Annotated in this window: 50 protein-coding genes and 11 pseudogenes (1 of these 61 running past the window's edge); 29 read left to right on the top strand and 32 right to left on the bottom strand. The window is 31.9% G+C overall.

Annotated features, from left to right (window positions below; genetic code table 11):
• From ACZDYH_RS27635 to ACZDYH_RS27615, 5 genes and pseudogenes are all read left to right on the top strand, one after another.
• Window positions 1-241, top strand: the 3' portion of a protein-coding gene (locus tag ACZDYH_RS27635) for an S-layer homology domain-containing protein (RefSeq protein WP_474887674.1). The gene continues 908 nt to the left of window position 1, outside the view; only the last 241 of its 1,149 coding nucleotides appear in the window; its start codon lies beyond the left edge, outside the window; it ends in the stop codon at window positions 239-241.
• 205 nt (window positions 242-446) lie between these two features.
• Window positions 447-650, top strand: a pseudogene (locus tag ACZDYH_RS27630) (IS3-like element ISBsp3 family transposase); the annotation flags it as partial.
• A gap of 253 nt (window positions 651-903) precedes the next feature.
• Window positions 904-1,221 carry a hypothetical protein gene (locus ACZDYH_RS27625; protein WP_474887672.1) on the top strand — a complete coding sequence of 106 codons (318 nt, stop codon included), beginning with the start codon at window positions 904-906 and terminating at the stop codon, window positions 1,219-1,221.
• 165 nt (window positions 1,222-1,386) lie between these two features.
• The gene (locus ACZDYH_RS27620) at window positions 1,387-1,809 is read left to right on the top strand and encodes a hypothetical protein (protein WP_474887670.1); all 423 of its coding nucleotides are present in this window, start codon (window positions 1,387-1,389) and stop codon (window positions 1,807-1,809) included.
• Between the two features lie 96 nt (window positions 1,810-1,905).
• The gene (locus ACZDYH_RS27615) at window positions 1,906-2,334 is read left to right on the top strand and encodes a hypothetical protein (RefSeq protein WP_474887668.1); all 429 of its coding nucleotides are present in this window, start codon (window positions 1,906-1,908) and stop codon (window positions 2,332-2,334) included.
• A gap of 624 nt (window positions 2,335-2,958) precedes the next feature.
• Here ACZDYH_RS27615 and ACZDYH_RS27610 read toward each other — a convergent pair.
• Window positions 2,959-3,279, bottom strand: a pseudogene (locus tag ACZDYH_RS27610) (hypothetical protein); the annotation flags it as partial.
• 506 nt (window positions 3,280-3,785) lie between these two features.
• On the opposite strand from ACZDYH_RS27610, the gene ACZDYH_RS27605 reads away from it, so the two are divergent.
• The 4 genes and pseudogenes from ACZDYH_RS27605 to ACZDYH_RS27590 form a co-directional block, all read left to right on the top strand.
• A complete protein-coding gene (locus ACZDYH_RS27605) occupies window positions 3,786-6,041 on the top strand; it encodes an N-acetylmuramoyl-L-alanine amidase family protein (protein ID WP_474887667.1) in 2,256 nt (751 codons plus the stop codon).
• A gap of 1,123 nt (window positions 6,042-7,164) precedes the next feature.
• Window positions 7,165-7,878 carry a response regulator transcription factor gene (locus ACZDYH_RS27600; RefSeq protein WP_474887665.1) on the top strand — a complete coding sequence of 238 codons (714 nt, stop codon included), beginning with the start codon at window positions 7,165-7,167 and terminating at the stop codon, window positions 7,876-7,878.
• The gene (locus ACZDYH_RS27595; protein WP_474887663.1) at window positions 7,875-8,954 is read left to right on the top strand and encodes a sensor histidine kinase; all 1,080 of its coding nucleotides are present in this window, start codon (window positions 7,875-7,877) and stop codon (window positions 8,952-8,954) included. Before ACZDYH_RS27600 ends, ACZDYH_RS27595 begins: the two co-directional genes overlap by 4 nt.
• 139 nt (window positions 8,955-9,093) lie before the next feature.
• Window positions 9,094-9,940 (top strand): annotated as a pseudogene (locus ACZDYH_RS27590) (S8 family serine peptidase); the annotation flags it as partial.
• A gap of 163 nt (window positions 9,941-10,103) precedes the next feature.
• Here the strand turns inward: ACZDYH_RS27590 and ACZDYH_RS27585 are convergent.
• Complete coding sequence (locus ACZDYH_RS27585) at window positions 10,104-10,853, bottom strand: class I SAM-dependent methyltransferase (protein ID WP_440606820.1); 750 nt, start codon at window positions 10,851-10,853, stop codon at window positions 10,104-10,106.
• A gap of 102 nt (window positions 10,854-10,955) precedes the next feature.
• Between ACZDYH_RS27585 and ACZDYH_RS27580 the strand changes: the two genes are divergently transcribed.
• From ACZDYH_RS27580 to ACZDYH_RS27560, 5 genes are read left to right on the top strand one after another with little or no spacing between them, the layout of a single operon-like run.
• A complete protein-coding gene (locus ACZDYH_RS27580; protein WP_474887660.1) occupies window positions 10,956-12,530 on the top strand; it encodes an ABC transporter substrate-binding protein in 1,575 nt (524 codons plus the stop codon).
• Window positions 12,531-12,533: 3 nt separating this feature from the next.
• Window positions 12,534-13,478, top strand: a complete 945-nt coding sequence (locus tag ACZDYH_RS27575) for an ABC transporter permease (RefSeq protein ID WP_474887659.1) — start codon at window positions 12,534-12,536, stop codon at window positions 13,476-13,478.
• Complete coding sequence (locus tag ACZDYH_RS27570) at window positions 13,475-14,266, top strand: ABC transporter permease (RefSeq protein ID WP_474887657.1); 792 nt, start codon at window positions 13,475-13,477, stop codon at window positions 14,264-14,266. Before ACZDYH_RS27575 ends, ACZDYH_RS27570 begins: the two co-directional genes overlap by 4 nt.
• Window positions 14,259-15,074, top strand: coding sequence for an ABC transporter ATP-binding protein (locus ACZDYH_RS27565; protein WP_474887655.1), 816 nt, complete (start codon window positions 14,259-14,261; stop codon window positions 15,072-15,074). Before ACZDYH_RS27570 ends, ACZDYH_RS27565 begins: the two co-directional genes overlap by 8 nt.
• Window positions 15,065-15,814, top strand: coding sequence for an ABC transporter ATP-binding protein (locus ACZDYH_RS27560; protein ID WP_474887653.1), 750 nt, complete (start codon window positions 15,065-15,067; stop codon window positions 15,812-15,814). The genes ACZDYH_RS27565 and ACZDYH_RS27560 overlap by 10 nt, the downstream gene beginning before the upstream one ends.
• Before the next feature lie 868 nt (window positions 15,815-16,682).
• On the opposite strand, the gene ACZDYH_RS27555 is transcribed toward ACZDYH_RS27560, so the two are convergent.
• The gene (locus ACZDYH_RS27555; RefSeq protein ID WP_474887651.1) at window positions 16,683-16,898 is read right to left on the bottom strand and encodes a spore germination protein; all 216 of its coding nucleotides are present in this window, start codon (window positions 16,896-16,898) and stop codon (window positions 16,683-16,685) included.
• Window positions 16,899-18,179: 1,281 nt separating this feature from the next.
• On the opposite strand from ACZDYH_RS27555, the gene ACZDYH_RS27550 reads away from it, so the two are divergent.
• Window positions 18,180-19,781, top strand: a complete 1,602-nt coding sequence (locus tag ACZDYH_RS27550) for an S-layer homology domain-containing protein (RefSeq protein ID WP_474887682.1) — start codon at window positions 18,180-18,182, stop codon at window positions 19,779-19,781.
• Between the two features lie 602 nt (window positions 19,782-20,383).
• Here the strand turns inward: ACZDYH_RS27550 and xerS are convergent.
• From xerS to ACZDYH_RS27505, 9 genes are all read right to left on the bottom strand, one after another.
• On the bottom strand, window positions 20,384-21,490 hold the full coding sequence (xerS, locus tag ACZDYH_RS27545; RefSeq protein ID WP_474887649.1) for a tyrosine recombinase XerS: 1,107 nt from the start codon (window positions 21,488-21,490) through the stop codon (window positions 20,384-20,386).
• 160 nt (window positions 21,491-21,650) lie between these two features.
• Window positions 21,651-22,628, bottom strand: coding sequence for a hypothetical protein (locus ACZDYH_RS27540; RefSeq protein WP_474887647.1), 978 nt, complete (start codon window positions 22,626-22,628; stop codon window positions 21,651-21,653).
• Between the two features lie 295 nt (window positions 22,629-22,923).
• On the bottom strand, window positions 22,924-24,972 hold the full coding sequence (locus ACZDYH_RS27535; protein ID WP_474887645.1) for a hypothetical protein: 2,049 nt from the start codon (window positions 24,970-24,972) through the stop codon (window positions 22,924-22,926).
• Window positions 24,973-25,294: 322 nt separating this feature from the next.
• Entirely contained in the window at window positions 25,295-26,386 is a 1,092-nt protein-coding gene (locus ACZDYH_RS27530; RefSeq protein ID WP_474887643.1) for an AAA family ATPase, read from the bottom strand.
• Window positions 26,383-27,153: a DUF6414 family protein gene (locus ACZDYH_RS27525; protein WP_474887641.1), complete on the bottom strand. Its 771-nt coding sequence runs from the start codon at window positions 27,151-27,153 to the stop codon at window positions 26,383-26,385. Before ACZDYH_RS27525 ends, ACZDYH_RS27530 begins: the two co-directional genes overlap by 4 nt.
• 65 nt (window positions 27,154-27,218) lie before the next feature.
• On the bottom strand, window positions 27,219-27,587 hold the full coding sequence (locus tag ACZDYH_RS27520) for a hypothetical protein (RefSeq protein ID WP_474887639.1): 369 nt from the start codon (window positions 27,585-27,587) through the stop codon (window positions 27,219-27,221).
• A 79-nt stretch (window positions 27,588-27,666) separates the two neighbouring features.
• Window positions 27,667-27,954: a hypothetical protein gene (locus ACZDYH_RS27515; RefSeq protein WP_474887637.1), complete on the bottom strand. Its 288-nt coding sequence runs from the start codon at window positions 27,952-27,954 to the stop codon at window positions 27,667-27,669.
• 95 nt (window positions 27,955-28,049) lie between these two features.
• Window positions 28,050-28,319: a hypothetical protein gene (locus tag ACZDYH_RS27510; RefSeq protein WP_474887635.1), complete on the bottom strand. Its 270-nt coding sequence runs from the start codon at window positions 28,317-28,319 to the stop codon at window positions 28,050-28,052.
• A gap of 94 nt (window positions 28,320-28,413) precedes the next feature.
• Entirely contained in the window at window positions 28,414-30,417 is a 2,004-nt protein-coding gene (locus tag ACZDYH_RS27505; protein WP_474887633.1) for a competence protein CoiA family protein, read from the bottom strand.
• Between the two features lie 276 nt (window positions 30,418-30,693).
• On the opposite strand from ACZDYH_RS27505, the gene ACZDYH_RS27500 reads away from it, so the two are divergent.
• Window positions 30,694-30,996, top strand: coding sequence for a hypothetical protein (locus ACZDYH_RS27500; RefSeq protein WP_002164368.1), 303 nt, complete (start codon window positions 30,694-30,696; stop codon window positions 30,994-30,996).
• 41 nt (window positions 30,997-31,037) lie between these two features.
• Window positions 31,038-31,619: pseudogene (locus ACZDYH_RS27495) on the top strand (tyrosine-type recombinase/integrase); the annotation flags it as partial.
• A gap of 98 nt (window positions 31,620-31,717) precedes the next feature.
• On the opposite strand, the gene ACZDYH_RS27490 reads toward ACZDYH_RS27495, so the two are convergent.
• Together ACZDYH_RS27490 and ACZDYH_RS27485 are read right to left on the bottom strand one after the other, a co-directional pair.
• Window positions 31,718-32,851 (bottom strand): nucleotidyl transferase AbiEii/AbiGii toxin family protein, encoded by a 1,134-nt coding sequence (locus ACZDYH_RS27490; RefSeq protein WP_474887631.1) that lies wholly within the window; start codon window positions 32,849-32,851, stop codon window positions 31,718-31,720.
• Window positions 32,852-32,870: 19 nt separating this feature from the next.
• Window positions 32,871-33,593, bottom strand: coding sequence for a DUF6577 family protein (locus ACZDYH_RS27485; protein WP_474887681.1), 723 nt, complete (start codon window positions 33,591-33,593; stop codon window positions 32,871-32,873).
• Window positions 33,594-35,313: 1,720 nt separating this feature from the next.
• Here ACZDYH_RS27485 and ACZDYH_RS27480 point away from each other — a divergent pair.
• Together ACZDYH_RS27480 and ACZDYH_RS27475 are read left to right on the top strand one after the other, a co-directional pair.
• Window positions 35,314-37,698, top strand: coding sequence for a hypothetical protein (locus tag ACZDYH_RS27480; RefSeq protein ID WP_474887630.1), 2,385 nt, complete (start codon window positions 35,314-35,316; stop codon window positions 37,696-37,698).
• 17 nt (window positions 37,699-37,715) lie between these two features.
• A complete protein-coding gene (locus ACZDYH_RS27475; RefSeq protein WP_474887628.1) occupies window positions 37,716-38,093 on the top strand; it encodes a hypothetical protein in 378 nt (125 codons plus the stop codon).
• Between the two features lie 468 nt (window positions 38,094-38,561).
• Here the strand turns inward: ACZDYH_RS27475 and ACZDYH_RS27470 are convergent, their stop codons facing one another.
• Entirely contained in the window at window positions 38,562-38,879 is a 318-nt protein-coding gene (locus ACZDYH_RS27470; RefSeq protein WP_474887627.1) for a transposase, read from the bottom strand.
• An 80-nt stretch (window positions 38,880-38,959) separates the two neighbouring features.
• Window positions 38,960-39,292: pseudogene (locus tag ACZDYH_RS27465) on the bottom strand (helix-turn-helix domain-containing protein); the annotation flags it as partial.
• A 141-nt stretch (window positions 39,293-39,433) separates the two neighbouring features.
• Here ACZDYH_RS27465 and ACZDYH_RS27460 point away from each other — a divergent pair.
• The 3 genes from ACZDYH_RS27460 (at window position 39,434) to hfq (ending at window position 41,026) form a co-directional block, all read left to right on the top strand.
• Complete coding sequence (locus tag ACZDYH_RS27460) at window positions 39,434-40,528, top strand: response regulator aspartate phosphatase (RefSeq protein ID WP_474887625.1); 1,095 nt, start codon at window positions 39,434-39,436, stop codon at window positions 40,526-40,528.
• On the top strand, window positions 40,525-40,665 hold the full coding sequence (locus tag ACZDYH_RS27455) for a hypothetical protein (RefSeq protein WP_175550440.1): 141 nt from the start codon (window positions 40,525-40,527) through the stop codon (window positions 40,663-40,665). The genes ACZDYH_RS27460 and ACZDYH_RS27455 overlap by 4 nt, the downstream gene beginning before the upstream one ends.
• Before the next feature lie 175 nt (window positions 40,666-40,840).
• Window positions 40,841-41,026 (top strand): RNA chaperone Hfq, encoded by a 186-nt coding sequence (hfq, locus tag ACZDYH_RS27450; RefSeq protein ID WP_001996252.1) that lies wholly within the window; start codon window positions 40,841-40,843, stop codon window positions 41,024-41,026.
• Window positions 41,027-41,333: 307 nt separating this feature from the next.
• On the opposite strand, the pseudogene ACZDYH_RS27445 reads toward hfq, so the two are convergent.
• From ACZDYH_RS27445 to ACZDYH_RS27425, 5 genes and pseudogenes are all read right to left on the bottom strand, one after another.
• Window positions 41,334-41,444, bottom strand: a pseudogene (locus tag ACZDYH_RS27445) (ArsR/SmtB family transcription factor); the annotation flags it as partial.
• Between the two features lie 47 nt (window positions 41,445-41,491).
• Entirely contained in the window at window positions 41,492-42,430 is a 939-nt protein-coding gene (locus ACZDYH_RS27440) for an ABC transporter substrate-binding protein (protein WP_474887620.1), read from the bottom strand.
• A gap of 213 nt (window positions 42,431-42,643) precedes the next feature.
• A pseudogene (locus tag ACZDYH_RS27435) lies at window positions 42,644-42,985 on the bottom strand (ATP-binding cassette domain-containing protein); the annotation flags it as partial.
• A gap of 733 nt (window positions 42,986-43,718) precedes the next feature.
• On the bottom strand, window positions 43,719-44,261 hold the full coding sequence (locus tag ACZDYH_RS27430) for a hypothetical protein (protein WP_474887618.1): 543 nt from the start codon (window positions 44,259-44,261) through the stop codon (window positions 43,719-43,721).
• Between the two features lie 185 nt (window positions 44,262-44,446).
• A pseudogene (locus tag ACZDYH_RS27425) lies at window positions 44,447-44,688 on the bottom strand (DUF3947 family protein).
• Between the two features lie 1,126 nt (window positions 44,689-45,814).
• Here ACZDYH_RS27425 and ACZDYH_RS27420 point away from each other — a divergent pair.
• The gene (locus tag ACZDYH_RS27420) at window positions 45,815-46,030 is read left to right on the top strand and encodes a hypothetical protein (RefSeq protein ID WP_474887616.1); all 216 of its coding nucleotides are present in this window, start codon (window positions 45,815-45,817) and stop codon (window positions 46,028-46,030) included.
• A 515-nt stretch (window positions 46,031-46,545) separates the two neighbouring features.
• On the opposite strand, the gene ACZDYH_RS27415 is transcribed toward ACZDYH_RS27420, so the two are convergent.
• Together ACZDYH_RS27415 and ACZDYH_RS27410 are read right to left on the bottom strand one after the other, a co-directional pair.
• The gene (locus tag ACZDYH_RS27415) at window positions 46,546-47,034 is read right to left on the bottom strand and encodes a hypothetical protein (RefSeq protein ID WP_474887614.1); all 489 of its coding nucleotides are present in this window, start codon (window positions 47,032-47,034) and stop codon (window positions 46,546-46,548) included.
• A gap of 16 nt (window positions 47,035-47,050) precedes the next feature.
• A complete protein-coding gene (locus ACZDYH_RS27410) occupies window positions 47,051-47,539 on the bottom strand; it encodes a hypothetical protein (RefSeq protein WP_474887612.1) in 489 nt (162 codons plus the stop codon).
• A gap of 210 nt (window positions 47,540-47,749) precedes the next feature.
• Here ACZDYH_RS27410 and ACZDYH_RS27405 point away from each other — a divergent pair.
• A pseudogene (locus ACZDYH_RS27405) lies at window positions 47,750-48,049 on the top strand (nucleoside hydrolase); the annotation flags it as partial.
• A gap of 300 nt (window positions 48,050-48,349) precedes the next feature.
• Here ACZDYH_RS27405 and ACZDYH_RS27400 read toward each other — a convergent pair.
• Window positions 48,350-48,793: pseudogene (locus ACZDYH_RS27400) on the bottom strand (zinc ribbon domain-containing protein); the annotation flags it as partial.
• Between the two features lie 424 nt (window positions 48,794-49,217).
• Here ACZDYH_RS27400 and ACZDYH_RS27395 point away from each other — a divergent pair.
• Window positions 49,218-49,568, top strand: coding sequence for an SH3 domain-containing protein (locus ACZDYH_RS27395; RefSeq protein WP_474887679.1), 351 nt, complete (start codon window positions 49,218-49,220; stop codon window positions 49,566-49,568).
• Between the two features lie 268 nt (window positions 49,569-49,836).
• Here ACZDYH_RS27395 and ACZDYH_RS27390 read toward each other — a convergent pair whose 3' ends face one another.
• From ACZDYH_RS27390 to ACZDYH_RS27380, 3 genes are all read right to left on the bottom strand, one after another.
• Window positions 49,837-49,989, bottom strand: a complete 153-nt coding sequence (locus ACZDYH_RS27390) for a hypothetical protein (protein WP_000394772.1) — start codon at window positions 49,987-49,989, stop codon at window positions 49,837-49,839.
• A 669-nt stretch (window positions 49,990-50,658) separates the two neighbouring features.
• On the bottom strand, window positions 50,659-51,171 hold the full coding sequence (locus ACZDYH_RS27385) for a helix-turn-helix domain-containing protein (protein WP_474887610.1): 513 nt from the start codon (window positions 51,169-51,171) through the stop codon (window positions 50,659-50,661).
• Window positions 51,172-51,192: 21 nt separating this feature from the next.
• Complete coding sequence (locus tag ACZDYH_RS27380) at window positions 51,193-51,543, bottom strand: transposase (RefSeq protein WP_474887608.1); 351 nt, start codon at window positions 51,541-51,543, stop codon at window positions 51,193-51,195.
• 231 nt (window positions 51,544-51,774) lie between these two features.
• Here ACZDYH_RS27380 and ACZDYH_RS27375 point away from each other — a divergent pair, with 231 nt between their 5' ends.
• Both ACZDYH_RS27375 and ACZDYH_RS27370 read left to right on the top strand, forming a co-directional pair.
• Window positions 51,775-52,818, top strand: coding sequence for a tyrosine-type recombinase/integrase (locus tag ACZDYH_RS27375; RefSeq protein ID WP_474887606.1), 1,044 nt, complete (start codon window positions 51,775-51,777; stop codon window positions 52,816-52,818).
• A 211-nt stretch (window positions 52,819-53,029) separates the two neighbouring features.
• Window positions 53,030-53,356 carry a helix-turn-helix transcriptional regulator gene (locus ACZDYH_RS27370; protein ID WP_474887604.1) on the top strand — a complete coding sequence of 109 codons (327 nt, stop codon included), beginning with the start codon at window positions 53,030-53,032 and terminating at the stop codon, window positions 53,354-53,356.
• Window positions 53,357-53,992: 636 nt separating this feature from the next.
• On the opposite strand, the gene ACZDYH_RS27365 is transcribed toward ACZDYH_RS27370, so the two are convergent.
• Window positions 53,993-54,271, bottom strand: a complete 279-nt coding sequence (locus tag ACZDYH_RS27365; RefSeq protein WP_474887602.1) for an AbrB/MazE/SpoVT family DNA-binding domain-containing protein — start codon at window positions 54,269-54,271, stop codon at window positions 53,993-53,995.
• 337 nt (window positions 54,272-54,608) lie between these two features.
• On the opposite strand from ACZDYH_RS27365, the gene ACZDYH_RS27360 reads away from it, so the two are divergent.
• Together ACZDYH_RS27360 and ACZDYH_RS27355 are read left to right on the top strand one after the other, a co-directional pair.
• Entirely contained in the window at window positions 54,609-54,803 is a 195-nt protein-coding gene (locus tag ACZDYH_RS27360; protein ID WP_474887677.1) for a hypothetical protein, read from the top strand.
• Window positions 54,804-55,016: 213 nt separating this feature from the next.
• Window positions 55,017-55,289 carry an HU family DNA-binding protein gene (locus ACZDYH_RS27355; protein ID WP_474887600.1) on the top strand — a complete coding sequence of 91 codons (273 nt, stop codon included), beginning with the start codon at window positions 55,017-55,019 and terminating at the stop codon, window positions 55,287-55,289.
• A gap of 138 nt (window positions 55,290-55,427) precedes the next feature.
• Here ACZDYH_RS27355 and ACZDYH_RS27350 read toward each other — a convergent pair whose 3' ends face one another.
• The 4 genes and pseudogenes from ACZDYH_RS27350 to ACZDYH_RS27335 form a co-directional block, all read right to left on the bottom strand.
• Complete coding sequence (locus ACZDYH_RS27350; protein ID WP_474887598.1) at window positions 55,428-55,589, bottom strand: Spo0E family sporulation regulatory protein-aspartic acid phosphatase; 162 nt, start codon at window positions 55,587-55,589, stop codon at window positions 55,428-55,430.
• A gap of 494 nt (window positions 55,590-56,083) precedes the next feature.
• Entirely contained in the window at window positions 56,084-56,614 is a 531-nt protein-coding gene (locus tag ACZDYH_RS27345) for a hypothetical protein (protein ID WP_474887596.1), read from the bottom strand.
• Between the two features lie 73 nt (window positions 56,615-56,687).
• Window positions 56,688-56,963, bottom strand: coding sequence for an LCI fold-containing protein (locus ACZDYH_RS27340; RefSeq protein WP_474887594.1), 276 nt, complete (start codon window positions 56,961-56,963; stop codon window positions 56,688-56,690).
• Between the two features lie 373 nt (window positions 56,964-57,336).
• A pseudogene (locus ACZDYH_RS27335) lies at window positions 57,337-57,671 on the bottom strand (transposase); the annotation flags it as partial.

Raw genomic sequence — 57,671 nt, 5'->3', positions numbered from 1 at the left:
TGTTGAAGGACCAGCTGAAAATGATTTTGAAATTAAATCCTTATATAATAATGAGGCAGTTGTGGAACTTACAAAAAAATGGGTTACTTTATTAGTTCCTGAATTAAATTTAAATCAAGAAATTCAAGAAGCAGTAGACAAACATACTATGAATAACTACTATTTAAAAGGAGATTATAGGGTTAGAATTATGAACTCAAAATCTGATAAAGTAATGCGAGTACAAGTAGAACCTAAGTAATTTTTATTGTTTTATAATATAAAGTTTACTAGAATACAAAAATCCAACTCAAATGCATTATATAAAAGACACACCTCTACCTAACTAGTGAACTGTACCCCGAATCATGGACACTTAAAAAAAGCCCCATGATTCGGGGTTTTTGTGTATTTTTATCAAAAAATCTCGTTATAATGGAACCAACGATAGAAATGAGGTACGGAGAATGAGTAAAATTATTTTTGACGAGATTCAAATGAAACAGCTAGAAAAAAATAAAAATGTATTAAAAGCGTCGGAACGTTCGATTAGCTATTGTCCAGATTTCAAAATAAGAGCGGTAAAAGAAAATCAACAAGGAAAAGGTCCTAGCCAAATCTTTTTAGAGAATGGGTTTGACTTAGCTGTGATTGGTGAGAAGAAACCAAAACAATGATGGACTGCCATTTTATTTTCCAATTAAAGCAATTACTATTACTAGGGCAGCCTTCATAATTTTGTTTGTTTTAATTTCGATAGTTACTTCTAGGTTGGTAAAAGTAACCTTAGTGGTGGAACTATTAAAATCCGAAGAAAAGCCTAAACCAGAGCCTAGAAGTTCTATTGCATTGACAGTGTTATCGATTATTTTGATTGGTCTAGGGTATTTCGCAACATTATAAATATCAATCGGAAAAGATTATATGAATGATTATCAATTACTTATATTGACTGGAGTAAGCGTCGCCCTTGTTGTAATCGGCACATATTTCTTCTTTACACAATTAAGTGTCTATGTAATGTGTTTACTTAAGAAAAGATCAAATTTGTTTTATAAAAAAACAAATTTGTTAACATTCTCAGATTTAATATATCGTTTACAAGTCAATGCAAAAACATTCTTTATTGTCTCAATTGTTTCAGCTATGGTATTTACTGCAATAGGGATTTGCGCCGCGATAGATAATTCTAGATTGGCTGAAGGAAAAAGTCCATATGCATTTAAATATGTATCATTTTAAGGAAATGTAAATGAAGAAAAACATGTAGCTGAAATAAAAAAACAACTAGAAAAGGCCCATTTTCAATATATCTTAGTTTCTCCAAAGTTTATAACAACAGAAAATGGAAGGACCTTAATCAGATTAACGGATTATAATGAATATGTTCAAAAGCTGGAGTTTCCAGTGGAAAGCTTAAAAAATGATAAAGAAATTTTGATAATAACATTTAAGAAAGCAAAGAAGGGTAGTAATGAAGAAATTGAAAAGCAGAAAAATAGGCAAATTACACAAGGGAATTTACATATAAATCTTCCTATTCAAAAGAATGTAGAAATTGAAGAACTAAGACAGGATCATGCTTCTATATTAGTAGTAAAAGATTTAATATATAATCAAGTCGTGAATGAGTACTTTTTAGGGACATATAAAACACCAATAGAATCAACCTTATATGGTTTCATAATCAAAGACTGGATTCACACAACTGATATTGCAAAAAAACTAACCCTGGTAATACAAGCAGATGAAAATAGTGGGAATCCATCTTTTTATTTTGATTCTCTTAGCTTAATATGGACTAAAATGAAGCAACAAAATGGGCTATAGTCAATTATGAGTATACTGGTAGGTATCTTTTTTTCTACAAGTTTTTTATAGTTCCGCTTATTTACAGATTTAGATCGAGATTATCAATATTTCAACATGCTTGAAAAAATAGGATTAAGTAAAATTGAATTAAAAAGAATTGTAACAAGACAGATGGTGATCTTGTTTTTCCTACCTATATTAATAGCAATGCTTCATAGTAGTGTGGCGTTTATGGCATTACAGCATATATCCAAATCTACAAGCATTGGTAGAAATATATCTGTTCTTGGCAGCTCTACTATAGTCTTGATAAGTTTTTTATTTATGCAAGATATATATTTCTTCCTCATTCGTTCAAGCTATCTAAAGTCAGTATCAAAAGTAATGTATACAGTAGAAGTTATAGAATCTATACAAAATGATTTTTGTATTATAAAAAAGAAAATTTTCACAGGTTTTAATAAAACAAAAGATAATCCGTTAAATAAACAAAAAAACCTTGCAAGATTTTTGCAAGGTTTTTTGAATTGGTATATACATTAAAGAGAGAAATTGAATTTCTAATTATAATTAAGACCAAACCCACTGATCATTTTGATAAGCTTGAGTGTTGGTTTCATCTACTTTTTGAATATTATCTACAACGGTTACATCTGCATCGATATTACCGCGTCCCAAAGCCAATTCCATATTAATTTTCACTTTGTCGCCTAGTTTAAATTGTTGTCCTTGAGTTAAACGAACTTCGATAATTTCTTTTTGACCATATTGATTCATATAAGGAACTATTACGTAATTAAACTCATTAAATTTATTTCCGACCTCTATAATTTCACCTGTTACATGGCCATTTACTTCACGATTCAAAATAGGGTTACTTTGTGCCTGAGAATCATTAACTTTTTCAATTTCGTCCATTACCGACCACTCATTACTTCTTTCAGCGTTCGCCATATGCACTTTCACTTTTTCATCTGCATTAAATTTTTGTCCTTTTGTCAAATAAACCGTAACATTCTTTTTTTGAATCCCATCTTTTCCAGTATATTGAACGATTACATAATCTAATGATTGAAATTTACCTACTTCTTTAATATATCCTATTTCATATTCGTATGCGAAAACATGTTCTAAATATTCTCCCTGATGCAATGTATCAGTCCCTTGAACTTTTTCAATAGACTGTGCAATCATATAACTCTCAAAATTACGCATCATCGCACCAGTAGCTTTTATATCATCACCAACTTTTACATGGGGATTAAAGTTAGTTGTAGTAATACTAAAACGATTAGTATTATCAATATTCGTATTGGACCCTTTCACTTCAATATAGATAGTATTCCCTGAAACTTCCACTACACGTCCTTCTATTGATGAAACATTTGATTCAACAGCTGCACTTGCTTTGGTTACCTCTAATCCTGGTAAATTTGTTCCTGCAAGAGCTGCAATTCCTAATGCACCAGCTAAAATGATTTTTTTCATACCTTATAACATCTCCATTCCGATTGTATTTAAATGCACAGTTAGGTTTAATCCGTAAATAACTTTCGTATATCACCTATCATGTAACCATTATAGTTACAATAATAATGATTATCAACTACAATCGAAATGCAATTTTGCATAATAATAAATTTTAGTTTAGAGTTTTTTGTCCCAACCAATATCTAAAAGTGAAAGTTTAGACTTTCTTGTCTAAATAGTATGGAGTTTCATTTACTTGTACAACCGCGTTTTGTTGATAAGACCCTAATTAGTTTCACTCAAACTCCCCTCCAAGTGAAATACAATATATATATATAATAAAAAAAGGATTTACGAAAGACTTTTGTAACATTTGTGAAAGAGAAATGAAAGATTTTTAAACTAAGATGAATTTACTGATATAGATGTTATATCGGTCGTTAATAAAAAGTACCCGTAGAGAGTGAAGAACAGCATTATATTTCAGCAATTTACACTAAACTCTACTAAGAGAGGAAACAAAAATGAAAAAAACCTTTAATACAATTAGAATGGGAAAGAAATTAATTCCTGCCACAGCGGCATTAGGTATTCTTTTTTCTGTAGCTCCTGTTGCAGAGAACAAAGCTAGCGCAGGTTTAGCCACGGTGTTGGATGTAACTATTACTTCATTAGGTATTGTAGCTGATATATATGAAAAGCTTGGGATATCTGTAGGAGAGCCTGACTTATCTAATTACACTGGCCCCTATGCAGAGAATGTGTCTTACAGAGCTCCTAACTTTAAATCTGGGGAATTTAATATTTCTATGCATCATACGAAAGGAGATTCCAATTTCACTAGAACCATTAAAGTACTATATCCAAATGGAAAAAGTGAGATTAAAGACTTAAAATCGGGGCAACAGCTTAAGATTACAGAACCCGGCACAATTGTAGATTTGAAACCCTTTGCAGAATCTGTATCAGAGCACGATCTTCTTTACATTACAAAAGCACAATTGGATGAAGGAAAAACCGGGGTTGCGCTTAATCAAGGTATCACCATATACGTAGAAAAAACATCCGGTGAAAATACATTACTTGTTGACGAATTTTATAAGAAGAAATTTGGAGCAGATTCTCTTGACGGTTTTAAAGGATTAGGGGTGGACCGATTTTCTTATTTAACAGATGAACAAAAGAAGGTAGCAACATTGACTTCACATCCAGTAGGTAGAGAAGTTCTTTCTAATTATGTTACGAATAACCCTACAGCTCAAGCAGATTTTAATAACCTGTCAAGTAATGTATTCGCAGAGATCACCAATACCCTAGAGACACCTATTGAAGCAGCATTTGGCTCACTAAATCACGGTGAATCCTATCAAATTATCCCCTATAAAAAAGGAAGTAATAAAGTATTGGTAAAATCAGGTTCAAAATATCTTTCAGGGAAAGAAGGAAATGTTCTTCAATATTCCGATTCGATTGGTGATGATGAATTATTTGAACTTGTCTCAGCCCCCGCTTTTCTTAATAAATGGCAGTTTGATTTGGTAAACAAGAATGGAGTACGTCTGACTAGTAATTCATACATTCAAGGCTTCCGGAAGGAAAACGATGGTGCTAATTCTTTCAGACCTGGAATTAGTTTCACTGCAAAAACCAATGATGAAGTTCACAACTGGTTAATAGACTGGTACCCTGGTAAAGAATATGATAGACAGAAGTATGATGGAAGAGTAGAGTTCAAAGCTAATGATAAAAGTGATGGTTCTATATGGACTGCATACGATGCTTCTGGAAAGTTAATAACGAATAGTTGGATAGAAAGAGATGGAGCATATCATTATGCAGATGCTTCAGGAGTTCTTTTGAAGGGGTGGCAGGAAATTAAAGGTAATACGTATTATTTTGCTCCGCATTCTAACTCCCTAGTAGTGTCGTCAAACTCATCTGATGCACAGATTGAGGGTAAGGTCTATCATTTCAAGGATTCTGGTGTTCTGCAGCGTTCAGCCTGGAAAGATGAGCAATATTCTGATGCTTCTGGAGCGTTTGTTAAAGAGGGTCTGAAAGAAATAGAAGGTAAAATTTACCACTTTAAAAATTTCGCAGTTACAAAGAATGAAATGCGTCTAGAAGACCAACATGTCATTCTTCACTTTTCCAACAAAGGCGTGCTTGAGAGGGCCTCAGATTTGAATGGGAAAGCATTAGCTAGTACTACTACTGTTACTTTTAACGGTAAACACGTAGTCTTTGAGAAAGGCGGTTCTGTTAGAAAGTCAGGACTCACTGGAAAGAGATCTTTCCCCCAATCAGATGGAACTGAAAAGGTCACAATGCACTATTATAGCTTAGAGGATGGAGGTTCCTATTCGGGTTGGAAGATAATTGATGGAAAGAATTATCATTTTAAAGATGGTCAGCACTATACTTTCGATGGTCATGAAACCATTGACGGAAAAAGATATTATTTTAATAATGACGGACATGCTATGCTGACAGGGTTTAAAAACGATGACGGTAAGATATACCACTTTGATGATAAAGGCGAAATGCAAAAGGGATGGCAAGAAATTGATGGTAAATGGTATTACTTCGATGATTCTGGAGCAGCTAAGATAGGATGGTTCTCTGTTGGTGGCGGATACCATTTCCCTTATTACGGGTACTTTACTTATTATGCTAAAAAAGATGGTTCAATTTATCAAAACACTACTGTTGAACTTAATAATGGGAAAGGTGTTTGGAAGACTTATACATTTGACAGTCATGGACACAAAGGTTATTAATAATCCAAAAAGAGTCTGTTTTTTATAAATATGACTCTCTAAATGAGATTCTTCAACCTAACTGGATCATATGACTCTGAAAAACTAAAAACAAGTCTTCCAATCAGTGAATGAGAAAATAGGTTAAAGAGTGGGCGTTGATATTCTTTTATGAATTTAGCCATGTGAAGAAGTACATTTCTAATGTCCATGAAACAACAAGTCAAGAATAGTGGTATGACCTTCGTCTTTGCTAGTAAGGGATATTACAAGGTGAAAAGTTAGTTAATAATAGGCTAATATTATTGCAGATAATGGTACCGCCACAGTTGTAGCTTCTAGTGAGTATATTTTAAAACCTGAGAATACAACTTCACCAAGCAATAATCACAAATGGGAGTTAGAAAGTATTAAGTAAAGAGTGATGTTATATATGTACCCCCTGTCTATATGGATAGGGGAGTACATATATCATTATAAATGTAACCAGGCTTTCTATACATTTGTTACCTCTACTCCATACGCCACCAACTGAAAATCCCCCCAGTATGTATACTTTTAGGAATGATATATAAACAGACTCTATCTAGCCATACAAGTAGTTAAATGCTAAAATTACCACCTGGATTATAGAATCACAGTGAACTAATCACCATTTAGCAAAGCTTGAAGTAGGAGCTTCTCAGTTCCACGACGAAAGTAACCTTTCGTCTCCCTGAGCGTTACTTCAGGGTGTTCTACCCCTAGGTGTCCAACGCTTGGATGCTCTTTTGGTACGGTTGATATTTTACGCGGGAACCGAATGGCTTGGTTTTCGCACTCTATTTTCTTCCTGAAACCTCATATATCAAGTTATCAAAGAGCTTCATATAGCTAGCTTATCAAAAATTTTTGGCTATGCCAAACCGAAATTCATCTCCCACCTATCGTTGGGCTACGCCCTTTACACACTTGAGAAAGGAGAATTCTTTCGGGGAGTTCGTTAAATAATTTTTAATGAATATAAGACCAAAGTGTTGAATTCTAACTTAGAAATACTATAAGTAATAGTATCTGTATATCCAAATTCCATAGATTTATTAGATTAAAGTAAATAAGAGAAACATTTCTTTTGTGATTGGTAAACAAGAAGAGAGGATTGTATATGAAAAAAAGAATTTTAATCGTAGAAGATGAAGAAAATATTCTAGAAGTATGCAAACGGTATTTAGAAAGAGAAGGATACGAAGTATATACAGCTACGAATGGAATGGAGGGCTGGGATGTATTTCATCAATATCAACCAGATTTAATTATTTTAGATCTCATGATGCCAATAAAAGATGGATGGGAATTATGTGAGGAAATTCGTCAACAATCAAATGTGCCTATTATTATGTTAACTGCTAAGGGAGAGGAAAGAGATCGAATTTTAGGTTTAACAATGGGAGCAGATGATTATGTAACAAAGCCGTTTTCACCTCGTGAATTAGTATTAAGGGTTCAAATTATACTAAGAAGAGGCAATCAAATACCGATACAAGTAAAAGAATCCCTATCAGAAGTAATAGAATTTCCGAATTTAAAAATTTATCCAAAAACAAGGTGTGTACTTGTTTGTGAAAATAAAGTGGAATTAACGGTAAAAGAATTTGAGGCACTTTATGTCATGGCACAACATCCAAAACAGGTATTTTCTCGTTCGCAACTTCTTGAACTTATTTGGGATTTTGAACATGAAGGGGGCACAAACACAGTAACCGTGTTAGTGAGTCGTTTACGTGACAAACTCGAGAAGCATACGATAAAGAATCGTTGGATTCATACTGTTTGGGGAATAGGATATCGCTTTGAGCCAAATGGAGGAAATGAAACATGAGATTACGCATTCAATTGTTATTGATGAATTTATTAAGTACCAGTATCTTGGTACTTGCTATATGGTATAGTGAAACGCAAATGTTACTTGAACCAGAACAAACACGGTTATTAACAGTAATTGCGGTTGTAGGACTGATTATTTCAACGTTTATTTACTGGCTAATGACACGCCCTATTATGAGGTCCATTCAAAATTTAATTGAACTAACGAAACAATTTAGCGATAGACATTTTGAAACGAGATATATAATTGGAAAAGAACCACGGGAGTTTAAAGAATTAGCAACAGCCTTCCAACAGATGGCCAAAAATTTGGAAGAAGGGTTTACTAAGTTAGAAGAAGGTGAAAAAGCACGTAAAGAGCTCATTACGAATATTTCACACGACTTACGAACACCTATGGCTAGCATACAATTGATGATAGAGGCATTACAAGATAATTTGATTGAAGATCCTGAAATGAGAAATCAGTACTTAGTTACGATTTTAAAAGAAATAAAAAGATTAAGTGGATTAATCAATGACTTATTTGATCTTACAAAGTTAGAAATTGGGCAAGTAGATTTTCATCCAACTTTAATACATATGGACAAAGTCCTATTGGATGTACTAGAGGCACATTCTGTCTTTTTAGCAAACAAACAGATTGATTTACAATTGGAGGTTCCTGAGACCTTACCTCGACTTTTAATTATGCCGTGTAAAATAGCACGGGTCATTAGTAATTTGTTAGATAATGCAATCCGGTATTCACCTGTCTCTGGAACAATCCAGCTAATTTTAGAGGAAAATAAGCAAAAGCAACAAGTTCAATTCATTTTGCGTGATAAAGGAGAAGGAATTACTCCAAATGACCAACTACGCGTATTTGAACGTTTTTTTAGAACAGATCAATCAAGAAGTTCACAATCTGGAGGTTCCGGTCTCGGACTAGCCATTACAAAATCATTGATTGAAATGCATAGGGGAGAAATAGGTGTGAGAGATCGTTTAGACGGCAAACAAGGAAGTGAATTTTGGTTTACTCTTCCCATCACATCAGAAAAAAATAAGACTGCTGAAAGACTTTTGTAATACTTATATTATAGAAATGAAAGACTTCCTCCTGTAACATACTATTAAACAGTATGTTACAGGAGGTTTTTTATTTTATGAGAAGAAAACATGTGGGTGCTTTTATTGTTATATAGGTTAGGGTCATATCATTTTTATTTCATTACATGCCGGAGATGTTCTATTAATAGAAGAATCTTTCAAATATCCTGGATATGGAGATAAACCTTTACCAGTAGAAGTGTATTCAAGTATTTTCAACACAATTCGCAAAGGCATCGTTATTATAGAAGCTGCTGGAAATGGTGGAATGATTTAGATGAATTTAAAGATTTTGGAGGTAAGCGAATTTTCAATCGTAATAGTCCCGACTTTAAAGATTCAGGAGCTATTATGGTTGGTGCATCTACTGCAAGAGTTCCCCATAAACGTTTAGATTTCTCTAACTATGGTAGTAGGATTGATGTATATGGTTGGGGAGAGTATGTTGATACACTAGATACATATCAAAATCAAAATAGCGCAGGGGATAAGATTACAGATTAGAAGATAACAAATCGTTACACTCCTGATTTTCGTGGTACTTCTAGCGCTTCACCTATAATCGCAGGAGCTGCTGTATCTATTCAAGGAATTGCCAAAGAACACTTAGGTAAGGCGTATACACCAAAGGAATTAAGAGCTATTTTAAGTAACCCAAATACAGGAACGAAATCTAATAATCCAACATCTGATAAAATAGGGGTTTTACCAGATTTAAAAGCTATCTTGTCTAATCTTGGATTTAAAAGTGATTTGACTACCAATGATTCTATGGCATTTCCAGAGAATGTAGAAAAAATAAGGAAGCAGAAAATTCAACTTTCGTATTTCCAGATGAAGAAAGAACAAGTAACGGGGACAAAAGCTCAACTATAACATTCCCAGGAGAAGATTTAAACCAAAAAGAAAAAGAAGATGTATCGATTACTTTTGAACTACTCAGTAAAGCTAACAAAAGTAACTAACACAACTGTGCGAAAGATAGTAATAGAATACACTCATTACTACAATTGTGTGTGAATTCAAGAGAAATTAAACTACCTATCTCAAAAAGAATATAAGAAACAGATAGTTTAGATGTTATGATGTGCATCCCATTTTCAGGACTCACATCATAAGGAATTTTGTTTATTTAACAGCAATAATGGAGAAAAGCGGTATAGAAGCATAAGCAATTTGCTCAGCTTTTGTGTAGATTAATTCGTGAAAATCTTGTCTTGTTTGAATATCTCGAAATCCTAACTGAAATAGTACTGCCTTATCCCATTCTGGTCGCATAGCAAAAGTGAGTGGTAAATTTTTAGCAATCGCATCTCCTTCGCTAAATAATATTTTTTCATCATAAACTGGAAATCCCAATTGTTTTGCTTTCTCAATATCGTTTTGATAAATTTCGGCATGCATTTTCTTAGCTAATGTGATATTCCAATTTGCATCAAAGATTAGTAACTGACCATCTTTTTTTAACCAATTATACCATTCTGTGTATGTTCTTTCCGGATAATGAAGCGTCCAAGTTACATTACGTGAAACAATAACATCATATGACTCTATATCATCGAAAGGAGAAGCATCTAAAACATGAATAAAATTTACAGAAACTCCTGATTGTAATGCATTTTTTTTTGCAGTTTTAATCATATATTCTGAAAAATCTAAAGCAGTAACCTCGTGTCCCATCTGAGCTAATAAAATAGCAAAGAAACCTGGACCAGTACCAATTTCTAAAATTTTAAGAGGACCTTTCATACTAATATGTTCTTCTAAAATTCGTCGCCACGCTTCTTTTTTAAATCCACTTAGTTCTTCCTGAATAATGCCATCATATATTTCAGCACTGTTGTCCCAGTATTTTTGATGTCTTTTTATTTCTTCCATATTACTCCTCCTAATAAAAAATATTGACAAACTAAACCCACCTTTAATATGATAATCGTAATCATTACGATTTGCAATATAAAATTAGAAAGAGGGTTTGTAATGAATAAAAAGATAATCACTTCATTGTTGACTGTTTTGTTAGTTTTTGTTTTAGCAGGATGCAGTGAAGGCAGTAAAGTTACAACTAAGGAAAATAAAGATACGATTCAAGTGGCGCTAACATCTGATAGTGGTGCAGATAAATTAGATGCAGCTTCTTATGATGGATCCATGCCATTATATACTGCGGTGTATGATCCTTTAGTAGAATACGGAGAAAATGGGGAGATAAAACCTGCATTGGCTAAATCATGGGAGGTTTCGGAAGATGGGAAAACATATACTTTTCATTTACGCAATGATGTCAAGTTTTCTGATGGATCTAATCTCAATGCAGATGCTCTTCTATTTTCCATTAATAGATGGAAAGGCAAAAAAGAACATGCTTGGTTAAAAACAGCAGCGACTTTGGATAGTGCGGAAAAAATAGATGACTATACTGTTAAAATGACTTTTTCTGAACCAAGTGTTTTGATTTTTAATGAGTTAACAGCAGCTCGTCCGCTCCGGGTAATGAGTCCAAATTCTGTGGAACCTGCTGGAGATCCAAATGGTAAGTTTGTAAAAGCGATTGGCAGTGGCGCATTGAAAATCGACTCTCACAAAAAGGGGAAAGAGACGGTACTAACTCCAAATAAACATTATTGGAAATATAATTTTAAAAATAAAAAGATGATTTGGAAAGTTATCCCTGATGCGCAAACTCGTTCTTTAGCACTGCAAGAAGGAAGCGTTCAAATAGCAGGAGGAGAGATGAGCAAGATATCATATCAAGCCTTAAATGTATTTAAAGATAATAATGCCTATAAAGTAGAAACCAAACCGGGTACAATGAGTTATTTTCTTGCAATCAATAATCAAAAAGAAGCTTTACAAGATGTTAAAGTTCGCCAAGCGTTGAATTATGCCATTAATAAAGAGCGTTTAGCAGATAAGGTATTAGACAAAAACGGATTACCAGCTAAAGGTTTATTTGCTAGGACTGTCCCTTTTGTGACAGAATCGAATAACTCAGGTTATACCTATAACCTAGATAGAGCGAAACAATTATTGAAAGAAGCGGGATATGGTGAAAACGGGAAGGTTTTAAAGCTTAAGCTAGCTTTCCAAACAGAAGAATTTCCTGAATGGAAACAAATTTCAGAAACTATACAAAGTAATTTGAAAGAAGCCGGAGTTGAAATTTTACTTAATAGCATGGAGTCAACCTCCTATTATAATAATTTATGGAAAAAACGAGATTATGACTTATTAATCTATAGAACCTATGCGGATAGTCTTAATCCACAAGGTTTTCTAGATTCCCTATTTGTGGTAAAAAACGATGGGAAAGGTGTAGCTTATACGGATGAAAATCTGTCAAATTATATTATAGAAGCTGGCAAAGCTATGACTAATGATGAACGTCAGGCAGCATATGATAAAGTATTTTCTTATATGAATACAAATGCAGTGACTGTCCCTCTTTTCTATCCAAATGATATCTTTGTACATCGTGCTGATACTAAAGGTTTTACTTGGGGACCAATCATTGATGACCCGGTCATTTGGAATAACCTAGAAAGGGTAGAATAGAAGATGTGGCGTTTTGCTGTAAACAGATTATTTATCATTTTTTTAACTCTATTTTTTCTCAGTATTTTTTTGTTTTTTCTTGTTCGAATAATTCCCGGTTCACCAGAAATGGTCATACTATTACAGCGTGGAGGAATTATAAATACCGAAGAATTGACTAATCTAAGAGAAGAACTTGGTCATAATACGTCATTATTTAATCAATATATTGGGTGGGCAATGAAAATAATAAGGTTCAATTTTGGTATTTCTTACCAATCAAACCTCCCTGTGGTAGAAGAAATATTTTCACGAATAAATGGCACACTTTTATTAGCTGGACCTTCTCTAGCTATTTCAACGTTGGCTGGGATCATCATTTCTTTTTATGCCGCTCTTTATAACGGAAGTAGATGGGACAAATGGATTGGCAATATATCTATTTTTCTATCATCACTGCCAAATTACTTGGTTGGACTGTTATTGGTATTAATATTTTCTATACACTGGAAAATTACCCCTGTATATGGTAATGATACGTGGTTACATTTCATTCTCCCTATTGTGACTGCTAGCTTATCCCTTAGTGCAGTTTTTGTGCAATTATTCCGGCAAATCATAGGGGAAGTAATAGAAAGTCTTTATTTTGAAGCGGCTCGAGCAAGAGGTTTAAAAAATGTAGTTTTATACAGTAGAACTCTCTATCTGCCTTGTATTCATGGATTTTTAACGGTGATAGCTGCTAATATTGGTAGTTTGTGGGGGTTGATTATTGTGATTGAAACTATTTTTGCTTGGCCTGGGGTAGGGAATTATATTATTCATGCAGTTTCTGTCAGGGATTATCCAGTTATTATAGGGTTTACATTAATAATGGCGTTTTTTACCATGCTTATCTATTTAATAATTGATATGCTTTTACGATGTATAGACCCACGTCAAAAGTGGAAAGAAGGGGGAAGAGAATGATGAAAAAAGCAGCATGGATTCTCCCGATAACTTGTTTTATTTTGTTAATCTTTTTAATAATAATAGGGATTTTATTGACTCCATATAACCCATATGAAGTAAATGCGTCAGAGAAATTACAGCCACCAAATTCCCTTCATTGGTTTGGAACGGATCATTTAGGGAGAGATATATTAACTAGACTTGTTATTGGAGCACCTTATACTTTGCTTTTTCCGGCCATCGTCTTAATACTTTCTTCTATTTTAGGGACATTATTTGGACTTATTAGTAGTTTATGGGGGAGAAAAATAGATACTATAATGACTGCTATTATGGATTCCTTCAGTTCTATACCGAATTTGCTTTTTGTTGCTGCCATTACTGGTATTTTTGGCCCAGGGCTTGTTAATACGTTAGTAGCTGTTCTAATTTCCTGGTGGGTTCAATATGCAAGAATCATACGTAACGTGTCGGTTGTTACACGAAATCAACCGTTTATTCTCGCTGCACAATTAAGTGGAACATTTGGAATCAAATTGATTTACCGACATCTGTTACCGAACACATTACCTCTTATTCGTGAACTGTTTTTTTTAGATATGGGGACCATTATTCTGATGATATCTAGTCTATCTTTTCTTGGTTTAGGAGCGCAACCACCAATGCCAGAATGGGGTGGCATGATACTTGACGGCAAAAGCTATTTCCAGATTGCACCATGGATTACTTTGATTCCTGCTTCCTGTATTACCATTTTTGTTATGTTATTTTATTTTATTGGAAAGGGGCTAAAAGTAATTGACTGACAATATATTACTTGACGTGCAGAAACTTTCCATCAAATCAGGCAAGAATATACTAGTAAAAAATATTTCTTTTCATATTTGCAAAGAGGAGATGTTTTGTTTAGTTGGAGAATCTGGCAGCGGTAAATCAATTACTTCTCGCACAATAATGGGATTATTAGACAAGAGAAAAATAAAAGTAGATGGTGTCATAACGTTAGATAAACAAAAAAACAATTTGACAATGCTGTCAGAAAAGGAGTGGCAGAAAATCAGGGGAGAGGAAATAGCACTAATTTATCAACACCCCACACTGGCATTACATCCGTTTTTAAAGATTGGAAACCAAATGTTGGATGTGCTAAGAAGTAAAAAGTCAATAGGAAAAAAAGAAGCAAAGAAAGAAGTATTTCAACAACTATTGGAAATGAATTTTTCTGATCCCGAAAGAATAGCAGCTGCTTATCCTTCGCAGTTAAGTGGGGGTATGAATCAGCGTGTCATGATTAGTATGGCATTGTTACTACGGCCTCGTTTGTTAATTGCTGATGAACCAACGACTGGTTTAGACACAATTAACCAACAAAAAGTTATTCGAAAACTCTTAGAGTTAAAAGAAAAATATAAAATGTCCATTTTGTTTATTACACATGATTTACGCCTAGCGGACCAAATTGCAGATAAAGTGGCAGTGATGAAGAACGGTGAAATTATTGAAGTAGCACCGCTTTCTACCATTAGAGAAAATCCACAACACAGTTATACAAGAGACTTATGGAATAACCTCCCTAATTCTCAGGGGAGCGAGGGAGGTTCTAAATGCTTTTAGAAGTAAAAAATATTTCTGCATCATTTCAACACTCAGAAAAAAAGATACTTGATAGTGTTTCTTTCCTACTTAAGAAAGGACAAAAATTAGGCGTTGTAGGAGAGTCTGGAGGCGGAAAAAGTACACTGACAAAAATTATATCCGGTTTTCATCCATATACAAATGGAAAGGTACAAATACAAAATCGAGTAATTAAAGCAACCGCTAAAGATAGAAAATGGATAAGCAAAAGGTTACAAATGGTTTTTCAGAATCCAATTTCCTCACTGGACCCTCAGCAGACTGTTCAACAAATTTTAGAAGAGCCATTGCTTAATTTCACTTCATTTACTAAAAAAGAACGCAAACAAAAAATTTTGGAACTATTAGCAGAGGTGAATTTACAACCTGACGTTTTAAAAAGGAAAAGTAATTCATTAAGTGGGGGACAAGCACAAAGAATTTGTATTGCACGATCATTGTTAGCTAATCCAGAAATTCTTGTATGTGATGAGCCAGTTACTAGCCTTGATATGACAACACAGTTAAAAATAATGAAACTACTAAAGAGAGTTGGTAAAGAGCAGCAATTATCAATTATTTTCGTTTCACATGATATTTCGCTTGTTTTAGAATTTTGTGATGTAGTCCTGGTACTTAAAGACGGGAAAATAGTTGATTATTTTGTAGCAAAGGAGTGGATGCATGCAGATAGAGATGCTTACACAAAAAAATTAATTGAATCAACTGGAATTCTCTAAATTATTTAAAAGGATGATTTATCATGTAACTGCAAATGAAGTCTATGTATATGTGAAGTAAGAAAAAAGAGGGCGTATCCAACCCTCTTTTCTGATTTTAAAATATTATATATTATCAAATTTTTTAATTTTATTCATAAATATGGATATATTAATATTTATGATGAAGTGAATTATGGTTCCATATTTTATGAGTAGTAACTAATATCTGATAGGAGTGTGGCCAGAACCCTATCAGATAGGACTGACTATATTGTATGCAGAACTCTTGAGAAATTTATACAGAGAAAGAGCCGCTAGCATAAGCTAACTGCTCGATACAGAAAAGAGAAGAAAGATTGGACAGGTAAAAGAGTTCTAGCTTATCGACTATGTATAACATTTGCGGAATATTGAAAAACATTCCGTCCAGCCAAAATAAAAAGAGCACCTTTGAGCAGCGCTCTTCCTCGGAGTGATTAATCAAATGTACATATTTGAACTACTCACCACTTAACGTCCTAACGGACTGTTTGAAGTGGGAGATTTCTGCGAACACCGATGTATCCACCAGTTATCTTAGCAGGCTCTACCCGCAGTCCCTACGGTGAGAACATAAGTATCTTGTACGCTGACTCACCACACTAACTACTTTAGCTTGGTTTTCGCAATTTTGAGAAGCGTGGGGCGATAGAACGTTGAAGATTTTACGGTTGCAACGTTTTTCTGCAACCAACCTCATATCTTCAGTTTTCGAAGAGCAATCTGTACAAGTAAATGATAGCAAATATGTTGGCTTGTGCCAACCGACATGCATCTCCCACCTAAAATTGGTGTTTCACACCTTCACATTTTTGAGGAAGGAGTCTTCTGTCGGAAAACGATAAATTTAGGCTGTTCCAACTTGGTTTTGGTCTGCAACATCAGCATCAAATGTGTTTGTCGCGCTAACACAGTTAAAAGTATTTACGACAAATCCAACATTGGAAGCGCCAGATCCATTATAAGCTTTCGTATTTTCTTTCGGAGATACGTTATATAAATCCCCTAGATTGAAAGCGCCATTACTGTTTTGAACGACGAGATTTCCAACAACAGAAGGCATAGTACTCACCTACTTTCCTAGAAGGTATTTGAATTAGCATATGGTGTATTCGTCTAGAGGTTCATTTCGATCTAAGACTTCAAAGTTATTACTCGTGAAGAGTTTAATAAAATAATCTTTTGCGCGACACATTTCCTTATAAGTGTGTAAACACGAAATGAGAGAGTCATCAATTTGATAACAACAACGGATTGATTGAAAGTAGGAATGAAAGCCGTCAGGTTGAGCTAGTACCAATTGTTTTATACCAAAGGATATAAGCCATTTCAAAGCCCCTCTCTGTTGGTGTGGAAATCTCACCATCCATATCAGATTTTAAAATAAAGCAAAAGAGGATTTTTATGAACAAAAAATGTTATCTGATCCTATAGGTAGATAATTATATCTTGATTTTTGAATTTATAAATGTTAGTGTAAATATACACCGTTTCTTATTTATCTATGAGTAGTGTCTGTAGAACGAATAGAATAATTTAAAAAATCCTCTTTTGCACCCATTTGCAGAAGGGGATTTTTATTTTTATGGGATTTCAAATTTACTTTTAGATAAAGCTTTAAGTACTGGTTTTACAATTAAACCTAATAAATGAAAAACTTTATGGTCATTAAGTGCCTGTACGGCACATTCGGAAGGTGAAGGCATTCAAGTGGTTTCACTTAAAGATGTAGATACTTTTTACATAAATCATAGTAACAAAAAGATAAATGTAGTATCCGCGGATATAGATGAAGTTACTTTATATTTGTTTATGAACTACTTTATTATAAATACAAAATTATTTAGTTTATATAATAATTATTTACTATATTATTAACCTACTTATCTTACAAAAATGTAAGATTTTTTCGGTTGACACTCGTATATATAAGTAACTATACTTGTTACACAATGTTGTTAAATATATTAAATAGTTTCTTACAATAAGTGTATGACCGTGGATTCTTTTCGAAACAATAGTTTAATTTAGTAAACTATTATTTTTTTGCAATATAGTAACAATACCAACTCAATGTATTTATCCTTTAAACTAGGTCATATTTCTTAGAACTTAACTACTCAAATAACATATCTACCAACTTGCAATAAATTTTTAGATTGCAGAATTACCCCAAAACGAAATTTCAGCTTGATGGGCATGTGGTGGGACCCCCATATGAAATGAAAAATCAAGCCGTTATTTTTTGGGTTCAGGCTACCAGCATTTAAACTATTATTTACACTAAAAGAAGTACAAGGAGGAAGGTGTATCTATTATAATAGTGAGATATACCAAATTAGAAATGAATATTAAATTTAATAAAAAAGTAGTAGCATTCACGGCAGGATTAACAGTATTATCTTCACCATTGGTATCGTTTGCAGAGGAACAACAATCAGTAAACAATAAGCAACCTACAAGTATTCAGGAACAAAGTAAAACAACATCAGATGAACAGGCTTTAAAAAGTATTGAAGCTAGTTTTGAAGGGGTAGACGGACGTGGTGGAGGTACTGTCGACAATAAGAAAACAGACAGTCTTCAACGTTCAGAAGGTATTCATGAAGAAACAGGTACATTAACTGTTCCTAGCAATTCAAACAGAATAAAACGTAGTCTATCTTCCACAACATCTAGAACCTCTAGTACAATAAACGGTGTTCCATTCACTGAATGGATTGTTCCAGTAGGTAACGATAATATTCGTCCTCAAAACTACATGAGTCCAAAGTACATTACAATTCATGAGACTGATAATACAAGTGTAGGAGCAGGTGCTAAAAACCACGCTCAATACCTATATAACCAAGCGGTAGGGAACACAGACCGATCTGCATCATGGCATTTTACAGTAGATGATAAAGAGATTTATCAACACCTACCATTAAACGAGAACGGATGGCACGCTGGAGACGGTGATGGTCCAGGTAATAGGGAATCCATTGCAATTGAAATTGCAGTTAACAGGGATGGTGACTACAATAAGGCAGTAAATAACGCTAAGAAACTTGTAGCGTATTTAATGAAAGAAACGGGTGTACCATTAAATAACATCGTAAAACACCAAAGATGGAGTGGTAAAAACTGTCCTGCTATTATGATAAAAAGTGGACAATGGGTTCCATTCGTAAATGGTGTTGAAAGTTATTATAATAAATTTAATCAACCAACAGACGATATAACAGGAGGTTGGTATGAGTCAGCTATTCGTGATTTGAATAGAAGGGGTATTATGGTAGGAGAAGGAAACGGGGTTTTCGCACCTAATAGAGCGATAACAAGAGCCGAATTTTCTCAATTAATCTCTAAATCTCTAAACCTGCCAGCTGGAGATGCTTCATTTAAAGACCTAAACGATGCAAATTCAACTTTACGAGATGGTATTAAACGTACTGCAAGTGCAGGTATTATTCAAGGTAGAGGAGATGGTTATTTTGACCCAAACACACCTATTACAAGAGAAGAATCAGCAATTATTGTAAACAAGGCTTTACAGTATAAAGGTATACGGGGGCCAGTTACAAACTTACCATTCTCAGACAAAGACCAAATTAGCTATAAAGAAGACGTACAAAGATTGTATGGCTTAGGTATTGTAAAAGGTAAGGGTGACAATCAATACGTTCCTAAAGGAACAACAACTCGTGGTGAAACAGCAACATTCATTCTAAACATGCTTCAAGTAATTGAAAATGGTAATATTCAAAATGGAATTGGAACGGCTCAAATTAATGGTATTGGAGTAAATGTTCGAAGCGGATCAGGTACAAACTATTCTATTGTTAGAAAGACAAGTAAAGGTGAAAAAGTTACAGTATATGAAGAAAAGAACGGCTGGCTAAGAATTGGAACAGGGCAGTGGATTTATTATGACTCTAGTTATATCAACTATAACAGATTATAAAAGACTTAATAGTTAAAAGAACAGGTCATATTTGGATATATAACTTACTCTCAGGTTGTGAAGAAGACTTTCTCCACAACCTGTTTTTGTGTCTGGCCCCTTTTTTACCTGCCAATAAAAAAGATAAAATGGAAGAGCGTTTGAAATATTCGGATAAAAAGGGGCGAGATACGGTGAGTATAATTGAAAAAAATTTAAAGTTAGATATTAATCGTATTTAAACAAGTAGATAATGCATCTGAACAAAGTGATATATATTCTTTAGGAAGACTACTATATTTCATTTTAACTGGCAGAGAACCAGTTCATAACTATATAGGAGTCGATAAGTTTTATTCTCTTATTGTAACAGCTACTTCCGAAGAACCTAATCATAGACATGCGAATACCACTATTTTTGAAGAAGAATTCAACAAAATTGCTATGCAACCTCAAACTAATATAAGCAAAAGTATTCGTTAAAAGTGTACTTAACGAACAGAAAATATACACTTCAATCTATCTATAGTAAAAAAGCCAATGTATTTTATAAAATACATTGGCTTTTTTACTATAGATAGATTAACATATGAAATTCTTATCCCTTAGAGAGATAGTTCATGTCATGTATCAATTTCATCATTTTCTTCTAATTGACGTTGTTCTAAACGCTCAATTGCAGCTCGACGTTTAGTATCATCAATATTCGTATAAAGAGAGGTAGTTTCCATCGAATTATGACCCATTTGATTTGCCAACAGAACCAAATCTTTATTTTCATTATAATGATTAGTCGCATATGTATGACGTAACTTATGAGGGCTCTTTTTTTCGTCAAATGCTCTAGTATATTTCTCTGTAAGCTTTTGTATTGCATTAACAGAAATTTGTGCGTATGAGCCTTTATAATTGGTTACAAATAGAATATCCTCATCATCAGGGCACTTATAACGGTTAGCACGTACTTTAAGATACTCTTGAACATCATCTAGAGCGGTTTGTGTAGCTAAAATAGATGATTTTTTATCTCCTTTACGTATAACTTTGATGTACCGAGTACGAAAATTAATACTAGAAATAGTTAAACTAGCTGCTTCAGATACCCGAAGACCTGTACCCAAGATTAAACTTAGAATAGCAATATCACGCTCTTTATCACGTTTAAAAAATCTTAGTTTACCAGGTGCGGTTTCTTGTAACATTTTCTCATATTCATTAGATAAAAAGCGCATGAATTTAATGTCATCATTGTTGTGAAAAATAACTTCCGAAATTTCTTTTGCTCTAGCTGCAGCGTCGATTTTTTCCTTGTGAATTTCCATTTTGGCCATAACATTTCTATAAAAGTAACATTCTCCATTATCATCCTCAGTATTGCTTGTTAGGTAGTTAAATAATGACTTTAGAGCCGAAAATGTCCGTATAACTGCTTTGGTTTTGTTACCTTGTCTCTCTAAATAGCTTTTAAACCTTTTTACTTGTTTAAGAGGGAGGTGTTCCAATGTTTCAATTGTTACCTCGTGAATTTCCATTACAACTTTACCATCTACTGTAGCAAGGCGAGAGGAGATCAACCACTGTAAAAACATTTCATATTCAATTAAGTATCCATACAAAGTAGCAGGGGAGAGGTTCGTTTTCTCCTCAATATATTCAATAATATACCAGGGCATTTTTTCTTTATGACGTTCTACACGTGCTTGATATACTTGCTTTTCTCGATTACTCATTTTTTCACCTCAAACTTCAAAACAGTACATTGACTTTTTATAATCAATGCACTGTTTTGTCTAAATTTTTCTAATTTTACATTAAATACAATTTTAATATAAATTCCATTTAGGATTCAGTTAAAATACTTTTGCATAATAAGCATATAAATGTGGCGTTTTATGAAAGAATCAATTGTCTAAACCACTTTTCTAAACCTTCTTCATTCTGTTCGAATTTTTTTTCAAAATCGCTATCCAATACAATTTTTAACAATAGTTCTCTAATAGCATTATCTAACTCTATAGCAAGTTCGAGAGCAGCTGCATATCTTTTTTCTGACATAGACTGTCCATGAATTACAGTGGAACGAATGGCATAAGATTTTTTCACCAACGAAAAGTAATACTCTCTTTGTTCCAATTGTTCAGACATTAGTCTAGCAAATCTCTCCGAAATTTTATGTGTAATTTCGTCACGACCAGTTGTAAATAAACATTCTAAAATTGTACAATATTTCATTATCTTCACAGGAACATCAGTTTCATGCCTTGCAGCCTGAAGAAAGTAAAAAGCTCGCTGTACTCTTAATGACTTAACTTTGTATGGACCATCAGCTATCTGATTCCCAATATTAAGGTTAATTTCTGGATGTAAAAGTTTATAATAATGAATAGCTTTATTTATTTCCTCAATGGAAAACATAGTATCATTAATCAATCCATTTGATTTAGAGGATAAAAATGCAGTATTACTACTTGTAACAGAATAAAAATCCTCTTTAGTACCAGTTCCTATAAATCCTGATTCTATATTTACACTATGATCTTTAACTAACCATAATGCTACCATAAATATATCTATTTTTCTTAAAAAAGAATTAATATAATAATAGTTTGCTTCACCCATGATTTGATGATCTTTGAAAGTCTCTTGAAGCTGCTTTAATTCTCCGGTTTGATACATATATGTACTATTTAGTAAGGAATCAAATTCAAGGAAACCGATTGTACGAGCAAATTTTTCATTATCAAAAAGTCTATTAAATGTAGCCAAACTATTAGATAATCTCATATTATCATCATCAATGAATTTCCCTTTATTTAGAGTGGATGTAACGTTAATATTATAGATCTTTGCAATCATTTTATAATCCAAAATTATACTACCTCCAACAAACCGTATATTTTGGTTACATTATATATTATTTGTTGAATAAATTCAATTGTATATTAAACACGGATTTAATGTAAAATTAATAATTCGAGTTATCATCCCCTTTTTTTACAATGACGTTATTGTAAAAGCACATGAACAAATGAATGCTCCTTAAACTTCACTATATTGTTTAAATAGCATCCATTTGTTTTTATATTAGAAATTAACGCTAAATGTTTATTTCCTACTTTTATGTCTTTTTACAAATGTAATCTAAACTTCTTAATAAGATTGTTCATCTTCTATTAGAGTAGTCTTCATATTTAGAAAAACGATTTGCTAATTCAATCCAATGACTGATATCTATCACGTCTTTGATGTTGTTGGCTGACGTTTTTTTAGTAAAATTTAGTGCATAAAAATTATTTTGAAAATTCCTTGTTGCACGTATTTTTTGGTGAATCAATTTGGCATACTTGAAATCAGAATATTTTTTAGTATTATAAATTATTTTTTCAAGATCTATCTCATATCTTTGATAAATCAATTGGCAACCATGACCATGCAATGTCTTTTTCTTGAGGGAAATATATTCTTTGTAAGCGAAATTATCTTTAAAAGAATTATCTAAGTAATTTAAAAAACTCTTCAAACTAGGTGTTTTTGAAAAATCCCACCAATGTTTAATTATAAAACTAATTATCTCATATGAATTAGCATTTCTCGCTTGCTTCAAAATAGTAGGATGAGCAAAATATCTCCATAAATCTTCTCTAGTTAGAATTGGAATGTTATGATCAAATTTCACACCACCAAACTTTGCCTCGTTTGTTAATAAAAACCCTTTTACTTCTTTAAAATCAGCTAAATCAATGTTCTTTTCTTTTTTTAATTTGTTTATAAATAACTCTTTATTCTCTTTAATAATTCTACAAATATAATCTACTTGTATAATTCCATCATATGCATAATTTAATTTTCTTAATGTTGGTAAACTGTCAAATTTTTTTGTAATATGTTTGATTTCACTAATAAATAATGTCTGATCATATATGAACATCAAATCAATTTCAAATGATTCATTTATAAAATCCTTGAATTCAATACTTTGAGGGAATATTCTAAACGAACTATTATTATTAAATAAAATTTTTTTTATAGCTTTTAAATCATTAAATAATGTAGTCTCGTAAAAATGTTTATCTTTTACTTTCGGAATAACATTATGTAATAAGTAAGTCATTTCAATATCTGTTCCCCAATTTAATATCATATATTGAGACTTATACTTTTGGATAGGAGATACATACAAATCGCTTTTATTTCCATTTGATACGAAGTAGTTCTCCAGAACTTTATAAAATTTTTCTTTTGATATATTTTCTTGTAAATCATTTTTAATAATTTCTTCATATTTGATACTTATCCACATTGACTTTGATGAATCAGTTTTATTAACAAAATCACATATATTAATCCAAACATTACAAATATCTTGAATTAGCATGCCATCATTTAACTTATCACCGAGTTTATAACCAAAATCTGAATACATAAATTCTAAACTTGTTTTTTTCATTGATGAACGAGTAAGAATTTCTCCTTTTTTTTGTAAAGAAATCATTTTTCTTAGTTCTCTATTTGCTTCATATAAAGCTTCAATTATATCAATATTATTTTCAGAGGGTTTAAAAATATAGCAATTATTCTTACGAGATAAGTTATACCTTCCGCTTAGTAAATCAAAGAAATTATGTCTAAACTCAATAAGTAAACTGTATTCTACAATTAACTCTTCTATAAAGTTTATGGATATATCTTTACTGGAAAATACTTCGGGCTGTTCTGAAATCTCTATACTTGTAATTAACAAATCCATATCAAATAAAAAATGACTATAGATTTCTAAACATTTCTCATGTAAAGTGGTTTTATATTGTTTAAAAATTATCTGTTCAAAATAATATAGAATACTTTTTATATATACATGATCTTTCTTTTTTAAGTTATTTATCAATTTTTTCTTCTTTAATCTTGATTTTTGATAAATTGGTAGAAATTCTTTATATATAACATTTATAGTATTACAAAACTCTAAATATTCATTGGAAAATTTCATCCTAATAAAACGGTTATCTTTTAATATCTCTAAAAAATCATCAATTTTTTTTACATCTTCCCCAAAAATATCATATATCTTACTTTTTAGTATATTAAAAAATTTAACTCCACTAATCTCAAACCCTTGATCCAAATACATATTTATAGTATTTATATCCTTTTTTTTGAAGGCACGATTTAAGTTCTTCATTATCTTTTCCATATTTCTAGTTAACGTCTTCAATAATTAAATCCCACCTTTCATTTCGTATTCAAACACTTCTTTTACGATAAAACTTCCCTAAATAATTCATATAAAGGTTTATTAGAACTACCATGTGCCAGTAAATCAAATGAAAAAACCTGCACTTAATCAAAACGGAAAAATACAGTTTATTATTAATTCCCATCCTCTTATATGTTTAACTTATTTATCATTATCTATAATTTTTCATTTGAAATTTCATTAAGTTACCAGTAGTAAATACCTTTTCCCCTAAATTAAAATAATGACAACAAGTTAAATAAAGTATATCTATGAGAAATTTAATTAATATACAGTTGGATCACAATCTTTGAACTAATGGATAAGCAAGTAAATGTTTCATATGTTTTTGTATATCTCTTGCATTTTGAAAAACATCAACGAATTTCTCCATTTTAACAATCATATTTTCCTCTTCTAATAGTTTCCTGTCCTCTTCTTTAAATTTTGATATCTCTTTATCATAAATAGCCTTTATAAGTTTCTTTTTTGCCTCAATAGACAAATGGGAGTATTTAATAAGGTTATCAAATCTCGAAAAGATAGCGCTACCTACCCGCTCCTCTATCTCTCTTTCACTATTAAAGTTAGATGTACAGATAATAATTGAGTTTTTTAATTTAACATTATAATATTTATCTGTGAACTCTCCTTCATCAAACATTTGATAAAAAGCACTATAAACAATCGGAGAAACCTTATCAAACTCATCCAATAATAATACATTTGTTTGTCGATCGATTAGATCTTTAGATAAGGAATTAGTTTTATCTCCAAAAACATAAGAAGCAAAACTTTCGTTGTGAAACATCGAAAGTTGCTTTCGAAATAATTCCCTCTCGTCATAAATCTCTTTATTTAATAATTTAGCAGTTTCTGTTTTCCCAACACCAGAAGGACCATATAACATAATGACTACTGGCTTATGGGATCCTTCATTAGTTAATGGATAAAGAGTTTGTAATAATTTATTTTTTACATCCTCTTGTCCAAATATTGTCTCACTGAATGCAGCTTTTATTTTTTTTAATGATTCAATTGTTAATTTAGGATGTTCAAATTCAATTTCCTCCACAGAAATCCCTAAATGAGGATTATTTAATTGCTCAACAATTTTTGTAGGAGGATTATGCAAATACACTTCTTCAAACTGATAAAATGTTGCATAATTTAATATGTAAATTACAAAGCCTTCTATAAAATGATCTGCTACACCGGAATATTCATCCGTAAATACTGTAAGCGTTTTATAACATTCTTCTTCTTTCACTACATCATTCATTCTATAAAGCTGATCCATTTTTCTCACTACAGGTGTAAGTGAGATAACGTTATCTTCTGGAATAATCTTTTTAAATTCTTCTGTCGGACCATTATAAATCACAAAATTCATTCTTTCACCCCTGCTATTCCAGATAAGACAATATCATAAATTTTCAATAAATGCGGATCTTCATTTTTTAGGCCATCATATATTTCCTCAATTGATATCGTTTCACGGGAATCATCTTTATTCATAGAGAATTCATTTTCAAATAATAAATCCTCTTCCCTACACACTCCCACTTCTATCCCATAGTATGTAAGATTCATTTTAGGTAAGTCTGTCAAATTATAACCATTTCTAAGAGCATTAATATTAAAACGAAAAACAACTTTCTTTTCCCCATTAGTAGCCAATAGCTCATAATAGCCTTTTGCATGCTGAAGTATTTCATCAAGTTCTAAATAATTATAATCCGCTAACCCTTCAGTAAATTTCGAGCCTTCTTTTAACATTTTAATAAAAGGTGTATACATCTTTGCAAAAGTAATAGACTCATTTGGTACTTTCACTTTAAACCCACTGAAAATCTCTATATTTTTCTCAGTATCCTCTTCAGAAAGATTCACAAAATCTGTTAATATTGTATTTGTAATTGTTGTTTTTAGTAGGCTATCCTTAGAATTTGCCATTTCACCACTTGCTGACATGGAAATTTTAGCCTTGAGTAAAGATAAAAAACTGGTATTTGCTCCTATTTCTCCCGATGCTTTGCCCTTAAAACCAATACTATATTTACCTGTTCCCTCATCAGTGATAACAAGAGAACCTCCATAAAACATTTGTAAAAAGTCCGCAGCTGAGGGCTCATCAAAATATATAACTTTAATAATCAAAATACTTCCCCCTATATTTTTACAAGTTATTCAATTTCATTTTATCATTATATAAAATATATTTACTAATTCTTTTGCGTTACTTTCAATATATCCATTTCATACTCCAGTTCTTTTGTCACTAAATTTGAAAAATCCATCGTCATTGCAAGTACTTTACCATCTATATTCCTTTTAGATCCCCATAAACAAACCGCTTTATTTATTTTACTGTCCTCAAAAGTAATTTGGACTGTTCTCAGTTCCTCTACCTCTACATATTCACGAGATATCCAACATTCTTTAAACTCTATGGTTCCTTGTGGCATAGAGAGAACATAATTAAACATCACTTCTTCTAGTTCTGGAAAACCAAGCCCCTTCTTCTCAAGACAGATGTATTCAAAATCTAAAACGTTCGTAAAATGATAGATATGCTCTTTTTTAGATTGCACTATAATTCCTCCATAACAATAAAGCTATTAATATTGATTTGAAATAGAGTTTGATTAATAGATGTTACTTATAATAACCTTATTCTGCATTAAAAAGTTGACTTTCATCAAAGGGATTAATTATCAATATGTATTTTTTATTATCCAATCTCAGATTTACCTTATAAGATCTATTTAAATTAAACATGTATATCTCTGGTTCAAAGTCATGTTTAAATTTATAACGACGCGCCGCATTTTCAATTACTATATACACATACTCAGCAAAACTATCTGGTTCCATACAATCGTCCCATATTTCTTTCCACTTCGTTTTATCGACAACTACTTTATTTTTAAAATCAAGAGACAGAGTACTATATCCCATTAAAATTCCACTTCCTTCTAATATCTTATCTGGTTATATAAGACTAACTTATTGGCATTACTTATAAATTGATTCTTAAATTAAAGAAAAGCCCTCTAGTAACGATATTTCAAATCTAATTTGTCATAACTATCATAATATGTTCTACCGAAAGCATAATCTTTTTTTGATCCCTTTTTAATAATGTACCCGGTTTCTATAAATGGACTCCTCCTATTTTGACAATGAGCACTACGATGCCCGTCTCCTTGTCCGTGAAGATGCCATGTTGCACAATATGGGCACCAAACTGCAAGATTTCCACTTTCATCTCTTTCATAGGCTAATAATATAGGCAATGTTCTTTCACTTTTATTTAATCTCATATGTATCCTCCTAAAAAATATAATTACTAAATTATAATATAAAGAAATAATGTTTAATGAGATATAAGTTATCATCTGACTACAAAAATTTCTTTTATAATAAATTCAACTGAATAAAGCCATCATCGTTAACTTTTAAGTTTTCTTTATGCTCCTTGTTCTTGCTATTTTGCTTTTTTAATTCAGCTTCTATTTCTTTTTCTACATGGGGAATCTTATCTTTCATAAACCACCGTGGTAGTCCTGAAGGAAAATACTTTTTTTCATAAGCGGTGCGTTCTTTTTTAGGAATACATTTGTATTCCTCCCAAAACCTATTTCTAAAATTATCGATTTCATTTTTTGTTAAAAGTGGTATATCATCATAATCTTTGTTTAAAAGCTCTTGTTTTCTATATAATTGCTCTTTCTGTAATTGAATGCGTTTTTGTTCTTCTTCCTCTTTCTTTATTTTTTCTTGATGGATACGTAGCTCTTCTTGCTCCCTTTGTATTTTTTCTTTTTTTTGCACTTTATCTAACTTTTGTCCATACTTAGTCAAAAGCTTTTGATAAAATATTTTTTCCTTAGTATTATTTGTTTCCTGTTCATAATGTTGCTGTAATTCCTCTACAAACTCATTTAAACTTCTACCCTCAATCCATTTTTTATAACTATTTTGTTCCTCATTAAAATACATTTCATAATCATTCTTATCACTTAAGAAACTTGTTGGAAATCCTTTAAATATAGTTTTTACGACTATATACCACTTATGGCACTCTTCTTTTAAATAATTCAACCAAGAATACCACTTACCGATTGAAGATAAATGAAATTGAACCTTTTCTGTCTCCAAGCGTTCTACTAGCATATTAAATTCCTTTTTATATTGATTATATAAGTTGCTCATATAATCCTTTGCCATTTGTTCAGCCAATGTTTCTTCTTGCCTTCTTCTCTCTTCAGCTTTTTGTTGTTCTATTTCTAGTAGTTTGTTAGTATAGGCTATTTTCATGTCTTCTCTTGCTTTTCTCGCTAATTCTATACTATTTAATGCTTCCTCTATCTGCCGGGCTTTATCAAATTCAATAGCAGCATCTACTAAATTCGTAGGATCAGAATCACTTCTGTGAATTTGACCTTTAAATCCTTCATTTAATTGAGTATTCTTTTTCAGCCTCGTATCATTTTCACTATGTGGTGCTCGCAATAATTCCGTTTCTAATAATACTGGTACAATGTCAGGCTCTGCTATTCGGTTAACCAGAAATATATCATCTTGTGTTGAATGTTCTCGGTTCTCTAACAATGCATCTACCCTTAGCTTAGAACTTTCGGGAGTTCTTCGAATTAAGAATACATGGCCATTATGATCAACAGTTACAATAACATGGTATACATCCATCAAATAGTTAAATGCTTTATTATTTTCCCCTGTTATAAAGAAATATTCCTCTTTTAATGGAGAAATATATGTATACTCATAAGAATTTGTTTCTGGATTAAAACTACTAATTCTTGTACCACTATAACTATCCGTGTATATTTTTTCACCATTTACTTCTTTTTCCTTAGGTGGAAAGAAACTATCTAGTATTAACACCCATGCAGTTGGTACATTTTCTTCAAAATATATATTTGTTCTCTTCGTAATATTACTAGTCCGAATATTAGACGCTTGTACTTCGATTGCTAACTTTAGCTCTTCTTTTCCATCAATTGTTTGCATTACCGCTACGTCGGCACGTGAAATGTCCTTATGTCTTTTCTCTTCTTTTACGATGTAACCAGCCTTACTAAATAATTCATATAAATATTTCTTAGTTTTAGCATGCGCTAATGATTCAAATGAAAAACATTGCTCTTTATCTAAATGAAAAAAATATGGATTTTTATTAACGGCCTTAGATCCTTTATTAAACGACATAATTTCTTGGCATATAGGGCATATTGCCTGATATAAAGCTTTTCTTCCTTTAATAAGCTTAGCTTCCTTTTCATTATCTATAATCATGGAATCTAACTCTATATAACTTTTCTCCTGAAATTCAATTAAGTTACCACTAGAAAATATTTTTTCCCAACCATCAAAATACTTAATGTAAGAATACTGCATTTAATATACACCCTTTCAAAAAGGAATATTATTACCATCCATTAAATTCATTATAATACTATTCGTGCATTAAAATTTATGAATATATACATTTAATTATTAATAGAAATTCTATGATTACTTATTTTTATCTTCTGATTCTTATTGATAAATAGTTTAAAATTAACTTTAGATTAACTTTATTTTGCCATGATGGTAATAATTAGATAGGTTTAGGATATTTTTATGAGAGGCGGGAATTTATCATGTGTGTTTTATTAAAAAGGGGGCGTTTATTTGTACAGAAACGTGTTGAATTTTTCATTATATTGTATTCTAAGTCTTTTTATATATTTAACAATATATTTCGTCGCTATAAAACCTGCTATTATTACTGCAACATCCATGGATTATAATAGGATGCAATTTGTTTCGCTATTACTTCTACTCATTTTAGTTTCTATGATATATGGTCTAATAATGAGAAAATTAATTCGTCATAATTCTAGATCCTCCCATTCTATTGCAAACGAAAGTTTTTTATTTATATTTAGTCATATTTTTACTGCACTTATTCTCTTTTTTATTATATCTATTTAGACTGTTAAACGAGTACCAAGTAAGATGGAATTTTATTCAATTTTTTAGAAAATGATTACAGAGAAATATTGAAAAGCATATCACAACGAAAATATAGTTTTTTTCAGCGTGATAAAGAAAGAGATATAGCCATTATAACCTCATTTTAGAGACTAGACTTCGAGTTTCTGAGGTAGCTAGTCTTAACTATATCTAGTATAAACTTCCGTCAGGGCAAAGTAAAAGTGACGCGTAAAGGGAATAAGAGATCTTCCGTATTAGCTACTCGCTCTTGCTTAGATGATATTCAGGAGTACATTAAGGTTCGTCCTAGTAAATATAACTGCCCTCAAGATGAAGACTTACTTTTCGTAACAAACTATAAAGGGAAATATACACAGCTAACTGTTAGAGCTATACAGAAGTTATGTGACAAATATTCAAGTGCATTTGATGAGAAGCGTAGCCCTCATAAACTACGACACACATATGCTACCAATCATTATAAGGAAAACAAAGATCTTGTATTACTTCGAGATCAAATCGGCCATACTTCTGTGGAAATTACTAGTATCTATACAAATATTAATATTAAGAAGAAACGTGAAACTATTGATCGATTAGAGAAAAAGCAGTTTGTATAAAGAAAAAGCATCCTATTTAGGATGCTTTTTCTTTATTTATTACACACATCACAGCATATAATCCAGCAAAGAATAATCCAACTTTAAAACCAAATCTTTTATTGATGATTATGTAACTCAAGCGCTTTATAAATATAGAAATAAGCTTCTTTAGAGGTCTTTTTCAAAGTATTAATATTTTTCATACGCCAAATATGATCTTCACCTTGTCTCGACATACTAACCGGGATTTCAACTTTCCAATCATGCATATTATCCTCGTTAAATCGCTCAATTTCCAATTTCCCGTTTAAAAGTAGTTGCGCTAAATAAGCTGCTTTTGATGCACTAATTACAGCATTACGCATAATATACTGTTTACTAAAGATAAAATCTGTAATGCGATTAACACCGTCTTGTAAGTCTTTAAACTCATCATTGCACACTGAACCTTGCGCACAAATAATTAAAGATGTGTTAAATATATCCTCCAAAACATCATTTTCATTCAATTCTTTTTTGTCTCTATACCTTAGTTCTTGTAGCGCAAATTGATAAAATGTGCGTTTTACAATTTCTAAATCACTAACTTCATCAAAGAGATTTTCAATGTCAAATAATTGCTTTATAATCTCTAATTCCTTTTCTTTCATATAAGGTATACCAGTCGTCAAAGGTGCAAAAGCAGTTAATTTATCTCCTAGTATACATTCAACGGTAGGCATTTTAACTTGAACTTCCGGATCCTCATGATCAATGAAATCACACTTGATACTTCTATAAGTAGTTTCTTCATAATGACTTTTTTCAAATAAAACATCTAGAAGAATATAGTGCGCCTGTGATTCGTTTACTGCTGATTTATAATGAAGTTTATAGTGAGACTTTGGAACATCATTTGCTTTTCTTTCGCTTTCTTCCCAATCATTGAAGACGCTGCTTTCCTCTACTAGTTCAGAAATAATTGCCTCTAGCTCTTTTTTTGTTTCTTCATTCTTTTCCTTTTCAACGATAATATCAATATCAATAGAAAATCTATGAATATCATTTAATAATAAAAGTAACGATGTTCCACCTTTAAAAATAAAGTTTAGTTCACTTTGACTTAACAATTCTAATAAGTGTAAAGCTTTAGTCACTTTTTCTACGAGCTCTGGATTACTTCTAGTTCCTCTACCTCTTCCTCTCGCGCTTCCAAACTTCTTTGATAGATCCGTAATCCACTCACTTTCAAATGTCCTAGTTGCAATCATGTAATATCCCCCATTACAATTAAAAATTAATATTGGTTTCTTCATTTAAAAATTTTAACACTTTATCCAATACACCACGTTTACTGGCATATTGTTTTATTGTAGATCGTTTTATTGTATATTCATTAAATAAGTTCTCTATTATATTAACTTTTTCTTTCCCTTGATATGACGCTAATATTTTTTCATCGATGAATAAATCTACAATAATTGCTTCTATCTTGGGAACAGTAAATTTATCTAGTTGCAAAGTTGGCTTGTGTAATACTAGGGATGAAACAATTGTACTATACCCGTCTTTTAGCATGTAATTAGTCGCCGTAGTATCTCGTAGAGCTAATACTATATTTTTTTCGTTTAAATATAAAAAGTTGAAAATATCATTTATTAACGCCGATTCTACTTCAATAATTATATTCATTGTATTAGGTTGATGAACCATAAAATTATTAAGCCATTTTGTTTCCCATATGACAAAATCCACATAAGGAAATTCATTTTTTAACTTTCTAAAGATCCGCTTCGCATCCTTAGACAGATTTGGTATAAACAAAATTTCGGAGCCTATTTCATAAACGCCTCGCGAGACAGTCTTGATTACACCTTGCTGTTTTAAATGATACACTCTCCATCTAAATGTTGTTTCCTTTAAATCATCTTCTTGCTCTTTGTAAAATTCAAAGAGCTCTTTTGTTGTAAATCTTTGATTAGCAAATTTTTCTTTTATTTCAAGTTCTCTCATTACTGACACTTATACATTACTCCTTCATTTCTTATTGTTATGATACTAAGTAACAGCAATTCTAAATAAGCATTTTTCTATTTCTTCTGTACTCAAATCCTAATTAAAACCATTTTAATCATTAAAACCAAACAAGTGGCATTAAACACAATTAAATGACGTTTATTGGATTTTAATTTACTCATAAAACAAGACATAAATTAATCATCTAACATTTGACATTAAACACAATTAAGTGACGTTTGTTGGGTTTTAATTTACTCATAAAACAAGACATAAATTAATCATCTAACATTTGGCATTAAACACAATTAAGTGACGTTTGTTGGATTTTAATTTACTCATAAAACAAGACATAAATTAATCATCTAACATTTGGCATTAAACACAATTAAGTGACGTTTGTTGGATTTTAATTTACTCATATAATAAGACATGAATTAATCATCTAACTTTTGATATTAAACACAATTAAATGATGTTTGTTAGATTTTAATTTACTCATAAAATCAGACATGAATTTAACATCAAACTTTTGACATTAAACACAATTAAATGACCTTTGTTGGATTCTTAATTTACTCATAAAATAGAACATGAATTAATCATCTAACTTTTGGCATTAAACACAATTAAGTGACGTTTGTTGGATTTCTTAATACAATTATATTAGCATTTACTCATAACTTAATCAAATACTATCATATCGTAAATTTCATTTTTTCTTCATCAAACATTTAGCATTTATATGCTTTTAATGACGTTTGTTGGTTTCATAAACGTACTGAAACATATTTTTTATTTTCCCATCAAACATTTAGTATTTATATGCTTTTAATGACGTTTGTTGGATTTATAAACGTACTGAAACATATTTTTTATTTTCCGATCAAATATTTAGCATTTATATGTTTTTAATCACGTTTGTTGGTTTCATAAACGTACTGAAACATATTTTTTTTTCCTATCAAACATTTAGCATTTATGTGCTTTTAATGACGTTTGTTGGATTTATAAATGTACTGAAACATATTTTTTATTTTCCTATCAAACATTTAGCATTTATATGCTTTTAATGACGTTTGTTGGATTTATAAACGTACTGAAACATATTTTTTATTTTCCTATCAAACATTTAGCATTTATATGCTTTTAATGACGTTTGTTGGATTTATAAACAACTATTTCTTTTAACTAATGCATATAACAATAAATTTCCATATAAAAATAATACCCATTTTAAAAGAGATATGAATTACTTATGCCATCTTTATGGTAATTAAATAAGATTTTGAATGAACACAATTCTTATTTTCTCATTGATATAGTAGCTATATTTAATATCATTTACTCAATATTCGACTTTTAAAATTGCTTGATGTTTTTATTTCAATACAAGATCATCTTTAAATTCTCTTCTTGTTAATTTTTCTAAAAACAATTCATCTTTCTCTAAAGTTTTATTAGAAAAGACATTAAAAATCTACGGAGAAGTTTGTAGCCGGTTGTACTTACATATCGTTATTAACAATTAATATCTTGATTTTAGGTGATATTAGATCCCACCAAGATTTGATTGGAATAAACTTCTGAATCCCCCGAGAGAGAGTAATCAAAAATTATTGAAACTCTAAGAGTTGAATAACCAGATGAATCGAAGGGAAAGTTAAGCGAACATGTGTTACTTTAAAAAGTTTCGTCTTAAAGGAGGAAGTCAAGTATGCCTATTGAAGAATCACAAAACACCCCTTGGACACGGAAACATGATGATCCACGGAGAAATTTCATATCTCACGCTCCGAAAATTGTCTACCCTAAATCATTAGAAGAATTAATTGAACTTTGCCAAAACAGGCCTTCCGGTCAGCGTTTCAAAGCAGCGGGAAGTCACTGGGCTCTTTCGGAAGCAGCGGTTAGTGACCACACATTTATCGAAACTAACGACCCTCGAGAGATTCATCCCGCTATGGGAAAGACTCTTACAAATGTTATACCTAATTGCCTGAACCGAGACTACATCAAGCACATGGTTGAAACCGAGAAAGAAAAAAAGCAGAAGTCATACCTAATGCATGTCGAATCGGGTAAACGGATCTATCAACTCTACGCCGAACTAGATCAGATTGTTAATATTGGCGATAAGAATACTTTGGCAGGCTTTATTATTGACCAAATTGACAATACAGCCGATTATAGTGGACCATGGGGATTCGCCACCCTCGGCGGTGCTGGCGGTCAGACTATCGTTGGAGCACTAAATACAGGTACACATGGTGGAGATTTTGATCGTCCCCCCATCGCTGATGCAGTAATGGCGATACACCTTGTAACTGATGGCGGTAAACACTACTGGATTGAACCGGAAGCCACTAATCATCCACAACTTACTGATGATTCCATATTGAAAAAAGAGTTTAGAAAAAAAGAGTTTGGCGGCCCCAAGAATTTCGATGTCATTAGAAATGATAATTTCTTCAATGCAGTGCTTGTCTCCGCTGGCAGATTTGGGATAATCTATTCCGTTGTGCTCAAAGCAGTGTCTCAATATTCTTTATATGAGCGACGACGACTACATATCTGGCAAGACATTAAACATCAAATTAAAAACCGTAACAGTTCATTATTTAAAGATATTGCGATTCCACCCAATCCAGTTTTCTATCCGCATACTGCCGTAGTCGGAGAACAACGATTTTTACAAATCTCTATTTGCCTTACCCCACATAAGAACTTTCAACGAAACCTCGTGGGTGTTACCAAGCGTTGGGAACTTGAACTACCCACAACAGACCCACAAGGTCGAAAAGAGCGCGTTGGACACATTGTAGAACCATACAACGAGCGCATTCAGGGGCCGCTTTTCTCAAAAGCCGGTGTAAATCACGAGTACCGTTCTGATCCTGATAATCCCCACACGGCCGGTAATCCTACTCTACTGTCGCGTGCTTGTGCTGATTCTAGTTTCCTCAAGGGGTTGCTTTCAGAGACAATTAAGGATATCGAGGAATTTGTAGACAGCAACGGAACTGTCATTGCCCCCGGAATTGCCGCAATTGCGGCTGCAGGAGGTAGTGGCTTACTGGCATTAATCCCTCCATTTTTACTAATCCTGGTTATTCTTCGTGAACTTCTGGAACACTTTAACGACGATACACGCCTAGGCGAGCAAATGGAGAAAATCAAGAATGTGCTCCTTGCTCCTGAAAATCCTAATCCACTCCTTCGTGCCGCTGGATTATTTGCCTGGCAACTGTTCGCATATAAAATTTTCCAATTGATGCAGGGTGATCTTGATTTCGAAGCAATTAGCTATGCAGTCATGGATCAAAAAGATTATCTCAATAAATGCGAGGTTAACGTTGATTCAGTCGAAGTCTTCTTTGATGCAGTCGATGAACGATTAATCGCATTTATTGATGCATTGATTGCATATGAAACCATGCAAGAGTTTCAAGGAAAAGCATTTGTAGGGTATGCCAGTCTTCGGTTCACAGGGCAGACAAGAGCCCTAATCGGGATGCAGAAATTCGATACAACATGCTCCGTGGAAATCGCCTGTCTAAAAGATGTCAGCGGCAGTCAGGATTTGATTAACTATGCGGTTTCATTAGCAAGGAATCCTAACATCAACGGACTATTACATTGGGGGCAGCGCAATGACTGGACGATGGCTGAGGTTGAACGCATTTATGGGGACAGCGCACTTAATCCAGGCGGAAACCTTGGATTATGGCGGCAAGCACTAAGTTATATCACTCAAAACGGCAGATTAGATGGATTCAGTAGCAAATTTACTCGACATACCGGACTCGAGGTTGTTGTACCCACAATTAAGAACTTCAGAATTGACAAGTCTATAGCACAGAAAGACGAAACTGTAGAAATCCGTTGGGATTGCTCGAATAATCCGCCGAAAACACGAATCCAGATTATAACAGTTACACCTGCCGGTGAAACCATTGAAACTAGTCAGCTCTCCTTGTTCAGCAAGTATATGTTAAAGCTCACCGAAAGTGGGATTTACACAATCAGCCTTATTGCAATCAAGAAAACAAATGGTGTCGATAGGCAGGATAGTCGTCAGACAATCGTCACCGTAGTATAAGGAGGAATACTGTACAAATGGCAGAAACATTTTTTGGACCGTGGAATATCACCCTTGACCTTGTCGATTCTCATTTTCATCCAAGCATATTCATATCGGGGTCTGAAAATTCTGACGGTATATATCATGTGAAATTTGGAGATACATTAGATCTTGCTGTCCAAGGAGAAGAATGGACTATCCAAATAGATTGGTTTTCATCCAGTCAACAGCAATATTTACCATGTAACGTGCATCGTGTAACGAATTTCATCGTAGGTAAAGGCTTAATTGTGGAACTGGGTGCAATTATGGAGGATTACTTCATCCTCTCAATGGTATGTACTTCTACAGATCCTGAGACAAATCCTATACCTTCAAATAATCCCTACAACTTTACCCTTCCCGGTAGATAGTTTTAAAAATTGTTCTGTAAATCATCGCATCTGAAACAAAAGATGAATTAAAAGCCTTTCATAAAGAACGACAAAGCAGGCTTAGAGGAGTATGCAAAGTATTTTTCATATCATATAAAAGAGGAAAAACATTTGTACTTTCCTTTTTTATATGATGAATAGATCTTTTGACATCTTCTTTAAATAGATACAAAGAGGTATAAACAATATATCTTAATATTTGTACATAAGGCATATTAGATTTTAACAAAGTAAATCATGTTGCAACTCTTATATATATACATCCATTTATAGCTTCTGGGTAATCATTAAATCATTCTAACCAATCCGAAATTAGCTCCGCCACAGAGGATATTCCAGATTTTGAGCAAAATTTTAATTGTCTATTTCCTGTTGTAATAATTGTGTTTAAATCATCTAGAATTAGACAGATTATATATGAAGTACTCACATTTCCGATACTATATTTCAAATTTTCTCCTCCCTATCATTTTTTTCTTCCAATGCAATGTGTTTGTTATACCACTTATTTATTTTCCCTTTGTAATACTTTTCAACTTCGTAATCTGGAATCCAAATTTCACGATCATAGATCTTACTCATTACACTTTCTAAAACATCCTCATGTTCTCTCGGTTTCAATCTACGATTATGAACCTTAATCTTCTCTATATAAGCCTCTCTCAGCCAATTTGATATGGTTTCACACTGTTTTTGCTTTAGGTGAGACCATTTCTTATTAGTTTGTAGTAATTGCCCCTTAGAATCCCTTGTGTGATTCTTCATAGAACGCCACCTTCCCTACTTTATTTTTACATATTTCTTATTCGAACCGAAACACAGCGCATTCCAAATCGAGCCACAGCTTATGTCGTGCCAATTTTACGAATTGTGCCTTTCGGGAAATCATTTATTCTTTTACGTAATGTCGATGATTCAATTCCCCACTCTTCTATAGCATCCGTACTACTCATAATTTCGTTATCCAATAGGTTAAGCTCTCCCCAATCAACATCTTCAAAATTAAATCCGTCCATCTCTAACTACTGCAGCATGTCTTTTTCATCCCCTTTTACCGCAAACAAATTATGATCCTTTCCCTGATGGACTTCTTCTAACATTTCTACATTTAGATACTCATGGTCAATTACCTCAATTGTACTATTCTCAGATATATAATAATAGATATCTTCTTTTAAAATATAAGTGGGTTGTTTTAATTATCTTATTTTTCTGAATTTTATTGAAAAATAAATGTTAAATAGTTAAATACAAAGTGTGTTTTGCTACAATGGTAATATATAACATTAGCATACTTCTATAGGATGGGGGAATATATAATGATTGTTTCAGTAAAGGGGAACGAGCAAGTTACCAAAATGTTAAATGACTGGTATATAGAGATACGTGCCAGACATGTAGGAAAGGCACATAATTTAAAACTTGAGATTGATCAAAAAATACATAACATTGAAGAAGATCAAAACCTACTTTTATACTATGCTCTTTTAGACTTTCGTCATCAATATATGCTTGATAGTTTAAGTATTGGAAAAGATAGTTTTGATAAAGTAGATTCATTGGGTGTACCTGCAGATCAGTTTTTACAATACTACTACCACTTCTTTAAAGCTATTCATTCAAATATTACAGGTGATTTTACATGTGCAAAAGAACATTATAATCAAGCTGAATTACTCTTAAAACACATTCCGGATGAAATTGAACATGCTGAATTCCATTTTAAATTATCAACTTTTCATTATCATATTTATAAACCGCTTGCTGCAATCAAAGAAGCTACCAAGGCTAAGGATATCTTTAAAAAGCATGCAGGATATGAAACTAATATTGGATTATGTGATAATTTAATTGGATTAGCTTGTACTCATTTAAAACAATTTGAGGAAGCTGAAGAACATTTCATTACAGCTATTAATACATTCAAAAAATCTGGTGAAGAAAAGAATATCACGTTTATACGCCATAACTTAGGTTTAATGTATTCAGGTCAAAATTTATCTGAACTAGCAATACGATACCTCTCTGAAGTAATACAAGAACTCCCTAAAGATTATAAAGCAATCTTTATTAAAGCTAGGGAGCATATGAAAATCGGTGAGTCCAAAGAAACTTCTAATCTTATAGTGAAAGGCTTAGAGATTTGTAAAGAGCTAAAGAATGAGGAATACGAACATCACTTTTTAATTTTAGAAAAATTGAATCAAAAGGTTGCTGCTGACGAATTAGAGAAGACAATTAAAACAGGAATTTCTTATTTTAATAGAGAAGACCTACATGAATATGTACAAGAATACGCTAAAAAGTTAGCGGTTTTATTCCATCAAGAAAATAACCGTTCAAAAGCAAGCGATTATTTTTATCTTAGCCATCAAGCAGAAGAACAAAACTTTGAAAAGGAGGCTTTAAAATGAAAAAAGTAATGTTTAGCTTAATTGGATTAACAGCCGTATTCACGTTTATGTTTAACGCTAACAATGTAACTGATACACAAAAAGCTCTTAGCGAGGATAAAATCGCACAATATGCTCACGGCCATACTGGTGGATGATAAATAAACAAAGGTCTTCACTTCATTGTGAAGGCTTTTATTTTTATATAGGATCCCCTTGCAAGAATAATATATAAATAACGATATATAAAAACATTATAATTATACTGATCTTTTTGCACCCATAAGAAGGATCTAAAAAGATCGGAACATTAAAGAGAGGAAGAAGCTATTAATGCATACACAAGAAAATTTTTATAAGAAATTAATAGAGGAACAAAGATTAGTAACGATATTTTTACTAAACGGAGTAAGAGTACCTGGAATCATTATCGCTGTTGATAAATTTTCAGTGCTAGTTTCCAGTCATGGAAAGCAACAATTCATTTACAAACAGGCTATTTCAACAGTTTCTTTATAAATATCAGTTTAAAATCCAATTTGAATTATGTTCATTTATGAATTAGTTAAAAATAAAAAAGGAATCCTTAGTAAAAGGATTCACCCCAGGAAATATGCATAAATAAAAAGAACTAAGTTGATTATAATATAAAAGTAAACAAAGCATATTGAGAAAAAATAAGATTGAAGTTTGATAGGAAAGAATAATGTTTGTTATACTAAATGTGCAAAAATATATGCAAAATTACAAATAAAATAAGGGCAGCCATATCAGGCTGCCCTTATTTTATCTTTAATCTTATAATCTGCTATTTAGTTTGAACTAATTATAAACCTAGTACACTAACAATCTCGCATGCTTTGGAATTTGCAACATGATAGTACATCTCCAACCCTCTTCTCTCCGCGCGGAGAATCTTGCCACGCATCTTAGATAAAAAGAAAAATCCCCCTTATCGAAGCAAAGGTGATTTTTCTTTTTATATTATTTTCCTAAAATGAACTTAGCAACTTCATCTAATATCATTTCTTTACCTAGTGGGAAGTAACCTTTGTTTACATCCGCATTACTAATTGTATACACGTGGTTGTTTTTAACAGCGTTCATGTTTTTCCAAATTGATTCTTTCTGGAATTCTTTTAAGCGCTGAGAACCATCACCAGTTGTAAATACGAATAAATAATCTGGATTGTAATTGATTAATGCTTCTTTTTGCACTTGTACTAATGGTTCATCCATAGGAGTACCTTCAATTGCTGGTAATTTTAAATCTTTAAAGATTACACTACCGTAACCGTAGTCACCGTATACACGGAATGCATTTGGATATGCGGCCATTTTCATAAATTTAGCATCGCCAGTTTTTGCAACGATTTTGTCATGTAATTTATTTGCTTTTTCATCGTACTTTTTAAACCATTCTTTTGTTTCTTTTTCTTTACCGAAGATTTGACCTACTTCTTCAAATTTTGGACGCCATTGGTCTAATGGAGTGTTTAACATAACTGTGGGTGCAATTTTAGATAATTGATCATAAATCTTTTCTTGACGATTGTTTACTAGAATTAGATCTGGTTTTGCAGCAGCTACAGCCTCGATATTAATTTTATCGCCCCAAGCGGAGCCAACTGGTTTTACATCTTTCAATTTTTTCTCAATATGTGAATCAATTTTTTCCTTTGTTGTGTTTGCAGTAATAATTGGTTTCATACCAAATATTAATAATTCCTCAGTTGAACCGCTAAGATCAGCAATTTTCTTTGGATTTGCAGGGATTTTAATTTCCCCTTTTGCGTGTTGTACAGTGCGCTCTTCGGCCTTCGCATCTGCTTTTTTTTCTTCTTTGTTAGAAGAACAAGCTGCAAATAGTATAGAAGTAACAGCTAGTACCATTGCTAGTAATGCCATTTTAAAATTCTTCATGTTCCCACTCCTTCTAGATGTATTTTTCTTATAAGTTGTATTGAACTATAAGAATCAGAAAACAACACTTAATTATTATATTTGAATTAATTGTTGTTAATCACCCGTTCTAACGGGTGTTGAACTTCCTATTCGTAAATAAGAAGTTCAACACCCACTAGAATCTCCCTCTTCCTAAATTGCGAAGAAGATGAGATTTCATTTGTGCTTTTTTCACCATTGATTATTAATTATCATTAAATTATACGTTAAATAAATCGTTTGATAGCTTACTAGACATGGAACGATTTAAGCCTTAACTTCAAATACGTTACCAATTGTTTCACTTATCATAACTTCATGTGGTATTCCTTGTTTCATTAACTTCTCAACTTTTAATGTAATCATATAATCTGAAGAACGAGAAGCATGATTTAAATCGTAAATAACCATAACAATCGTTCTTTCTTCTTCTTGATTTAACTTCTTCAGTAAATTTAATAATTCAAGTTGATGAGCCATATCTAAGTATATTTTTGGCTTATATAGCATGAGTAAATCTGTCCCTTGTACAAGAAAGCCATCATAATTCGTACATCTTAACGCTGCCCATCTAATAGTGCTTACGCTGAACGGTTTACAATTGTCCATATAACTGTGACTTCGGGTAACATATCAATATTAAAATGAGATACATTCTCAATTAATAACATAAGATTTTAAATGCGTCGAACTTACTGAAAATGATTATCATTATCACATATTATATATTACCTTTCATCCCAAAAGGCTGTCAACTATTATTTTGAAATATGAATCCATCAATATTTTTCTCCTGTTCAAAAGTCCACTACCATCACTGAGGTGAAACGTTTCAGTGGGGGGCTTGAGTTAGAACTCTAGGTTTTTTCGTCTATAGCTAGACAGTTTGACGTCCTAGAATTCATGGCACCTTACGGTAACAACCCAAGTAAGTTTTTGCTTGGTACTGGAAATGAACTACCGTTTTCTCGCTTGCACCACCCTTTTGAAAAAGAGAAATTCTTCCTTGTGGAAGAGCCACCACTCAGATTACTTCTAGGAATCATCAGCCTAATATGCTTCTACTGGATTCCAATCCTATTCTGAATTTTATCTTCTCTCAAGTCTCCCAAGAATCTCTTTCCCGAGCATCTGGTTTATACAAATCTCTATTCATTGGATTTATACATATCCTTTTTGCTAGATTTCACGATGCGGAAAAGACCATATCGGACTTTAGTCAGTCTTTAGGCATGGGATAAACAGATTCTTTTTTCATAGAAAAACATCAAAGGTTTTTTAAAAATTTAAGAAATCCATTATATACCTCCATACACTCTTTAAACATAGCAGTAGCTTCGTTGCAATATAATTGATAACTTTGAATATTATTGGCTCCCATTTGTGCAATATTTTTCAATTGCAATTGTTTATTAGCAGCAACTCCAAAGATTCTTACCAGTGAATCCTGTTTATCCATTATTTCTATCATTGTATAATTAGCAAGATCTTTCGTAAATAAATCACTATATCGCTCAAACCTATTCATGTAATTAATTGCTGTTTCAAAACATTGTACAGCTTCTATATACTCTATACAGGATCGCCAATAATTTATATCCATATAGGACCTAAATAGTTTATTACTTTGATGTTTTTGAATTTCATTTATCATTTCCAATGCTTGTCCTATCTTATTAATAAATAATTGAAAATCCCCCACGTAGCGAGGTATAGAATTATTAAGATCCGTTGTAAATAATTTTAAATCTTCTAGTGAAATTTCCTCAATTCTTTCATTCCCATTATATATCATTTTAATTTTCAACATTAAAATCCCCCAAATTCCAAAATATAGATCATACATCATTATAAAGACACATGCATTTATATACAATCAAAGCTAGAATAGTAATATATTTAATTTTAATTCATAATACATGAATCGCTTCTTATAATAGCACTTTGTACTTGCGCCCTTAATTAAATACACAACTTTATTTACCCTATATATTTTTATCCATTGTACACAGCTTCATATAGGATTGTTAAAAAAGAAATTCCGTATAGCGTAATATGATGCATGTGGTAATGATTTCCTTAAATGAATAGTACGGCTGTATGCCTTGTTGTATTTGCTGCTGCACTTGTGATTCTTGTTGAATAGCTTGAATTGCACTTTTCCCCCCACTATAAGTAATACCCGCCTTACTATATGGACGCATTCTAACTCGGGTATCAAAATATGAATAAAACATTATTATTCAACTCACTTCCATATAGGTAAGTGCAAAGTATGTTATTCATATTAATTTCAGTGTATGTTAAAACCTCCCCCCTTAGCCTTTATTCAAATGACGTTTTTGTTAAAATTTATCTTTCTTATCGATATAAAGGACTCCTGGAATATAAGAGTGTATTAAAAAACTAATCCTTTAATACACTCTTATTTACAAACAAGTTAGTTGTGATTTATTATCTAATCTAAAATTTTACAAGTCTCTATTTTTATTATTTACGAAAATGAGTTTAGTACAAACAGCTTTGTAGATTTGATTAGCTTATGAATAACGCTTTTCATTACTTACCTAAGACATGTAACATTTCGGTTTGAAATGTAAGATATACCCAATTCAAACACCTATTATAATCACTCATACATACAAGTGTTAACAACATAAACTTTACATCTTATGAACCAATCATAGTACCCGATTTTATAATAAATAACTTGTAAATAGCACTACATATTCCTCTTTTATTTAATTTTAGGAGCCCTTTCGTTTTATAGAATATAAAACATTCTTATCAACTCCTGGGTTTATTGTAGTAAATAATTATTCATCCCATATAATAATTACTTACTATATTATTAACATGGTTACCTTACAAAAATGTAAGATTCATTTCGTTGACACTCGTATATATAAGCGCCTATACTAGTTACGCAATGTTGGTAAATATATATATAGTCTCTATTTTTAAGCGTGGGACTGCGGATTCTTTTTGAAATAATAGATTCGTTTAATTAGATATTCCCCATCTGTACTATGGTAATGCCACTTATATTAGTTCTGGTACTAAGAAACTAACATGCTTAAAAAAGGTGTGTGATAAGTATGTAAAAAGAATATATATTCATATGGAAACATTATCAGCCAGATGGGTCTAACTCCATATACCAAAACATATATTTCAAACAATCGTAAGTTGTAATTTTAAAATGAAAAAATCCAGTTTTTTAGCTATGCCATAAAGTATACTTTTCGACATAGTGTATAACTTTTTAATAAATAAGAGTAATCCTTCCATTTTAGGGATTTAGACAAAAATACCTAGGTAACGTTTTATGTTGTCCAATACAAATTAGGAGGAATATATATCATGTTCCAAGAGAAAAAAATAAAAGGAAGACCAGTTTATCACTTAAAATACTTGGGTGAGACAGTAGCAATCTGTTCACGGAATGCTTGGAAACGTTGGGAAGTCAAAGGCATTGCTATCGATGTTTACATATCCGCAAAAACAAAGTATCAATCGATTAATATATTTGAGTATAAGTATGAATTGTTTTTAAGGGGTATGAACTATGATAACTAAATTTATAGCGTCAATTGCAAGGATCCCGCGTTACTTGGCGCATTCAATAAATTGAAAGAGCAATGTTTTATAAGCATACTACTCACATTGCACAATCAATCATTCGAATAATCTTATTAAACAGGATTTTAGACATATCAAACGGTGTTATTTCAAATTCGTAGGATTTCAAAGTCTTCGCTATACTTAACACATCTTGAAAGGAATCGAAACCATTCATGCCCTATACCCTATATAAACAAAAACGAAGTTTGCACAATCAAACTTCGTTTTTTCGACGTACAATCAATTACAGAAACTATTCAACGTTTCATAGACCCTATCTACTCAATTAGGATCTTTTTTTAAACTCCCCTTTCTCTTCAATTTCCCCTCTCCTTATCTAAAATAATGTTTCCTTTCATTTATCAGCACTCCATGCCCGTCAACTGAAGAACCTCATAACATGCTAAAACAAAAAGAACCATAACCCTGCCGTATTAGCAAAGTTATGGTTCAAATCGCACCAATAAATTTTATTTATCTTTAGGTGGTGTATAGTTACCTTCTGACCATACCCCTAATTCATAACTATCATCTATTCCATAAATTTTCTTTGCTTTAATTTTAATATAATATGTTATTCCTTCTTTTACTTTATAATAAATATTACGTGAGTTTACAATATTTCTATCAGAAGTTACTAAGGTGTTTCCATTTTCATCCAACAATGTTAAGTCATAAGCATTCTTAGATTTCCACCATAAATGGAAATTAGCAATATTCGTTCTCTTTGGTACTAATTTGAATATATCTACACCTTCTAAATCATTTTCATCTAAAGTCCCTAAAACCATACCGTCTAAACCAATATCATCAGCAGTTTTCAAAGTATTATTTGGTTCCCACTCTTTATAATAAGTTACTGAAAAATCAGTTGCAGCTGATGTTCTTTCTCCTAATACAAATGATGAGGATAGTAGAATTGTCGTTGAAAGCATACTCATTCCTATTTTTTTTAACATAAACTCATCCCCCTTATTATTTCTCATATACAGGTTTGTATTCAACTGAAATAATCTCTTTTTGTGGGATTCCACCACCATCTTTTAGGTTATTGATCTTATATTGCCATTTATGAACTACATTCCAACCTTTAATCTTTTTATCTTTAGCATCTAAATATATCTGATTTCTGACCCAAAGAATAGCATCTGTTGTCCAAACTACTGCAGCACCTGGTAGGGTTTTATTAGCGATTTTTTTGACCGCAGCACTAATTGCAGCGTGTGAAAGTCCTACACCAGTTACAAATTGAACACCTCCTGCTGAAGAAAGATCTTCTACATCAATATAACTTTTATCTTCATGAATCACACAAGGATTATATGTTTTACCAATATATGAATCTTTTGGATAAGGATTTTTACATTCTTTTGCCGCAGCTTTAACTGTCCCTACCCTCCCGATTACTGGAAATACTAATACCGAAGAAAATACAACCAATCCTATTTTTTTATAAATTGACATAAAATACATCCCCTTTCCATATTTATTCCAATTGTACACCTTTAATTATAATATCGTAATATTAAATATATATTTATCAATTTTAAACTGAATATTCAGACCACTAAAACAAATCTTTATCTCCACTGTTTGTCCATAACCACCTGGTCCAAGATATACACTAACTAAATGATTTGACATTTTAAAATACAAATTCGTTGAAAATAAGTGAAAGGAAAAACTAAGTTTTTAAAGCCACGTTTAGACTATTATTAATTTTACCAAAAGAAAATTCCTGGAATACAAGGTAGCCCGGTTCATGATGCGCTCACTTTGATTTTGATTAATCGTGATGATATTTTTACGTACTATCAATCCGCAGTGACAGTTAATGTACTTGATAATGTACGAGGACAAAGTATAGGAGATTTTATATCTACTTTTGAACCAGAAACATTCGATAATCGTTCAAAACATAGGATTGCAATACAAATGAATTATGAACAGTTTTTGACTGTAATGACTGGTTAACTATTTCAGTAAAAAACCTTATAAATAGTGGGATCCCCACATCGCTATCAAGCTAAGAAAATACAACTGCCCCTGAACAAGATTTTGTCCTAACTTGTAATAGAAAAGCTTTTTTTCTTTTTGGAGTCGATTTGTTTTTTTAGTTGAGGCGCGTGTATGGTGACCCCTAATAATAAAAATGCAGATGTGCTGAATTAGTTATCAGTACATCTACTTTACCAATTTCTTGAACTCCCCCACCTTCATCTTGTTTAGAAATGAGGGGTTCCTAAGTAAAGAGTTCTATCGAACTCTAATTTATTAGGTTAACTCCGCAGTCCTTGCGGTTAGAGGCCTGATCTCTTCATTCTTTAGATTGATCCTTCCGTTAATATCCCTATCATGATGTGTATGAAAAGAAGAGCAGTCTTATTTACGTAGGTTTAAATTCTTAATGTCTTTGTTTTGATATCCACAACAAGAACATAATTGGCTGGAAGCAAATGTTTTCGATACAACAATGACTTGTTTGCCATACCATTTTGCTTTATATTCCAACATGGTTCGAAACTGTGACCATGATACCTCACTAATTGCTTTAGCTAACTTATGATTCTTTGACATATTCGATACTAGTTCATCTTTTAAATATTGCTGTGGCTTTATAAAAAAGATTGATAATTTGTAATAAAATTCGATAATTTTAAAAAAGTTTGATGAAAATAGTTTAATTGCGATATATGTTCCTATTTTATTTTGTCTAGACTATGAAAAAATTGTACTTTTCCAGATCAAAAGTACAAACGTAAGCGTCAAATGTTCCCCGCCAACAATTTGTAAATACCCCATGAGATAATCTCCTTATATAATACGTGTGGAGTTTTTTTATGAAAAGACACCTATTAATCTTTTGTAACAAAACAGATTTTTGACTGTTTTAATTTTATCAATTTATGTTTGAATATTTAAATAATAAATTTTTATACTTTTTATGTATAAATTTTTTCATTCTTTATTCAAATATCAATTGTAAAATTGTTACAATTTTGTGAACAGTGAATTATTATGCGAAAAATGAGAAATTTGTATTTTTTTGTCTATAATTACATATTGAACTCTTGATATATCGAATATACAATTTGAATTGATAAGAGGGAACTCAACAAAAATATTGAAGGGGATGTTTAATATGAGAAAAATGAAAAGAATTAAAGGGTTAGCTTTAGCTTGTGCAATCGGTTTAAGTTCATTTAGTTTTATTGGCGTAACAAGCGCTAGTGCAGCAGAAAACACTAATTTCACATCAAATAAAACAGCTAAGGCTAAGGGTCTTGCAGTCTGTAACGCACAATATGAAAATACAAAAGTACGAACTGAAGCAAGTACGAGTTCAAAAACAGCGTATTATGTTGGTAATGGAACTAGATTTACTGGTGAATGGGTAAAAGGACAAACTGTCAATGGAACTAATCAATGGTTAAAATTTTACAACTCAAACTGGAAAACCCATTTATACGTTTCAAAATCAGTATGTAACTAAGTACAAAATATAAGAAAAGGCACTTCATCAAGTTCCCCCAATAATTTTTTGGGGGTCTTCGTATATGCTTTAAATGGAAGTAGGATCAACTTGTTTATTGACCAAAAAATAAAAATATGGTATGTTTATTGTAGATTATATATATATTGAATGCATATCCAATATATATTAAGTATAGCACTTAACTGAATTGCATAAACTAAAAAAGACGAGATGCTGGAACATCCCGTCTCATAACTGCTACTGTCAAGGTGGTTGTTATTATGCATTATCTTTTTTTAGACCCACGCTTGAGCTTCCTACGGCGAAGAGTGGGTTTTTTGCTGTCCTTTTTTTGCAGCTGCTTTCTTAATACGTATGCTGAAAGCTCACGCACAACTGCTCTTGCAATTTCTTTTAAAAGTTCAAACAAAAATTCCATGTTATATCACCCCCTTTCCTTCCGAATGGAAAGAAGGGATAATAACAAACCCACCTTCACACGATATACAGTTATACTTCAATTTTACCATACTTCTCCACTCTATAATAGAAGATTTGTCCAATATCAGTCTGTTCATAATCTTTTTGTTTAGGAATTCTATAAGACCATAGTTTACTATAATCTAAATATGTAAACTATGTTCTGGTATTCTTCATAATTAACCTTAGGTTTATACGCTATTTTTTGAGAATATTAATTTCAAATAAAGCTTCTATGCTTTTTGATGTATTCCGCGATGTATGTCTGTCCAAACTCTCTAGAATACTCATAGGTCCTACCAAGTTCCAAGTGAAATCTTTGTATTTATAATTCTTGTATCATTACCTCTCATTACTTTTTATATTTTTCCCCTTTTAATAAAAAGCGCTTAAAATTACCCATCGTCTTCTCCTCTATTTTCCAAATCATATATATAAACCCTTTTTTTGTAATTACAGTTAATTTTTTTGAGACGGTCCCGAAAATCGACTTCTCAAATTCGTTTGTAAACGACATTATTATTATAAGTAGTGCAATTAGACCTGATAGTTCATAAAGTTCTTAAAATAAAAATTAGACCCCTTAGAACGTTTTTTGTTTTTTGGGGGTCTATTATCCCGGAAATTTCTATTCTTCTATGTCTTCTTCTACTTCTGCGGTTAAAATGTCTTCAGCAAACTTCTTATAGCCGTTATACCCTTTCTTCTCGGCCTTTTTCTTTATTGCTTCTAATACCTTTTCATCAAGGTATAGACTTAAATGCTGCTTTTTTTCTTTCGACTCCTCTTTTGATCTATTTTCAATTCTTTCTTTGAAAATTTCCAAATCGGATTTTAAGTACAATCGTTCAGTAGATTTCCCTTTAGCAATCTCTTTAAAGGGCAATACCCCATCTTTAGCTGCATTATGAACGTATGTCTTGGATTTGTTAAGAAATTCAGCAGCTTCTTTTAATGTTAAAGAGTCTTTGTATAATTCCTCTAACTTCTTTACATCTTCTTGCTCAAAGCGATATCCGCCATCTGCTTTCCAGGTATTTAGATTTATAGGTTCGATGTGCTTATATTTAATTAAATAGCCTAATTGATTTTTTGTTAAACCTACTCTATCGCATACCTCTTCTAAAGATAAATAGTCCATATCTCACCTCATCCGAAACTTTCATTCTAGCTGTTGTTTAAATTTTCTTAGTTGATACTTTGTTAAACCTGTTTCTTTTACTACATCTTTGATTGAGTACTCCTTATACTGCAGATACTTGAATGGATTTTCCATATAACGTTCTCGTGCCTTATTAAATGTACTCTTTTTCGATAAAGAATTCAATTGCTCTCCTTTCTCACGGATGGAATCGAAAATGGGACAACCTTTACAATGTTTGTAGTTTCTTTGTTTTGCCTGCTCTTGCTCGTCTGTACAATTCATTGATAGGTTGTTCAGAGGGCAAGTTGAACAATGAGTATATTCTAAATTATAGATTTCATGTAAAATTTTCCGACGAAGATGGGTCAAAAAAATCTCCTCCTACCGAATTTGGATTGAAATGTACAAAAAAAAAAATTAAACATTTACATTATGCATCATCTAGACAGAAACGTTAAATATTAAGGTAATAATATATATTTAAACATTTCATTTCATACCACAATAAATAATACATTTATTGTGGTATAATTAGAATTATAAAAATTTATATAAAAATATTTGTTTTATATTTCATTCTATTAAAGGTTGTGTTTATATTTGAATATTATAAATTACGAACATAATAACCAAATTGTAAAATCAAAATCAGATTTTTTTGATAGCAGTCATTTTGAAAAAATTATGGGTTTGGGTATCCGTAATATTGACTACTCCCAATTAAGTGAAGAATCATTAGTTTATTTATTTTTACACGATGAGCCTTCTTTAACGAAAAAAAGAAGTGAGCGAACAAAACAACAGTATCTGCATGATCTTTCTCATTTTCTTCGTTACATAAAAGAAACAATCGGAACCATCCAGGAGTTATCCCATAATGATATGGAAATCTACTTCTATGAATTAAGTAAGAAATATGCGGCCACTACATTACGTAAAAAGAAAACAGTAGTTCAGCAGTTTTTAAAATATGTGCATGATAACAACGGACTCTCAGACAACTTTAGTAGTCGCCTTAAAAAAGTATCCGTAAAAAAAGAAGAGCTAGCCAATCGTGACCTTTATCCAGAAGAAGTTACCCAGATATTAGATGAACTGAAAAAATCCAACTATTTTGTTTACACTGCATTTTTTCTGTTAACTACAACAGGACTACGAATCGAAGAAATCGCAACTGCAAAATGGGCAGATTTGGTCTTTCATTCATCTTTAAGTGCCTATCTACTTCGTGTTGTTGGTAAAGGAAATAAAAGTAGGGAAGTTCGCATCTTTGAAGATACATTAGATGCTTTATGCCATGTTCGAAGTTTACGTAAACAAACAATAGAACTAGATGCATCGAGTACCTCCGCTTTTCTCCCTAAAGCTGATGGATCAAATTATCGAGCGGACTATCTCTCTTCTCTTATGGCAAAAAAAATAGAAGAAATAAATTTAGATTTTCTGCGTTACCGACAGGATAGAATCACTCCTCACACTTGTAGGCATTTCATGGCTAACTACTTAATGGAAAAGGGTATTGAACTAAAAAAAATAAGGGACTATTTAGGGCATGAATCTATCGTGACTACAGAACGCTATTTAAGAGAACGTACAAGGCGTCAAAACTTGGCCACAATAGATATAGGAAATTCATTATTTTAGTAAGTATATATAATAGGAAGAAACTCGATTAATCTATCGTTTTCTTCCTATTTTTCTGCTCATAGAACGCTAAATATTTCTCTTTCATCACAACATTTTAACTAATTATTACAAGTTAATTTAATTAATGAATTATTATTAGTCATTGGAACACAATTTACTTTTTCTGTTTTAAACTAACGTTATAAATCAGAAAGGAGAAGGTGATGATATGTCCCATCTAAGCAAACGACTTGCTGAATTGCGAAAAAAACAAGGATATACCCAATCCGATATATCACATCGCCTAAACATCGCTCGTACTACTTATGCAAATTGGGAATATGGGAAAGCTGATCCTGATGCAGATTCGATAATGCGGATTGCAGAGCTACACAATATCACTATAGATGAATTGTTTGGGAGAAATAATCCTCTAGAGAGTAAATTAGAATCCATTAAAGTAGCATTATCAGATCTACCTGCTGAAAAGCAACAAGAAGCGCTAGATGTTCTTATCGATTATACATATTTCATTAAGAAGCACTTTAGTAAATGATATTTATAGTACTTAAATAATGACATTTCTAATATAAGGTAGAAAAATCAAGTTTGAAAACCACGAAAAGGTATGTGTTTGGATCATACAGCCATACCTTTTTTATATTTGTGAATACTACACTACACTTTACATTACAATTTAAGTACAAAGGATTGTTAAAGCTGAAGAAATCGGTAACAACTAATGTCTTATTTAATGCATCAAACTTATGATGTTAACAATCTTATATAGTATAATTCCATCTTTATAATGACAGAGATTAATTTCTTCCCTTCTCTGCATAGTACATATTACATTTGATTTTGTATGTTTTGGAAAAATAAATAGCAATACACTGTATTATCTTTACAAAGAAGAATATTCGTTCTGATTATATTCCTACTCAACCTATATAATCAAGTCATTTTACGAAAATATGTTCGTTTTTTCAAAGGGATTAGGTATTTTTCTTGAATTTATATTTAATTATAGGAAAAAATGGATACTTATGTGCTAAAATGAATGTGATATGAAATATTGCTAGTATATTTGCCATTGTAAAAGTCGTGTTAGTAGAATCATGTTGGTTTAAGTCAAAGAAAAAGACATCTATATAGATGTCTTTTTCTTTGTAATGTACTAAGAAGAATGTTCTTATTTAACTAATTGCTGCTGGATTTCTTTAATTAAAAGTTCAGCCCCTTCTGGACTAAGAACAATTTTACCATGTGCCAATGATATATTTTTTTTTGAAATATCACCAGTTATTGCACAAGCATCATAAGTTTTGTATTTCTGTAAAATGATTTTTTCATCTTCTACAAATATTTCTATAGGATCTTTTTCTGCAATTCCTAACGTTCTTCTTAACTCTTTCGGAAGAACAATTCGCCCTAATTCATCTATTTTTCGTGTAACACCTGTTGATTTCATGTTTATACCACCTTATATTTTTTCTATCTAATAATTACATATGAACAAGCATATTTAATGATTTTTTTGGTATCCTCTGCATGCAATACTACAATTATATCTCTAAATTCCTTTTTCGTCTTTTATCTTGTTTTCTCTTTCTTTAGAATTTAGCGTAAGTCATTATTTTTTCAGCTTACTTTGGACGCGTTATAATCCGTGATATAACGTGTTTTCTGCCTATACGTATATATTCCTTTTTATAATTAAATTGTTAGAGATTCTATAGAAATGCTATTATATATCTATGAATAAGTTATTTCCGGTTTATTAAGTAAAGGAGCGATTACTGTTGAAAATGACAAAAGGAGATGCAATACTTCGCTTACTGACAGAAATTAAATTTGAACTGAGAGAAACAAAAGAAGCTATTGAAAAACTAGATGAGAGAATAGCTAAAATAGAAAAGCAAACACTTCCAACAAATACATCTAAACCTGATCTAAATACTCGAAAAGAAAAAGATTGGAAATATCCTTCTAAGATGAAATGAATCAGAGGGATATTTTTCTTTTAGAATATATGGAAACAAGTAGAACATAAAGAATAGGTACATTTAATTTTAAATTAATATATATAGATATAATTTATGTGATGAATACATTTTAATTTCTTACTAGGTCTTTTTCTATGCATACTATTAATTGCATCTTGTGTACACACACGTTATAATAGTCACCAAATTACATATAACGAGGTGCAAAAAATGAATAAGACAGAATTAACAAAAGTAGTAGCAGAAAGAGCAGTACTTACACAAAAAGATGCAGCTGTAGCAACACAAGGTGTATTAGATACAATAACAAATGCGCTAGCAAATGGAGAAAAAGTACAGATTCTTGGTTTTGGTACATTTGAAGTACGTGAAAGATCTGCACGTACAGGACGTAACCCACAAACAGGTGAAGAAATGCAAATCGCAGCTTCAAAAGTACCTGCTTTTAAAGCTGGAAAAGAATTAAAAGCAGCAGTGAAATAATTATACATACTGAAACAGGATCTAATATGTAAATATCGGATCCTTTTTTTATTTAGTGGATTCTAAATTATCTCATTAATCATTATTTATTATTCATCATTTCACGACAAGTTGTGTTATAGATGATATCAGAAACTTCTATTCTTTTTTGTGTTTTATATAAATAGATATATTTATTAATATATCTATATCTTGACTTAAACGTAACACTTGCTGATGTCTAAATCCATATTTCTCTACAAGTTTTATTAAATCCGCTTTCTTTTCTTCAATTAATTCCTGTAATTTTCTCATCTCCATATCTATTAAATCTCCTTTTTTACGATTTAGCAGTTAAATTATAGTATAGATATAAAAACAAAGAAACTGGAAATTTTGGTAATAGAAAGAAAATAATACAGTTGTGTCTATAATATGAATAAAGTTAAATGTAATAATAAAATATTTTTAAATTATCGATGATACTGTTATCATGGTATTAATCAAGAAGCATCCAACATATTTTTATTAATCACTATATTTTCTCTAGAACTATATTAAAATAAAAAAAGACACTATTATAGAGTGTCTTTTCTTTATGGGGTACCACCATATGTCTATCAACCTAACAGTGCAGATTCCTCCAAAAATGATAAAAATGAACTTCATTGCTATAAAAGATTTTTATTTTTCGTTTTGGAGGTATTTGTATTCTTAGCTTGCTGGTGATGTTGCTATACCCCAATATGAGCAATCATCATAGCAAAAATTGTAATAGCTTTCAATTGAGTTGTATTCATATTGGAAAAAGGTCTTTAATTGATAGTTCCTCTAAATTTATTTGGTCCAGTAAATTCAAGATAATAGTTAGAAGACTTATCAACTGACACAGTAACTGTACCATCTTTACCTGCTGATATTTCGTATGAACCTATTGTATTATCAAAAATAAGGTCCTTTCGCTTGAGTTTAAATTTCAATGAAATGTTATCATTATTTCTTATCTTAATTGTAAATGAACTTTTTCCTGTGAATAAGTAATTTGTGTATAAGGTAGCACCGTTTGAGCTTCCTTCAATACCATATCCACCTTGCGTAGAAAGATTCCAAATCAAATCTGGTTTTGATGTACCATAAAGTACAATTTCGTTTGGAACTCCTACGCCTGGTCTTACATCATTTACACCTACATTTTTTTGTGCTTCATAGAGTACTGCATTTTTAAATTCATTAGAATCTAGTCCTTGCGATTCTAATTCAGCAGCGCTGACATTAACGCTAAATCCACTAGTTACAACAGCTGCAGCTAAAGCTAGTGAAGCTAATTTAGTGAACATTTTACTCATAAATATCGCTCCTTAGTTATAATTATTTAACTTTCAATATAAGAGACTTTTTATTACAAATAGCGTTAATTAATTAACGCTTGTCTTCAAAATAGCCTGTCCATGTTTTATTCGGTTCTTGATATACCTTTTTCAAGTACCATGTGATACCATATTCTTTGATTGTGTTTGGTACCGAAGCTTTAGAAAAATACCCTGGTTTTAACATCCAAAGAGTTCCCGCTGCCGCTGCTCTAGTAACCTTTTCTTGCTTCGGACTTTCAGTGTTAGGTGTTGCAGCCATCGCTCCACCTGCACCAGATAACATAATACCAGTCGCTAATGCTCCAACTACTAATTTCTTAAACATACAAATTCCTCCTCAAATATTTTTATATCTTACACAACAAACTTAACACATTTTACAAATAATGTTAGTTTAATAAACTTGATAAAATAATATTCAATTATTCAGAAATTAAAACATCAAACATTAAAGGGGTCTCGCCACACATCCATCAACTTAAGGGATATTTTCAAACAAAATGTGGTTTTTTTTATATAATTTTTTATTATCTTTTATAGATTTTATAAAAGTAGGCATATCAAATAAACCCTGACGGGTTTCAATTTTTTACTATGTTACCCGAGGATTAGAAGTGCTATACTCATAAACAACACCCAAAATATCAAAGACTGTCTTTTTCTCGTACCGATGAGATTTTCGTCCGTTGTGCTGTAGGAGGTTTTGTTTTAAATACGACTGTTTCGAACTCTTTTCTATATATTTTAGTCGGTAACTTAAGACGGGATAAATAATACCCCTGCTTGCCTTGAATAGACTTAAAGTCTTGTAGACAAAAATATCCTAAGTCACGGATATACAGCTCATTCTTTTGTATCATGTCTGTCCGAGTCGCACCATACGCCTGATCACTTCGTTTTCCTGGTTCAATTTTCACATCAGAAAACTCTCCACTCAACAAGTCATACTCTAGTTGAATTTTCACACCAGCTTTATGACTACATCCTCCGGCACCAGGATACATAGCTGCGAATCGATCTGGAACTTGAAAGA

It is taken from the genome of Bacillus sp. EB V-12, assembly GCF_056158125.1.
This window is presented reverse-complemented; position numbering and strand designations above follow the sequence as displayed.

Excerpts from the sequence above, each read along its gene's own strand:
- ACZDYH_RS27365 (WP_474887602.1), bottom strand. The coding sequence starts at position 54,271 with ATGAAATCAACAGGTGTTACACGAAAAATAGATGAATTAGGGCGAATT.
- ACZDYH_RS27585 (WP_440606820.1), bottom strand. The coding sequence starts at position 10,853 with ATGGAAGAAATAAAAAGACATCAAAAATACTGGGACAACAGTGCTGAA.
- ACZDYH_RS27415 (WP_474887614.1), bottom strand. The coding sequence starts at position 47,034 with ATGTTAAAAAAAATAGGAATGAGTATGCTTTCAACGACAATTCTACTA.
- ACZDYH_RS27360 (WP_474887677.1), top strand. The coding sequence starts at position 54,609 with ATGACAAAAGGAGATGCAATACTTCGCTTACTGACAGAAATTAAATTT.
- ACZDYH_RS27350 (WP_474887598.1), bottom strand. The coding sequence starts at position 55,589 with ATGGAGATGAGAAAATTACAGGAATTAATTGAAGAAAAGAAAGCGGAT.
- ACZDYH_RS27625 (WP_474887672.1), top strand. The coding sequence starts at position 904 with ATGAATGATTATCAATTACTTATATTGACTGGAGTAAGCGTCGCCCTT.
- ACZDYH_RS27475 (WP_474887628.1), top strand. The coding sequence starts at position 37,716 with ATGGCAGAAACATTTTTTGGACCGTGGAATATCACCCTTGACCTTGTC.
- ACZDYH_RS27555 (WP_474887651.1), bottom strand. The coding sequence starts at position 16,898 with ATGCCTTCTGTTGTTGGAAATCTCGTCGTTCAAAACAGTAATGGCGCT.
- ACZDYH_RS27605 (WP_474887667.1), top strand. The coding sequence starts at position 3,786 with ATGAAAAAAACCTTTAATACAATTAGAATGGGAAAGAAATTAATTCCT.
- ACZDYH_RS27470 (WP_474887627.1), bottom strand. The coding sequence starts at position 38,879 with ATGAAGAATCACACAAGGGATTCTAAGGGGCAATTACTACAAACTAAT.
- ACZDYH_RS27340 (WP_474887594.1), bottom strand. The coding sequence starts at position 56,963 with ATGTTTAAGAAATTAGTAGTTGGAGCATTAGCGACTGGTATTATGTTA.
- ACZDYH_RS27530 (WP_474887643.1), bottom strand. The coding sequence starts at position 26,386 with ATGAATTTTGTGATTTATAATGGTCCGACAGAAGAATTTAAAAAGATT.
- ACZDYH_RS27440 (WP_474887620.1), bottom strand. The coding sequence starts at position 42,430 with ATGAAGAATTTTAAAATGGCATTACTAGCAATGGTACTAGCTGTTACT.
- ACZDYH_RS27485 (WP_474887681.1), bottom strand. The coding sequence starts at position 33,593 with ATGAGAGAACTTGAAATAAAAGAAAAATTTGCTAATCAAAGATTTACA.
- ACZDYH_RS27600 (WP_474887665.1), top strand. The coding sequence starts at position 7,165 with ATGAAAAAAAGAATTTTAATCGTAGAAGATGAAGAAAATATTCTAGAA.
- ACZDYH_RS27430 (WP_474887618.1), bottom strand. The coding sequence starts at position 44,261 with ATGTTGAAAATTAAAATGATATATAATGGGAATGAAAGAATTGAGGAA.
- ACZDYH_RS27460 (WP_474887625.1), top strand. The coding sequence starts at position 39,434 with ATGATTGTTTCAGTAAAGGGGAACGAGCAAGTTACCAAAATGTTAAAT.
- ACZDYH_RS27355 (WP_474887600.1), top strand. The coding sequence starts at position 55,017 with ATGAATAAGACAGAATTAACAAAAGTAGTAGCAGAAAGAGCAGTACTT.
- ACZDYH_RS27505 (WP_474887633.1), bottom strand. The coding sequence starts at position 30,417 with ATGCAGTATTCTTACATTAAGTATTTTGATGGTTGGGAAAAAATATTT.
- hfq (WP_001996252.1), top strand. The coding sequence starts at position 40,841 with ATGCATACACAAGAAAATTTTTATAAGAAATTAATAGAGGAACAAAGA.
- ACZDYH_RS27515 (WP_474887637.1), bottom strand. The coding sequence starts at position 27,954 with ATGGGATATAGTACTCTGTCTCTTGATTTTAAAAATAAAGTAGTTGTC.
- ACZDYH_RS27385 (WP_474887610.1), bottom strand. The coding sequence starts at position 51,171 with ATGGACTATTTATCTTTAGAAGAGGTATGCGATAGAGTAGGTTTAACA.
- ACZDYH_RS27455 (WP_175550440.1), top strand. The coding sequence starts at position 40,525 with ATGAAAAAAGTAATGTTTAGCTTAATTGGATTAACAGCCGTATTCACG.
- ACZDYH_RS27560 (WP_474887653.1), top strand. The coding sequence starts at position 15,065 with ATGCTTTTAGAAGTAAAAAATATTTCTGCATCATTTCAACACTCAGAA.
- ACZDYH_RS27595 (WP_474887663.1), top strand. The coding sequence starts at position 7,875 with ATGAGATTACGCATTCAATTGTTATTGATGAATTTATTAAGTACCAGT.
- ACZDYH_RS27580 (WP_474887660.1), top strand. The coding sequence starts at position 10,956 with ATGAATAAAAAGATAATCACTTCATTGTTGACTGTTTTGTTAGTTTTT.
- ACZDYH_RS27480 (WP_474887630.1), top strand. The coding sequence starts at position 35,314 with ATGCCTATTGAAGAATCACAAAACACCCCTTGGACACGGAAACATGAT.
- ACZDYH_RS27490 (WP_474887631.1), bottom strand. The coding sequence starts at position 32,851 with ATGATTGCAACTAGGACATTTGAAAGTGAGTGGATTACGGATCTATCA.
- ACZDYH_RS27550 (WP_474887682.1), top strand. The coding sequence starts at position 18,180 with ATGAATATTAAATTTAATAAAAAAGTAGTAGCATTCACGGCAGGATTA.
- ACZDYH_RS27390 (WP_000394772.1), bottom strand. The coding sequence starts at position 49,989 with ATGGAATTTTTGTTTGAACTTTTAAAAGAAATTGCAAGAGCAGTTGTG.
- ACZDYH_RS27420 (WP_474887616.1), top strand. The coding sequence starts at position 45,815 with ATGTTCCAAGAGAAAAAAATAAAAGGAAGACCAGTTTATCACTTAAAA.
- ACZDYH_RS27510 (WP_474887635.1), bottom strand. The coding sequence starts at position 28,319 with ATGAGATTAAATAAAAGTGAAAGAACATTGCCTATATTATTAGCCTAT.
- ACZDYH_RS27570 (WP_474887657.1), top strand. The coding sequence starts at position 13,475 with ATGATGAAAAAAGCAGCATGGATTCTCCCGATAACTTGTTTTATTTTG.
- ACZDYH_RS27395 (WP_474887679.1), top strand. The coding sequence starts at position 49,218 with ATGAGAAAAATGAAAAGAATTAAAGGGTTAGCTTTAGCTTGTGCAATC.
- ACZDYH_RS27410 (WP_474887612.1), bottom strand. The coding sequence starts at position 47,539 with ATGTCAATTTATAAAAAAATAGGATTGGTTGTATTTTCTTCGGTATTA.
- xerS (WP_474887649.1), bottom strand. The coding sequence starts at position 21,490 with ATGAGTAATCGAGAAAAGCAAGTATATCAAGCACGTGTAGAACGTCAT.
- ACZDYH_RS27370 (WP_474887604.1), top strand. The coding sequence starts at position 53,030 with ATGTCCCATCTAAGCAAACGACTTGCTGAATTGCGAAAAAAACAAGGA.
- ACZDYH_RS27345 (WP_474887596.1), bottom strand. The coding sequence starts at position 56,614 with ATGAGTAAAATGTTCACTAAATTAGCTTCACTAGCTTTAGCTGCAGCT.
- ACZDYH_RS27615 (WP_474887668.1), top strand. The coding sequence starts at position 1,906 with ATGCTTGAAAAAATAGGATTAAGTAAAATTGAATTAAAAAGAATTGTA.
- ACZDYH_RS27575 (WP_474887659.1), top strand. The coding sequence starts at position 12,534 with ATGTGGCGTTTTGCTGTAAACAGATTATTTATCATTTTTTTAACTCTA.